Source organism: Arthrobacter sp. GMC3, assembly GCF_002929305.1.
GTDB lineage: Bacteria > Actinomycetota > Actinomycetes > Actinomycetales > Micrococcaceae > Specibacter.
On the sequence record NZ_PJIO01000017.1, the window covers coordinates 1 to 57,671 of the forward strand.

Annotated in this window: 53 protein-coding genes and 1 riboswitch (1 of these 54 running past the window's edge); of the genes, 33 read left to right on the forward strand and 20 right to left on the reverse strand. The window is 61.4% G+C overall.

Annotated features, from left to right (window positions below; translation table 11 throughout):
• From CXQ94_RS23270 to CXQ94_RS18895, 4 genes are all read right to left on the reverse strand, one after another.
• The coding region (locus CXQ94_RS23270; protein ID WP_146070221.1) for a serine dehydratase beta chain at positions 1-76 on the reverse strand (76 nt) is incomplete at its 3' end.
• Between the two features lie 365 nt (positions 77-441).
• Positions 442-1,029 carry a hypothetical protein gene (locus tag CXQ94_RS18885; protein ID WP_104092145.1) on the reverse strand — a complete coding sequence of 196 codons (588 nt, stop codon included), beginning with the start codon at positions 1,027-1,029 and terminating at the stop codon, positions 442-444.
• Between the two features lie 107 nt (positions 1,030-1,136).
• Positions 1,137-1,871 (reverse strand): hypothetical protein, encoded by a 735-nt coding sequence (locus CXQ94_RS18890; RefSeq protein ID WP_104092146.1) that lies wholly within the window; start codon positions 1,869-1,871, stop codon positions 1,137-1,139.
• Positions 1,872-1,932: 61 nt separating this feature from the next.
• Positions 1,933-2,337: a hypothetical protein gene (locus tag CXQ94_RS18895; protein ID WP_104092147.1), complete on the reverse strand. Its 405-nt coding sequence runs from the start codon at positions 2,335-2,337 to the stop codon at positions 1,933-1,935.
• A gap of 328 nt (positions 2,338-2,665) precedes the next feature.
• Between CXQ94_RS18895 and CXQ94_RS18900 the strand changes: the two genes are divergently transcribed.
• Genes CXQ94_RS18900 through CXQ94_RS18910 form a run of 3 tightly spaced genes read left to right on the forward strand, consistent with a single transcriptional unit; the run spans position 2,666 to position 4,189 of the window.
• Positions 2,666-2,965 carry a DUF4193 domain-containing protein gene (locus tag CXQ94_RS18900; RefSeq protein ID WP_104092148.1) on the forward strand — a complete coding sequence of 100 codons (300 nt, stop codon included), beginning with the start codon at positions 2,666-2,668 and terminating at the stop codon, positions 2,963-2,965.
• 47 nt (positions 2,966-3,012) lie between these two features.
• Positions 3,013-3,807: an AMP-binding protein gene (locus CXQ94_RS18905; protein ID WP_181034307.1), complete on the forward strand. Its 795-nt coding sequence runs from the start codon at positions 3,013-3,015 to the stop codon at positions 3,805-3,807.
• Between the two features lies 1 nt (position 3,808).
• Complete coding sequence (locus CXQ94_RS18910) at positions 3,809-4,189, forward strand: YrdB family protein (RefSeq protein ID WP_181034308.1); 381 nt, start codon at positions 3,809-3,811, stop codon at positions 4,187-4,189.
• 37 nt (positions 4,190-4,226) lie between these two features.
• On the opposite strand, the gene CXQ94_RS18915 is transcribed toward CXQ94_RS18910, so the two are convergent.
• The 8 genes from CXQ94_RS18915 to CXQ94_RS18950 all read right to left on the reverse strand — a co-directional run bounded on the left by CXQ94_RS18915 (position 4,227) and on the right by CXQ94_RS18950 (position 13,068).
• Positions 4,227-5,015 carry a metal-dependent transcriptional regulator gene (locus CXQ94_RS18915; protein WP_104092151.1) on the reverse strand — a complete coding sequence of 263 codons (789 nt, stop codon included), beginning with the start codon at positions 5,013-5,015 and terminating at the stop codon, positions 4,227-4,229.
• A 17-nt stretch (positions 5,016-5,032) separates the two neighbouring features.
• Positions 5,033-6,286, reverse strand: a complete 1,254-nt coding sequence (locus tag CXQ94_RS18920) for an Nramp family divalent metal transporter (protein WP_104092196.1) — start codon at positions 6,284-6,286, stop codon at positions 5,033-5,035.
• Between the two features lie 93 nt (positions 6,287-6,379).
• A complete protein-coding gene (locus tag CXQ94_RS18925; RefSeq protein WP_104092152.1) occupies positions 6,380-7,141 on the reverse strand; it encodes a class I SAM-dependent methyltransferase in 762 nt (253 codons plus the stop codon).
• 72 nt (positions 7,142-7,213) lie between these two features.
• On the reverse strand, positions 7,214-8,626 hold the full coding sequence (locus CXQ94_RS18930; RefSeq protein ID WP_104092153.1) for an aminotransferase class V-fold PLP-dependent enzyme: 1,413 nt from the start codon (positions 8,624-8,626) through the stop codon (positions 7,214-7,216).
• Positions 8,627-8,695: 69 nt separating this feature from the next.
• A riboswitch (SAM riboswitch) is annotated at positions 8,696-8,809 on the reverse strand.
• Between the two features lie 146 nt (positions 8,810-8,955).
• Complete coding sequence (gene hisN, locus CXQ94_RS18935; RefSeq protein ID WP_104092154.1) at positions 8,956-9,768, reverse strand: histidinol-phosphatase; 813 nt, start codon at positions 9,766-9,768, stop codon at positions 8,956-8,958.
• Positions 9,769-10,105: 337 nt separating this feature from the next.
• A complete protein-coding gene (locus tag CXQ94_RS18940; protein WP_104092155.1) occupies positions 10,106-11,236 on the reverse strand; it encodes a ribosome small subunit-dependent GTPase A in 1,131 nt (376 codons plus the stop codon).
• Between the two features lie 4 nt (positions 11,237-11,240).
• Complete coding sequence (aroA, locus tag CXQ94_RS18945; protein WP_104092156.1) at positions 11,241-12,545, reverse strand: 3-phosphoshikimate 1-carboxyvinyltransferase; 1,305 nt, start codon at positions 12,543-12,545, stop codon at positions 11,241-11,243.
• A 7-nt stretch (positions 12,546-12,552) separates the two neighbouring features.
• Positions 12,553-13,068, reverse strand: coding sequence for a DoxX family protein (locus tag CXQ94_RS18950; protein ID WP_104092157.1), 516 nt, complete (start codon positions 13,066-13,068; stop codon positions 12,553-12,555).
• Between the two features lie 216 nt (positions 13,069-13,284).
• Between CXQ94_RS18950 and CXQ94_RS18955 the strand changes: the two genes are divergently transcribed.
• Positions 13,285-13,998, forward strand: coding sequence for a sigma-70 family RNA polymerase sigma factor (locus tag CXQ94_RS18955; RefSeq protein WP_258067236.1), 714 nt, complete (start codon positions 13,285-13,287; stop codon positions 13,996-13,998).
• A gap of 2 nt (positions 13,999-14,000) precedes the next feature.
• Complete coding sequence (rsrA, locus tag CXQ94_RS18960) at positions 14,001-14,261, forward strand: mycothiol system anti-sigma-R factor (protein WP_104092158.1); 261 nt, start codon at positions 14,001-14,003, stop codon at positions 14,259-14,261.
• Here rsrA and CXQ94_RS18965 read toward each other — a convergent pair.
• From CXQ94_RS18965 to CXQ94_RS18990, 5 genes are all read right to left on the reverse strand, one after another.
• Positions 14,258-14,773: a group III truncated hemoglobin gene (locus CXQ94_RS18965; RefSeq protein ID WP_219817091.1), complete on the reverse strand. Its 516-nt coding sequence runs from the start codon at positions 14,771-14,773 to the stop codon at positions 14,258-14,260. The two genes, rsrA and CXQ94_RS18965, sit on opposite strands and share 4 nt — an antisense overlap.
• Position 14,774: 1 nt before the next feature.
• Complete coding sequence (locus CXQ94_RS18970) at positions 14,775-15,242, reverse strand: hypothetical protein (RefSeq protein WP_104092159.1); 468 nt, start codon at positions 15,240-15,242, stop codon at positions 14,775-14,777.
• A gap of 302 nt (positions 15,243-15,544) precedes the next feature.
• The gene (locus CXQ94_RS18980) at positions 15,545-17,617 is read right to left on the reverse strand and encodes an acyltransferase family protein (RefSeq protein WP_104092160.1); all 2,073 of its coding nucleotides are present in this window, start codon (positions 17,615-17,617) and stop codon (positions 15,545-15,547) included.
• Positions 17,618-17,842: 225 nt separating this feature from the next.
• Positions 17,843-18,442: a GDSL-type esterase/lipase family protein gene (locus CXQ94_RS18985; RefSeq protein WP_181034309.1), complete on the reverse strand. Its 600-nt coding sequence runs from the start codon at positions 18,440-18,442 to the stop codon at positions 17,843-17,845.
• A 93-nt stretch (positions 18,443-18,535) separates the two neighbouring features.
• Positions 18,536-22,333 carry a multifunctional oxoglutarate decarboxylase/oxoglutarate dehydrogenase thiamine pyrophosphate-binding subunit/dihydrolipoyllysine-residue succinyltransferase subunit gene (locus tag CXQ94_RS18990; protein ID WP_104092162.1) on the reverse strand — a complete coding sequence of 1,266 codons (3,798 nt, stop codon included), beginning with the start codon at positions 22,331-22,333 and terminating at the stop codon, positions 18,536-18,538.
• 321 nt (positions 22,334-22,654) lie between these two features.
• Between CXQ94_RS18990 and CXQ94_RS18995 the strand changes: the two genes are divergently transcribed.
• The gene (locus CXQ94_RS18995; RefSeq protein ID WP_104092163.1) at positions 22,655-24,154 is read left to right on the forward strand and encodes a GuaB1 family IMP dehydrogenase-related protein; all 1,500 of its coding nucleotides are present in this window, start codon (positions 22,655-22,657) and stop codon (positions 24,152-24,154) included.
• Between the two features lie 130 nt (positions 24,155-24,284).
• Here CXQ94_RS18995 and CXQ94_RS19000 read toward each other — a convergent pair whose 3' ends face one another.
• A complete protein-coding gene (locus tag CXQ94_RS19000) occupies positions 24,285-25,313 on the reverse strand; it encodes a LacI family DNA-binding transcriptional regulator (RefSeq protein ID WP_104092164.1) in 1,029 nt (342 codons plus the stop codon).
• Positions 25,314-25,554: 241 nt separating this feature from the next.
• On the opposite strand from CXQ94_RS19000, the gene CXQ94_RS19005 reads away from it, so the two are divergent.
• The 25 genes from CXQ94_RS19005 to CXQ94_RS19120 all read left to right on the forward strand — a co-directional run bounded on the left by CXQ94_RS19005 (position 25,555) and on the right by CXQ94_RS19120 (position 55,027).
• Positions 25,555-26,403 carry a sugar phosphate isomerase/epimerase gene (locus CXQ94_RS19005; protein WP_104092165.1) on the forward strand — a complete coding sequence of 283 codons (849 nt, stop codon included), beginning with the start codon at positions 25,555-25,557 and terminating at the stop codon, positions 26,401-26,403.
• Positions 26,404-26,468: 65 nt separating this feature from the next.
• A complete protein-coding gene (locus tag CXQ94_RS19010) occupies positions 26,469-27,476 on the forward strand; it encodes a Gfo/Idh/MocA family protein (protein ID WP_104092166.1) in 1,008 nt (335 codons plus the stop codon).
• A gap of 235 nt (positions 27,477-27,711) precedes the next feature.
• Positions 27,712-29,244 (forward strand): ABC transporter substrate-binding protein, encoded by a 1,533-nt coding sequence (locus tag CXQ94_RS19015; RefSeq protein ID WP_104092167.1) that lies wholly within the window; start codon positions 27,712-27,714, stop codon positions 29,242-29,244.
• A gap of 106 nt (positions 29,245-29,350) precedes the next feature.
• Entirely contained in the window at positions 29,351-30,292 is a 942-nt protein-coding gene (locus tag CXQ94_RS19020; RefSeq protein ID WP_104092168.1) for an ABC transporter permease, read from the forward strand.
• Positions 30,289-32,094 (forward strand): dipeptide/oligopeptide/nickel ABC transporter permease/ATP-binding protein, encoded by a 1,806-nt coding sequence (locus CXQ94_RS19025; RefSeq protein ID WP_258067239.1) that lies wholly within the window; start codon positions 30,289-30,291, stop codon positions 32,092-32,094. Before CXQ94_RS19020 ends, CXQ94_RS19025 begins: the two co-directional genes overlap by 4 nt.
• A complete protein-coding gene (locus tag CXQ94_RS19030) occupies positions 32,091-32,993 on the forward strand; it encodes an ABC transporter ATP-binding protein (protein WP_104092169.1) in 903 nt (300 codons plus the stop codon). Before CXQ94_RS19025 ends, CXQ94_RS19030 begins: the two co-directional genes overlap by 4 nt.
• A gap of 71 nt (positions 32,994-33,064) precedes the next feature.
• A complete protein-coding gene (locus CXQ94_RS19035; protein WP_258067240.1) occupies positions 33,065-33,925 on the forward strand; it encodes a sugar phosphate isomerase/epimerase in 861 nt (286 codons plus the stop codon).
• Between the two features lie 45 nt (positions 33,926-33,970).
• The gene (locus CXQ94_RS19040; protein WP_104092170.1) at positions 33,971-35,137 is read left to right on the forward strand and encodes a Gfo/Idh/MocA family protein; all 1,167 of its coding nucleotides are present in this window, start codon (positions 33,971-33,973) and stop codon (positions 35,135-35,137) included.
• A 96-nt stretch (positions 35,138-35,233) separates the two neighbouring features.
• Entirely contained in the window at positions 35,234-36,286 is a 1,053-nt protein-coding gene (locus tag CXQ94_RS19045) for a LacI family DNA-binding transcriptional regulator (protein ID WP_258067241.1), read from the forward strand.
• Between the two features lie 61 nt (positions 36,287-36,347).
• Positions 36,348-37,805 carry a glucuronate isomerase gene (gene uxaC / locus CXQ94_RS19050; protein ID WP_104092172.1) on the forward strand — a complete coding sequence of 486 codons (1,458 nt, stop codon included), beginning with the start codon at positions 36,348-36,350 and terminating at the stop codon, positions 37,803-37,805.
• Positions 37,802-39,220 (forward strand): mannitol dehydrogenase family protein, encoded by a 1,419-nt coding sequence (locus CXQ94_RS19055; RefSeq protein ID WP_104092173.1) that lies wholly within the window; start codon positions 37,802-37,804, stop codon positions 39,218-39,220. The genes uxaC and CXQ94_RS19055 overlap by 4 nt, the downstream gene beginning before the upstream one ends.
• Positions 39,221-39,465: 245 nt before the next feature.
• Complete coding sequence (gene uidA / locus CXQ94_RS19060; protein WP_104092174.1) at positions 39,466-41,250, forward strand: beta-glucuronidase; 1,785 nt, start codon at positions 39,466-39,468, stop codon at positions 41,248-41,250.
• Positions 41,251-41,325: 75 nt separating this feature from the next.
• Positions 41,326-42,810 (forward strand): glucuronide transporter, encoded by a 1,485-nt coding sequence (gene uidB / locus CXQ94_RS19065; protein WP_306418919.1) that lies wholly within the window; start codon positions 41,326-41,328, stop codon positions 42,808-42,810.
• A gap of 59 nt (positions 42,811-42,869) precedes the next feature.
• The gene (manD, locus tag CXQ94_RS19070) at positions 42,870-44,099 is read left to right on the forward strand and encodes a D-mannonate dehydratase ManD (RefSeq protein WP_104092175.1); all 1,230 of its coding nucleotides are present in this window, start codon (positions 42,870-42,872) and stop codon (positions 44,097-44,099) included.
• Positions 44,096-44,605: a gluconokinase gene (locus CXQ94_RS22730; protein ID WP_258067242.1), complete on the forward strand. Its 510-nt coding sequence runs from the start codon at positions 44,096-44,098 to the stop codon at positions 44,603-44,605. The genes manD and CXQ94_RS22730 overlap by 4 nt, the downstream gene beginning before the upstream one ends.
• A gap of 30 nt (positions 44,606-44,635) precedes the next feature.
• Positions 44,636-46,381, forward strand: a complete 1,746-nt coding sequence (locus CXQ94_RS19075; protein WP_219817092.1) for a glycoside hydrolase family 3 protein — start codon at positions 44,636-44,638, stop codon at positions 46,379-46,381.
• A 95-nt stretch (positions 46,382-46,476) separates the two neighbouring features.
• Positions 46,477-47,022 carry a gluconokinase gene (locus CXQ94_RS19080; protein WP_104092176.1) on the forward strand — a complete coding sequence of 182 codons (546 nt, stop codon included), beginning with the start codon at positions 46,477-46,479 and terminating at the stop codon, positions 47,020-47,022.
• Between the two features lie 12 nt (positions 47,023-47,034).
• Positions 47,035-47,529 (forward strand): redox-sensitive transcriptional activator SoxR, encoded by a 495-nt coding sequence (soxR, locus tag CXQ94_RS19085; RefSeq protein WP_258067243.1) that lies wholly within the window; start codon positions 47,035-47,037, stop codon positions 47,527-47,529.
• 112 nt (positions 47,530-47,641) lie between these two features.
• Complete coding sequence (locus CXQ94_RS19090; protein WP_104092177.1) at positions 47,642-48,166, forward strand: flavin reductase family protein; 525 nt, start codon at positions 47,642-47,644, stop codon at positions 48,164-48,166.
• Positions 48,167-48,408: 242 nt separating this feature from the next.
• On the forward strand, positions 48,409-49,755 hold the full coding sequence (locus CXQ94_RS19095; RefSeq protein ID WP_104092178.1) for a hemolysin family protein: 1,347 nt from the start codon (positions 48,409-48,411) through the stop codon (positions 49,753-49,755).
• A complete protein-coding gene (locus CXQ94_RS19100; protein WP_104092179.1) occupies positions 49,752-50,810 on the forward strand; it encodes a hemolysin family protein in 1,059 nt (352 codons plus the stop codon). Before CXQ94_RS19095 ends, CXQ94_RS19100 begins: the two co-directional genes overlap by 4 nt.
• A 74-nt stretch (positions 50,811-50,884) precedes the next feature.
• Complete coding sequence (locus CXQ94_RS19105; RefSeq protein WP_104092180.1) at positions 50,885-51,802, forward strand: metal ABC transporter solute-binding protein, Zn/Mn family; 918 nt, start codon at positions 50,885-50,887, stop codon at positions 51,800-51,802.
• 26 nt (positions 51,803-51,828) lie between these two features.
• Positions 51,829-52,623, forward strand: a complete 795-nt coding sequence (locus CXQ94_RS19110) for a metal ABC transporter ATP-binding protein (RefSeq protein ID WP_104092203.1) — start codon at positions 51,829-51,831, stop codon at positions 52,621-52,623.
• Positions 52,620-53,501, forward strand: a complete 882-nt coding sequence (locus CXQ94_RS19115) for a metal ABC transporter permease (protein ID WP_104092181.1) — start codon at positions 52,620-52,622, stop codon at positions 53,499-53,501. The genes CXQ94_RS19110 and CXQ94_RS19115 overlap by 4 nt, the downstream gene beginning before the upstream one ends.
• A gap of 122 nt (positions 53,502-53,623) precedes the next feature.
• A complete protein-coding gene (locus tag CXQ94_RS19120) occupies positions 53,624-55,027 on the forward strand; it encodes a lipase maturation factor family protein (protein ID WP_104092182.1) in 1,404 nt (467 codons plus the stop codon).
• On the opposite strand, the gene CXQ94_RS19125 is transcribed toward CXQ94_RS19120, so the two are convergent.
• Positions 55,024-55,431, reverse strand: coding sequence for a Fur family transcriptional regulator (locus tag CXQ94_RS19125; RefSeq protein WP_104092183.1), 408 nt, complete (start codon positions 55,429-55,431; stop codon positions 55,024-55,026). The two genes, CXQ94_RS19120 and CXQ94_RS19125, sit on opposite strands and share 4 nt — an antisense overlap.
• A 126-nt stretch (positions 55,432-55,557) precedes the next feature.
• On the opposite strand from CXQ94_RS19125, the gene CXQ94_RS19130 reads away from it, so the two are divergent.
• The gene (locus tag CXQ94_RS19130; protein ID WP_104092184.1) at positions 55,558-56,214 is read left to right on the forward strand and encodes an MBL fold metallo-hydrolase; all 657 of its coding nucleotides are present in this window, start codon (positions 55,558-55,560) and stop codon (positions 56,212-56,214) included.
• Here the strand turns inward: CXQ94_RS19130 and CXQ94_RS19135 are convergent.
• Positions 56,211-57,305, reverse strand: coding sequence for a PLP-dependent cysteine synthase family protein (locus CXQ94_RS19135; RefSeq protein ID WP_104092185.1), 1,095 nt, complete (start codon positions 57,303-57,305; stop codon positions 56,211-56,213). The two genes, CXQ94_RS19130 and CXQ94_RS19135, sit on opposite strands and share 4 nt — an antisense overlap.
• Positions 57,306-57,371: 66 nt before the next feature.
• On the opposite strand from CXQ94_RS19135, the gene CXQ94_RS19140 reads away from it, so the two are divergent.
• Positions 57,372-57,671, forward strand: partial view of a sulfurtransferase gene (locus CXQ94_RS19140; protein WP_104092186.1) — the 5' end (the start) only. It continues 546 nt past the right edge of the window; only the first 300 of its 846 coding nucleotides appear in the window; it begins with the start codon at positions 57,372-57,374; its stop codon lies off the right edge, out of view.

The window sequence follows — 57,671 nt, forward strand, 5'->3', positions numbered from 1 at the left end:
CCCGCATCGGCCCCACCGTATGAGAACTCGAGGGACCAATACCCACCGAAAACAAATCAAAAACACCAACGGACATGGCACAAAGCCTCTCTCGCCGGGGATGGATCGGCTCCGGCGCCTTGTCTCACGTGGTGCACCCGATCGGGCGGCACCAGATCAAGGCGGGGTTTTCACTGGGCCATGATGAGACGATTCCAGTCTAGGCGCTCTGGGGTGGCACAGGGCTGTGGCTATGGAGCAGGCCGGCGACGGAAAGGTGCGTGTGGGACGTCGGCAGCGTGCCGTGGATTGTCCAATCGAAGGACTTAAATGCATAAGTGGTGACCTGAAATTAATCCGGCCACCACTTACCCCCAAAGTGTTGTGCGTCCGGCAGAGCAATCAGCCGTTCACACATTCATTAGTATGACAGATCTTAATAGAAAAGTGAACACCGCGTACTTAAAGGGCTGTGGGGCGCCTTATGAAGGATATCCAGACCATGGCCAGCCCCGCTGTCACCAGCAAGATGGAGGCAAATGACAGGATCCCCAGTAGCTGTGGCGGGTCCTCCCATGGTGTCATCTGTACCAGGGAAGCGGCAAACACCAGGACAAATCCGGCGCACAAGGACATGGCTGCTGCCCGGTCAAGCAGCGGGCGCCCGGACGACGCCGCACGCCAGGTGGGGAAAACCGTACACAGCGCGGCATATGCCAGATACAGTTTTCCAAACCAAGCGTAGGCCCGAACGGATGGCTGTTCGGCGAACAGTGTTAGGCCCGGGCTAGAGCCGTGGAGGTCCGACGCGAAGTAGGTGATCCAGATGCCAGCGGAACACAGGATCAGTACAGCTAGGCCCACGGGACCGCGAATCATCCGCCGAGCCAGCGGTGAATTGTAGGCCGCAGCAACTTTGGAGGCCAGTAGGAAAAAGACCGTGAAGAGGCTCAACCGCAAGATGACATTGGCGATATTCACCCCGCCGAGTAGTCCGTCCACGCTCACATAGATGGCGGGGATGCTGAGGGCCACGCTGACTGTCGCCATGGCGAACGCCCAAAACAGACCTCGATTGCGCCCCTGACGCATTGCAGGGAAACGCCAGAGCGTGCAAATGACACAGGCTGCTAATGCCGTCCATTGCAGAATCGCGGTCATCCTAAGTTCTCCCAAACCTTCTGTGCGGCGTCAGTGTCTGCCTCGATACGGCGCAACGTCCGGCCGAGTGATTCAAGTCGCTCTGCTGCGAGCAAAACAAGCGCGCTGTCAGGTGTCTGACGTAAGGCCACCGAGCGGGCTCCGGGCAGCCAGCCGGCCTCGCCGGGTGAGAGAAACCCGGAAGCTACCAATCCGTTGGCCAGTCCGACACCGGCGATTCTGGCGCTGGCAACGGCTAGTTCCGCGGTCAGCCTGTTGCCACTGATTTGCGTTGACAGGTTTTGCGGGGCAATTCCGACTTCCCTGGCCACCTGCGCCCGAAGATCGGCCGGTCCGACGGCGTCCAGCCACGTTCGAACGGAGGCCCTGTGGTGCGGCGGGGAAAGCTCGAGTACGGCGGCATCGGGGCCGGCATCTGAGCGCTGGCGGCGTTTTAGGATTTCAGTCAAGAGGTCGGTGTCGGAGACTTGGCTGAGTAGCTCGGCCGATGTCGGGGGCTTTAACCCCGTGGCCAGGTCGTTGAACTTGGCGAAAGCAGACAAGGAATCGACCACCGGTAGTTGAAGCGAGCGGCTCACGGCAGCAACCGTTGCCACGGAGACCCGGCCCCTGACAAGCTGCTGAGCCAAGGTGGATCGCTTGATGCCGGCGGCGCGGCAAACCGCTGCGTGGCTGGTGGTGCCAGCCACGCCGGCAAGCCACTGTTGAAAGGCTTTGGCCGGGACAGTCACGGCAGGGTACCTCCCTTACTTGCTGGGCATGCCGGCGCCGATGTCATCGGGGAATGTCTCTTTAGGTGTCTTGCGGGTCTTGTGAATCGACTATTCCACGGAAACGGCTGCCGACGCCGTCGAACTCACTGCGGCGCCAGCCTGGAATGGGGGAGGGGAGTTCATCGTTGTGGTGGAAGTCGCACAAGACAAAGGTAAATTCCGGCCACCATTTCTTGGGCCGGGCAGTTTCGTGGAAATCGCACAGGTAACAGCGAAGCTCCACCCAGATGGGGCGTTTGCCGGTCGAGTTGGCCCGGGACTGAGCAAGCCAGCTTGGCGGGTTCGCATCGAGTTCATGGACGTCCGAGGCTTTCATCCGCGAGGGGATGCCATTCCGTGCGGCCATTTCCGGTGGAATGTTAAGTGCCTGGGAGATCTGCCGGCGGTTCAGTGAGGGGTTCGAAGTCGAGGAGTTGTTTGCCATGTTCCCTTAAGGATAGGCGTACCCCGTCTAAGAGGGAACTTGGGAGGCAATCTCAAGGGACCCAATGCGCTGCCTGAGTGGCCTCCAAGGCGCTCCGTATTAGTGCTCGGCCTGTCAGCTTTTGTGACGTGAGAAACGCCACAATGTGGCGGGAAATTGGCGCGAATTCGGCATTGTTTTGATGGTGGTACCAAGAAATTGGGGGCCATACCCTATGCTGTGGGAAAACAGTGGGAATTTAAGGGCGCAAATCCGGCTTAGAGGAGCTATGATGGGGCGCTGAAATACCCCGCCGAAACCACGAGCACTTCAGGAGTTTGAAAACCGCATGGCAACGGATTACGACGCACCCCGCAACAAGGACGAAGACCACGAGACAGAGTCGCTGCAGGCTCTCCAAGTGCAGCGTGGCGGTGCCCAGACGGCGCACATTGACGTCGAAGATTCTGACACCGCCGAAGGCATGGACCTGCCCGGCGCCGACCTCTCCAACGAAGAACTCGTTGTCCAGGTCATCCCGGCACAGGAGGATGAATTCACCTGTTCCTCCTGCTTCCTGGTCCGCCACCGCAGCCAGGTGGCCCGCGAAAAGGACGGCATGCTGTTCTGCAAGGACTGCGAAGGCTAAAACCCCGCACAAGCTTCGGCTTGGCGTCCAACACCAAGGAAATGATGATGAGCGCACACCACCGTGTTGCCGAGCCATTGGACATGTTTGCCGTGCCCGAAGTATCGGCTGCGGAGTTGCTCCGTGAGCCGCATCTGGTGGGAAACGCCCCGTTCACGGTGATTGGTGCCGCAGCGGGTTCAACAGATATGACGTACAGCGAACTGCGCGAGAAATCCGCGCGGTTCGCTGCTGCTTTAATCACCCTTGGCGTGCGTCGCGGGCATCATGTGGCCACGCTGGTGGGAAACTCGGCTGAATTGGCTATTGCTCTGCTTGGCATGTGGCGCCTCGGTGTCATCAACGTGCCGTTGCTTAGCGAGTATGACCACGAGGGGATTGCCTTGCGTCTGCTCTCAAGTGGCGCGCGCCTGGTGATTTGCGATGCCGACCAGCGCAGGAAACTTCTCCCACAGGGCGAGATTCCCAATGACGCTTCACCGTTGGTGGTTGTGACTCGCGGGGAGGCTTTTGGTTACGATCTCGCTTTTTCGGAGATGGTGGCCGGGACTGGGGCGTTTGCCCAGCCTCACCATAAGCCTGTGGATCTTGTGGTCGACGCCGGTCTGGTTGCCATGGGCGACGACGACGTCCTTGCGCTACTGTTCGCCCCGGCAGGGGAGGGAGTCCTGAAGGACGTTCCGATCACCTCGGCGGCGGTTGAGTCGATTATAGATGACCATGGCACCGCCCCGAATATCTTCGGGGACGATTTTTTCTGGAAACGAGCGGATCCGGGCTGGGGCTATGGGCCGTACTTTGCCTTGTTGGCGCAGCTGGCCGCCGCGGACGAGGGGATCTGAGTTGGGACGGCGCAATGCACCGCAGGAAAAATCCACCGGGTTCAACACGTCCGCCGCCTACATGGTGGTTGCCAGTGTGGGCTTCGCTTTGGAGGTGGCCATGGTCGCGGCATTCGTGTACTGGGGTTTTGCGCAAAACGCCCCCTGGAACCTGGTCCTTGGGCTGGGAATCCCGGCACTGGTGGTGGTCCTCTGGGGAGTCTTCATGGCACCGCGCAGCGAGCGACGCCTTCCCGAAGGAATACTGAGATGGGTTGCCTTGGGAATTTTTCTGGTGGCGGGCCTGGCGCTCATTGCCGCGAACTCGCTGGTTCTTGGTATGGCCATGCTCGTTGCCAGCGTGGGGTACTTTATCGCTGAGCGGGCACTGGCCCGCAGCTAGGTTCTTAGCAGGGCCGCGTGAGGCGGTTTTGGCGAGATCAGCGTTCCGAATGGGGGCTCATGAGCGAACCTCCGGTGAGTTCTTGCACTGTGCAGCCCGGGTGGGAACCTTGCGTGACCACCCACAGCGAGATGGCAGCTTCATCGCCCAAATCCAGCACGACGACGTCGTCCCTGGCCGGCGCATCTGACTCAGTTACCTCCGGCCCGGGAGAGGATAATCTGCGGACCTCAAGGGTCCCGCCGAAGGGGCGTTTGCCCACAACTTCCAGTACCGTGTCCACGCCGATGCCATGCTGCCACAGGTAGCGCAGCAGCTCGGGGTCGTGGTCGCTGATACGGCTGACTCGGCCCCGGTGTCCGGGATCCAGTTCGTCCAGGCGGTGGGAAGGCGGCATGGTGATGCTGCCGTCGCGGTCGGGGATGGGGTCGCCATGGGGATCACGGGTTGGGTGGCCCAACTTCGCCGACATGCGCTCAATGAAGGTCTCGGAGACGGCGTGCTCCAGGTGTTCGGCCTCGTCATGGACCTCGTCCCAGGAATAGCCGAGCTCACGGACAAGATAGGTCTCAAGCAGGCGGTGGCGGCGAACCATTGCCAGGGCAAGCGTCAACCCGGGCTTGGTGAGGTGGATGGGGCTGTAGGGTTCGTGGTCCACTAGGCCCTGGTCCTTGAGCTTGCGCACCATTTCCGAAACCGAGGAGTTCGCCACGCCCAGACGTACCGCAAGTTGCGTGGACGTGATGGGCTTGTCCTGCCACTCGGTGAACGCGTAGATGACTTTGACATAGTCTTCGATGCTGGAGGAGGTAGGGGTCGCTTTCACATGTTCCAGCCTACCGGCTACGCCCTGCCGGAAAATGTCAGCCACAGCAACACGCCGTTGAGCGCAACAATCAACACCACGCTGATCAAAGACGCCAAACGCAGGGGAAGTCGATCCCGGTGGATGCCCATGAGAGCTTTGCTGGACGTCAGGCGCAGCAGCGGGATTAGGGCGAAGGGGATGCCGAAGCTCAAGACGATTTGGCTGATGATCAGCGCCCAAGTGGGGTTCACGCCCAGCCACAGCAGGCCGACGGCGGGGATCAGGCTGACAACCCGGCGGGTCAGCAGCGGGATGCGGACCTTCAAGAGGCCGTTCATGATGGTGGCCCCGGCATATGCCCCCACCGAGGTGGACGCTAGTCCCGAGGCAAGAAGCCCAACGGCAAACACAACACCAATCACCGGTCCAAGGCTGGTCACGATCGCGGCGTGGGCTCCTTCAATGGTCTCGGTTCCGGCCACGCCGTCCAGAGTAGATGCGGCCAGCAGCAACATGCCGATGTTCACGGCTCCTGCCAGCAGGAGTGCGATGACTACGTCCCAGCGGGTGGCCCTGATGATATGGGCCAAGCGTTCCGGGGTGGTGCGGGCGTCGGTATGCCGGTCTTTGGCTAGTTGTGAATGCAGATAAATGGCGTGCGGCATCACAGTGGCACCAAGCATGCCAGCGGCCAGTAAAACGCTGTCGGGTCCGTGGAAGCGCGGCACCATGCCAGCCAGCATTCCGGCAGGGTCGGGTGGACTCAGTACCAGCCCGGCCAAGAACCCCACCGTAATGATGACCAGCAAAAAGATGATGATGGATTCGAAGCGGCGCTGGCTGTGGCGGTTTTGAACTGTCAGCAGGGCCATGGAGGCAATGCCCACGATGAGCCCGCCCAAGGGAAGCGGAACACCGAACAGCAAGTTCAGCGCAATGGCGCCGCCCACCACCTCGGCGAGATCGGTGGCCATGGCAACCAGCTCTGCCTGGGCCCAAAAGAGGCGCCGTGCGGTGGTGGAGAACCGCTCGCCAAGGAGTTCGGGGAGGGATTTTCCGGTGACCACACCGAGTTTTGCCGACTGGTACTGGATCAGCATGGCCATGAGATTTGCCGCCACCAGAACCCAAACCAGCATGTATCCAAAGGTGGCCCCGGAGGTCAGGTTCGCCGCGACATTCCCGGGGTCAACATAGGCGATGGCTGCAACGAAAGCCGGTCCCAGAAGAAAGACAAGTCCGCCCTTGCCCCGAGAAGCCGGGCGATTGGATACTTTCGTGTTCTCCAGCAAGGCCTATCCCTTCGTTACGCCTAAATAAAACATTTAGGTATACCGAAATTATAGGGGGCGTGCCGTTTGTTGTCGAGCGTTGCCTGTGGGTTAGGCCGTGGCCCGCCAGGTCTGGGTCAGGTAGGGGAGGTCAAGCGCCTCGCCCGAGGCATGGCCCAAGTGATCAAAGAGGTACCATCGCAAGTTATCCAGAACCTTGGTGCGGATGGCGTCGTTGGCCTTGAGGTAGTAGCTGCGTGACTTGACCAATTCCAGCAAATCTTCCGGGGTCACCGTCTGCTTCCAATGTGTTTCATGACTTTCAAGGTTCGAAAATTCAGGCCCAACTTCTGGCCGAAAATCAGGTTTGTGGACGTCCCCCGCATGCATGATCCGGGCCAGCCGGTGCACCCACGGCACGCTGACATCTAGCTGGTTCCAGACGAGCCCTAGCACACCGCCTGGACGAAGAACCCGGGCAAGTTCGGAGCTGGCCAGCATGGGGTCACACCAGTGCCAGGCTTGTGCCACCACGGCCACGTCGGCCGATCCCGACTCCACATCAAGGTGCTCGGCCTTGCCCAAAAGAATGTGGACCTGTGGCAGATTGCGGTGCAGTTCAGCCAGCATGTCTGCCGAGGGGTCGACGGCGGTTACCCGCCACCCGCCGTCGACCAACAGTTGGGTGTATTTACCGGTACCGGCGCCAACATCCAAAACGTCGTGGACGTCGGCGCCCGCGGTGAGCCATTGCAGCGACTCTGGGGGATAGCCCGGGCGGACAGTGTCGTAGTGCTTGCCACCCGTCTGAAAAGCATCGGCCATTTCTGTGCGCCGGGTGCCATCAAAGACCGGTCCGCCTGTCCCTGCCATGGTGCTCCTGAAAAAGTTGTGCCGAATTGCCCGCTCAACTCTACCGCGGCTTCCGGCGACACCCGCCAGGACTTAATCAGTGGTGCAGGGCGCGGCGCCGGCTGTGCCGGGGGTGTTCGGTGCCCATGACGGGAAGGCGCGGGAATCGTTTGCGGGTACCCAGCGTCCGGCGTCAACCACATAGTCCCAGCCCAGGCCGTCGCGCAGAAGAGTTTCCACGCCGTCGATCAGGCGCTGAGCGTCCTCCAAGCGGGAGCCAACACCAAAGCTGGCCCGCAGCGAACCCGAGGCCAGGCCCAGGCGGCGCAACACCGGATGGGCGCAGAATTTGCCGTCACGCACGCCCACACCGTGCTCGGCCGAAAGGTACGCTGCGACCAATCCGGCGTCGTACCCGGCAACCGAGAAGTTCACCACGCCGATGGAGCCGCAGCCGGCATGGCTGTCCGAATCTGAAAACAACTGGTGCACGGTGACCCCGTCGAGGGCCGTGAGCCCGGCAACCAGATGTGAGCGCAGCTGCTGCTCATGGTGGTGCCACTGGCCGGCATCCAGGGCGCCGAGCACCTGGGCAGCCCTGGCCAGGGTGGCTGCCCCAAGAACGTTGGGTGAGCCGGCCTCGTGGCGGGCCGGGCCCTGGGTCCACTGCACGGACTCGAGCCTGACATCCTTGACAGCGCCCCCACCGGCGAGGTGCGGCTTGCCGGTATCGAGCCAATCGGATCGACCCACCAGCACGCCGGCGCCAAAGGGGGCGTAGAGCTTATGCCCGGAAAAGGCTACATAGTCAATGTTGCTGGCGGCGATGTCGATGCGGCGGTGGGGTGCAAGCTGGGCCGCGTCCACCACAATGCGCGCCCCGTACTTATGGGCCAGCGCGGCAAATTCTGCCACGGGAAGCACCTCACCAGTCACATTGGAGGCACCCGTGATGGCCAGAAGCACCACATTTCCCGCGCGCAGCTGCGTCTCCACACGGGACAGGGTGGCTGCGATAGTATCCGCGGCCACCACCGAACGGTGGGGCAGGGCCTGCCACGGCAACAAGTTGGCATGGTGTTCAATGTCCAAGTACAGCACCTCGCCGTGGGCGTTGGAAACGCCGTCGGTGAATCCGTTGCCTTCCAGCAGTGCCTGTACGCAACCAGCCAAAAGGTTCAACGAATCGGTGGTGTTTCGGGTGAAAATGACGGTGTCGTCAGGCCGGGCCCCGAGGAAATCGGCCACGATGTGCCGGGCGTTTTCGTAGACCGAGGTGCTGACCTGCGAGGCGAATCCTGCGCCGCGGTGAACACTGGCGTAGTAAGGCAGAATCTCGGCCAGGTGTGCGGCCACATCCTCAACAGCCGGGGCGGATGCCGCGTAGTCGAGGTTCGCGTAGCGGACGGAGCCTCCGTGGATCAAGGGGGCGCTTAGATCATTGCCCACCACGGGCAGCAGCGGTGAACTTGCAAGGGAAATCTTTTCCAAGATGGCAGAACTCATGAGGCTTCCTTAAACAGGAAGGATTTCTTGCTCCGCCCTGTCGCCAAAAAAAAGCCAGCAGAGCCAAAAAATCCGCGCTTGCCATGACCGCTCCGGCCTGGCCAGGTCGTCACCCGGGGCACCCCGCCGCGAAAGGAGGGTTGCCGGCCAGCAAACCGGGGTTTAGCGCTGGCACTCGTGACCTATGCAAAAAATAGTAGCCCAACACCGCGAGCGGCGCATTTGTTACGTTGCATAACGGGCCGTGGTGGGCAAGGGTCCAAGGCAAGAAAAAAGTACGACGGCGTTGACCGCCGTCGTACTTAACTCAGCTGCGCTTCTTGGGATTCTCAGGCGAGAAGATCGTCCCATCCCGGGTTCAGGCGGCGCAAAACTTCCGCATGCAAGATCGAATTGGTGGCCAGGGCATTGCCGCCAAACGGGCCATCCACGCCCTCCAGTGAGGTGAAGCGGCCACCGGCCTCAGTCACGATCGGGACCAATGCCGCCATGTCGTACAGGTTCAATTCGGGCTCGCAGGCGATGTCAACGGCACCTTCGGCAACCAGGCAGTAAGACCAAAAATCACCATAGGCGCGCGTGCGCCACACGTCATCAGTGAGGCCCAGAAATTCCTCTCGATTGCCGCGTTCGGCCCAGCCGTTCAAGGACGAAAAGGAAAGGGAGGCGTCGGAGAGCTCGGAGACGTTGGAGACCCGGATACGTGTTGCTGTGGCCAGCGACTTGCCCATGTAGGCTCCGGTGCCCTCCGCGGCCCACCAGCGCTTGCCCAGGGCCGGGGCGCTGACGAGCCCCACCACGGGCCTGCCGTCTTCAACCAAAGCGATCAGGGTGGCCCAGACAGGAACCCCGCGGACAAAGTTCTTGGTGCCGTCAATGGGGTCGATGATCCAGCGGCGTGAGCCGTGTCCGCTGCTGCCGAACTCTTCGCCCAGCACGGCGTCGCGGGGCCGAACCCGCGACAGCTGGCTGCGGATCGACTCCTCGGCCGCCTTGTCCGCATCGGTTACAGGCGTCAGGTCCGGCTTGGTCTCAATCTGCAAGTCAAGTGCCTTGAAGCGGGACATGGTCAGGGAATCGACGCTGTCGGCCAGAACGTGGGCCAAGCGCAGGTCATCGTTGTACGTCTGAGGGGGCGTCATACTCATCACGTTATCGGTTATTGGGGCCGCCGGCCGACTGGCACGCAGGTGGTCCTGTCATTTTCCGACGGCGGAACCGCTATTCCCTCGGCTCGGAAGGCGGCCCAACATTTTTCCGTCTGGGCCCACGAGCGCGAGGGACCCTCTGCGAGCTTGCGAGCGGTGGGAGCGCTTGGGGCCTATCCGACGCGTCGGCCGCGGGCGGCCTTTGGCGTCTCCTTTACGTCGACTACAAAAAATGTTGGCTCCGCCCTCCTCGGCATGGCCACCCGAAATGCTGGGCCCACAAGCGCGAGGGACCCGGCACGAGCGAAGCGAGTAGTGGGAGCCTTGGGGGTCAGTCGATCTGGCCTAGTTCCTTGGCCTCGGCGCGGCCCTCGGTCCTGTCACTGGTGCCCAGCAATCGTCGCAGTGACGCCAACCGGGCGGGTCCGGCGTCGCCCGCGTAGCCTGCGGCCACGTAGGGGTCCAGGCCGCAGTTGACGGCAACGCTGTCATGCTTGCAACCGCGTTCGCAGTCGTCGGTGCCGGGTTGCAGATCGGGGAAGGCCTGCAAGATCCTGTCGGGGTTGACATGCGCCAGTCCAAAGGAGCGGATACCCGGGGTGTCAATGATCCAGGAGCGGGGTTCGCCGTCCTGGAGCCGCAGGGCCAAAGCGGAAGATGAGGTGTGCCGTCCGCGGCCGGTGACGGCGTTGACGCCGCCGGTGGCGCGCTGGGAGCCGGTGAGCGCGTTGACCATGGTGGACTTGCCCACGCCTGAATGTCCCACCAGGACGCTGACCTTGCCGTCAAGGTATTCACGCAGTTGTTCGACGGCGCCCCCAGCGAGCAGGGCGGAGTCGCCGTCGTCGCTGCGAGCGTCAATGGCGGAGGCGGCGTCGGCCGCGCCCGCGGAGGCTGTGCGGCTGATGACCACCGTCATCTCAAGGTGCTCGTAGTTGGCCAACAGTTCCGCAGGGTCTTTGATGTCTGCCTTGGTGATCAGCAGGATCGGGGCGATGCCAGAATCGTAGGCAGCCACCAGGGCGCGGTCGATGAAGCCCGTGCGCGGCTCCGGATTTGCCGCTGCCACCACGATGACGAGTTGGTCGGCGTTGGCCACCACCACCCGCTCGATGGGGTCTGTGTCGTCGGCGCTGCGGCGCAACAGCGTGCGGCGTTCCTCCACACGCACCAGGCGCGCCAGGGTGTCCGGCTTGCCGGAGGTATCGCCCACCAGCGCCACGAAGTCACCTGCCACCACGGGGGAGCGGCGCAGCTCGCGCGCCCGGGCGGCGATGAGCACCCGCTCGGCGGGCAGGTCCTCATCCACGATGGCGGTGTAGCGGCCACGGTCCACGGTGATGATGCGGCCAATGACGGCGTCGTCGTGTGCGGGCCGGTCCTTGGTGCGTGGCCGGCTGCCCTTCTTGTTCGCCCTGACCCTGACATCGGATTCGTCCCAGGTGCTGTAGTCGCGTGCCATCCGCTTACGCCTCGATCACAGCGGTCTGAGCCACCATATCGGCCCACATTTGCGGGAAGGTGGGCATGGTCTTGGAGGTGGTGGCGATGTCTTCAACCTCGATGCCGGGTACGGCGAGCCCGATGATGGCGCCTGCGGTGGCCATCCGGTGGTCCTCGTAGCTGTGGACCACGCCCGCGTGCAGGGGAGCGGGCGTGATGATCAGTCCGTCGTCGGTTTCGACGGCGTTGCCGCCCAGAGCATTGATCTCGGCAACCAGCGCCGCCAACCGGTCGGTCTCATGCCCACGAAGGTGGGCGATGCCACGCAACTGCGATGGGCCTGTTGCCAAAGCGCAGAGAGCGGCTATAGAGGGGGCAAGCTCGCTGGTGTCGGCGATGTCCACGCCAAGAATTTCCGGTCCGCCCGTGACACTCAAGACGCCGTCCTCTAATGTCACCGTGGCACCGAACTGTGGCAGAATTTCACGCCATTTATCGCCCACCTGGGTGGTGTTCAATGGCCAGTTTGGGATCCTTACGGTGCCGCGCGAGGCCAATGCGGCGGCCAGGAAGGGGCCGGCGTTGGAAAGATCCTGTTCCAGAACCACATCAAAGGCGGCAATGGGGCCCGGCTGAACAATCCAGTGCTTGGGCGTGGAGTCATCCACCGTGACCCCCAAGGACCGCAGCACTTCAATGGTCATGGAAATGTGATCAACGCTGGGTACGGAGTCGCCTGTGTGCACCAAGTGCAGGCCCTGTGTGAACCGGGCGGCCACCAGCAAGATGGCGGAGACGAACTGCGAGGAGGCGCCAGCGTCAATGGCGACATGGCCGCCCTCAACGGTTCCGGTGCCGTGGACTGTGAACGGCATGAACCCGTCCTCGCCGCCGGAAACTTTCACGCCCAATGCGGTCAAGGCGGCCAGAACGGGCGCCATGGGGCGCACCCGGGCGGTGGGGTCGCCGTCGAACGCCACAGACCCGGACAGCAACGCTGCCAGCGGGGGAACAAAGCGCATGACAGTTCCGGCAAGCCCGCAATCAATGGCGGCGTCAACGGAGGAACCGGCCGGGATGGGGGTAACCACCAGGTCGGGTACCGTTCCGGTCCCCGGCACCTCTTCAATGCCGACGCCCAAGGCGCGCAGGGCCCCGATCATCAGTTCGGAATCACGGGACTGCAGGGGCGCACGTAGCCGGGACACGCCGTCGGCCACGGCGGCCAATACCAAATACCTGTTGGTCAGCGATTTGGACGCCGGGATGGTGACGGTAGCGTCCAGGGGTGTTGCGGTAAACGGTGCGGGCCAAAGGGCGGATGTCATGGGTAAATTACTGTCCTGTCACGTCATGGGCGAGCGCGCGAACGCTCTTGTCGGCATTCTGAATTTTCTTGGTGGCGGTTTTCTTGCCCGACTCAAGGAGTCGTTCGGCGCGCCAAGCAATGCCCGGACGGCCCGCAGTGTCGACACTTACCAGAAGGGCCCCACCTAGCAGGCCGATGTTCTTGGCCAGCTGGCTGCGGCGATGTGCCTTACCTTCCTTGGTGTCCGTAGCGGCGCTGCGATACTCCACAACAGTGCCCAGCCCGGCGGTCAGGGCCAGGATCACGGCGGCGGGTCGGGAAAACTTGCCGGTAGCCACCAGCACACCGGCACCCACTTGGGCCCCGGCCAGGATCCGGGCCAGCGTGCGCTCACTGGCCTGCACCGGAAGTGCAGCCGAAACGCGGCTCAGAACCGGTGAAAGCTGCTGTGCAGTTTCCTCGGAGCGGCGGAGCTTGTCCAAGCCCGAAAGGATGAAGGATGAGGCAAGCATGGGGCGGGCAAGTGCGCGAACTAGTGACAAGGTGGCCTCCGTATATGTGCTGAGAAACGCCCGGCGCCAAGCCGGGACGTTTCATCCTTGTTCCAAGTCTCGCACTTTGGTGCAGTGTTTGCGGAATATCCCGCGGCGTCGCCCGGTTTGCAATGGTAGTAACAGGGCCGTGGAGCCCGGTGGACGGCTTTAGCAAATAGGTGAAGAAAGGTGGCAATGCAGACACTGACAGTAGACTCGTTAGTGATGAACATTTCCGAGCCTGAGCAAGTCATTGAGTCCGCTGCCCAGCCAGGCAGCGACAAGTCCATTGAAGTTGTGCCCCCGGTGAATACCGATGTGGACACAGTTGATGTTGCCAATGAGAGTGTTGAGGCACGCCGCGCCCGTTTTGAACGTGACGCCATGCAATATGTTGACCAGTTGTATTCGGCCGCCATGCGCATGGCCCGCAATCCCAGCGACGCCGAGGACCTGGTCCAGGAGGCCTACACCAAGGCGTTTTCGGCCTTCCACCAGTACAAGCCCGGCACTAATTTGAAGGCTTGGCTGTACAGGATTTTGACCAACACGTACATCAACCTTTACCGCAAGCGCCAACGTGAGCCGTTGCAGTCCAATGCCGATTCCATCGAGGACTGGCAGCTGGCACGGGCCGAGTCGCACACCTCCCGGGGGTTGCGATCGGCCGAGGCTGACGCCTTGGACCATCTGCCGGACTCCGACGTGAAGAATGCTCTTCAGGCCATTCCGGAGGAATTCCGGCTGGCAGTCTATTTTGCCGACGTTGAAGGCTACGCGTACAAGGAAATTTCAGAGATCATGAACACCCCCATTGGGACCGTGATGTCACGGTTGCACAGGGGACGGAAGCTGTTGCGAGACATGCTGGCCGACTATGCAGTAGATCGCGGATATGCCAAGGGCGCCGCGAATGAACTTAAGGAAATGGAGAAATAATCATGGGCGACTGCCAGAGCCTGGGTGATTGCGACGATGCGCGCGTCGGCCGCATCTATGAATACCTTGACGGCGCCTTGTCCCGCGAAGACCTGATCGAGATCAAGGTCCACCTGGACGGCTGCGCCGACTGCGCCCAAGAGTACGACCTTGAGTGTGTCATTCGCACCGTGGTGAAGCGTTCCTGCAAGGAAGCGGCTCCCGCAACGCTCAAGGCAGCCATACTGGCCCGCCTCCATGAAGGCCGCCCAGCCGAGGTTTAGTCGGCTGGCGGACGCAGTGATATGGTGCTGTGGGCACTTGCCTGCCGTCCCGTCACGCGCCGCAGCATAGACCCGGCGATCTGATGCGCCGCCGCTTTCGCCAGCTCGGCCTTATCCCCGCTGAATAGCTCATCCACGCTCTGGCCCCACAACTGCAGCCACCGGTTGAAATGCTCAGGCGTCAGCGGCTCCTTCGCATGGATTTCGAAGTGGACCTGTAGGGCATTTCTGTTGTACAGGCCCGCTTTGAACAGCACCGTCTGCCAAAAGTCGGCCATGATGGGCAGGTGCCGTGTAAGGTCCAGCGGCACCACCTGCGTAAAAATTGGGCCAATGAGCGGGTCGGCAAAGGCGCGCAGGTAAAAGGTCTGCACAAGTGTCACGATGTCCTCCCGCCCGGCAATGTCACGAAGGCTGTTCGCCGTGGCGTTCTGGGCCCGCTGGTAGGTGTTTACGTTCGACGCCGTCCTGCCGGAGCCCAGAAGCCGGCCAGCCTGCGGTGGGATATCCATGTTAGGCAGCCACGTCCATGACGATCAGGATGCCAGCTACGGGTAGGGCAACAGCCTTCAACGCCTCGGACGCTATGTAGGCCATATGCAAGCTGGTGCCGACCTTCGCTTTCACGGGGGAGCCGCCGTCGTGCGTAAGAGCCGTTTGAGCCAGCGCCAGGGTCCGCTGCGCCATGGCCGGGCGCAGGGCCAGCATCTGCAAGGCCAGGGCCGCCATGGACAGGATCAGCAATGCGCCTGCCGCTGCCGAGACCACCTCGCCAGCGAAGAGCCACGCCACAACAATGATGATGGCCAAGACGGCCTCTGCACGGTTCAAGGCCTGGAAGACCAACCGTCCGATCCCCACGCCCAGGGCGTGCGTCATGCCGGGTGCCCGAAATTTCAGGGGTGTCTCGATGAAGGAAATGGCAACGATCATGCCAAACCAGACGAAAGGCACCATGGTGACCAGGACAAGTGCGATCATGTCAACGGCTTTCTAAGGGCGGATGCTCACTTCCACTTTAGCGATGAACACACAAAAGCCCGTCCCGCCACTTGGGCGAAACGGGCTTTTGCCCATAAGTCAAGACTTAGGTGTTGGGACGCTTACCGTGGTTTGCGCCGCTACCCTTACGGTCCCGACGCTTGCGTGAACGCTTTGACATAGCTGCCTCCAATCATTGAAAAGATCCGAATAAGATCTGCCCCCTAGTCTCCCATATCCGGCAGTTATGCACCTAACTGGGGTCTCTGGCAGTGAAGTGTTCACAGCGCGCGAGGCGCCTGCTACTTCAAGAGCCATCCAGTGGCTTCCCGGAACTCACGCTCAAAGATGGGCGTGAGGGTTTCCATGAACGTGCGGGTGACGTGGTTGTCGTCCTTGTAGACAATGACGTTTCCAATCACCGCCGGGCAACTCGTGTCGGGGCAGAAGAAGCTGCTGAAATCCAGGAATTTCGTGCCAGGCAGGCTGGGAGCCACGGCGTCGGTGGGGGAAATTTCCGGGTAGATCTCATCCCGCAATGCGCCACAGCCGGTGTAATCGGCAGGGGACTCCTCCATGCACTGCGGAACCGGAGTCAGGGTGCGCGGGGTGTCCCTTACGGCGAGAACCTCGATGCCTGCCTCGTTCAGCTTCTGCACCTCCCTCACCCAGCCAGAGTCGAGGCGTTCCACATAGCCGGGCCGGGCATCAGTGCGTGTGCTTGATGTCAGGACGAGGTCAGGCTTCATGGCCAGCACCTCCTCCAGAACGCTTTTGTTGAACTCGATGCAGCCTTCGGAGATGCCATCGCTCGGGTCATCGCCAAGGGGGCAACCACCCTTTGTTATGGTACTCAGTTGCCAATTGTTCTTGGCGGCAATCTCGATGACGGGAGTGGACAGCACATAACTATGAGAACTTCCCAAAGCCACAATGCTCTTGGTACCGGAGATGTTGCCGTTGGTGCACCGGCTGGTGTCCTCTTCCGTGTTCTGCACGCAGGGGATTGGATAATGCGGCCATTCGTCATCGATGGTTGCCAAGGTGGGGAGCAACGCTGCCCCTGGGTCCGATCTGTCCACGTAGCCAGGAAAGAGTGACGCCGCGCCAGGGTTGTTCCTTTCCGCCTGGGCCATGAGGGCATGATTGACGCTATTTAGGTGTACCTGCCAGCTGCCAAGGGGCACGGCCACCAGGGTGAAGCAGACAGCGACAACTATCAGTGCGCGGCGCTTGTTTTGGCCAAGCCACTCGGTGCGGCGAAGCGGAGTGTCAACCCATTTGGTCAGGGCCCAAGCGGCCGCGACCGACACTACTATGATGCCAAGGCCGGACAACGGGCCAGCCTGGTCCGTTTTTGCGACAACCAAGAAGATGACCAACAGCGGCCAGTGCACCAGGTAGAGGGCATACGAGCTGTCACCAAGCTTGACCAGCGGTTTCCAGCTAAGGAAGCGGTCCGCGCCGAAAGGGCTCTCCGTGGATCCTGCAACAATGATGAATGCGGCGGACAAGGTGGGCCACAGTGCCATGTAGCCGGGGAACTGCTGGCCCACCTGAAGGACCAGCCCGCAGGACAGCATGCCGATGATGCCAAGCCACCCCAGGACGATCCGGGTGGGGCGTTTGAATCGCAGATACGGCAAGACCAGTGCCAGCAGTGACCCCAAGGCAAATTCCCACAGCCGGGTCCGGGTGTCGAAGTAGGCGAACTCTTGGTTGCTGTGCGTTGTGACGATTGAGAACACCAAGGAAACGCTAAAGACTGCGCCGAACATGTAGATCAACAGCGGGCGAATTTTTAGCTCATACCGACGCGCGATGATCAGGGCGAGGGCAAAAATCAGGGGCCACAGAATGAATATTTGACCTTGGATGGACAGCGACCAGAAGTGTTGCAAGGGGCTGGCCACACTGTGGTCGGTTGCATAGTAGTCCACCGACTTGGAGGCCAGGAACCAGTTTTGGAGGTAAAAAAGCGATGCCCAGGCCTCGCCGAATATGCCGTTCCAGCGGGTCTGCGGAACAAACAAGTAGGTGGCCCCAAGCGTTGCCAGCAAGGTCACCGCGATCAAGGGCAGGAGCCGCTTGAACAGGTGGGCCCAATACTTCAGCAGCTCCAGCGGACGCCCGGCCTCAAGTTTTCTGGTGAATTGGCCTGTCAGCAGGAATGCGGAGACCAACAGAAAAATGTCCACACCGCCGGAAATACGCCCAAACCAGACGTGGTAGGAAACCACCATGAGGACAGCCAGAGCGCGGAGGCCCTGGACCTCTGGGAGGAACTTACGTTGCGCGGATGTGTGGACTTCAGGCTTCCTTGCAGCCGATCTCCTACCAGAGGATTTCGGCTTCGTGGCGGTGCCTAACGACATAAATTAATACCCTTAGCAGTTTTCGTTGCCGACGCGCGACACTGATCCCCATAATTCCAGCATAACAATTCGTGGCCGGGAGGCGACCTTTTGGGATCTATCCCACAGGCCCAGCGCCCCGCCTGGCACATGGAAACGCCTCCTGCATCGGCCCGCGCCCGGTGGGAGAGCGAGGCAACGCAGGAGGCGTTGAATCAAGAAATGACGCGAGTGTTGCCCATGAGCCTAGAGTGCCTCGGGGAGATCCAGCCACTGGTACCAGCCGCGGTGCAGCACCAGCCAAGCCATCAGACCATAACCTGCCTGGCCCGGTGCACCCGCATTACTGGCCACATCATTGCGCCACTGCTCGTGGTTCTGCAAAGGCGAGAACGTGTCAACATAGTGGTGCTTGCGGCGGGTGGTGACATCGGCAAAGGCCGTGTTCAGCTCGGCCAGCTTGCGGTTCAACGCCGGGTCAAGCGACGGTGGCGGGCCCACCACGAACACCGGGATGTTCAGCTGGGTTGCACCGTCCAGAATGTTGGCCAGGTTCAGACGGCTGCGAGCCGTGGAAAGTCCGTACTCGATGTCCCTGCCCGACAAACCAATGACCAGACGGTTTTCGTGAAAGTCGTCAAAGCGCTTGCCAGCCTCGTGCAGCCAACGCCCGGCCAGAGCCTCAGTTCCTTCCCTGGGACTGGCCAACACATACGGCTCAACCGTGATGCTCTCCTGCGGTGTCCTCGCCAGGACCCGGCCCAGCCAGCCAAGTGCGCGCGGATCGCCCACTCCAGCAACCAGCTCGTCTCCAACGGCCACAATTCGCAGTTCACGCTTTTCCACGGTTCCCCTTCCACCTACGTACATCAAATGAAAGATGCCCGGCCTGTTCTCTGTGCTTCGCACAGCTATGCAGACCGGGCATCGACCAACTTATTAGTTGCGCTCGAACGCTTGCTTGACGAGCAATGCCTGCTCCACAGCGTGGATCTTTGCAGATCCCGTGGCCGTGGCAGCGGATGCCTTGCGGGAAACGCGCCCCAACTTCTTATCAAGCTCGGGGGCCAGGTTGAGGCCCATGAACGGCCACGGTCCCTGGTTGGCGGGCTCATCCTGTGCCCATACAACTTCAGCGTTGGGGTACTTGGCCAGTTCAGCCTTGATCTCCGCAAGCGGCAACGGGTACAGCTGCTCCACACGGATGATGGCGGCCTTGGTGTCCGCGCTCTTCTCACGTTCTGCGAGCAGATCGTAGTACAGGCGTCCGGAAACCAGGATGACACGGTCGACGGCGTTGTTGTCCACCGTCGCATGGTCGCCGATCACCGGGCGGAAACCGCCGGTGGTGAAGTCCTCCACCGAAGAAGCGGCCGCCTTCAGACGCAGCAACTGCTTGGGTGTGAAGATGATCAACGGCTTGCGCGGGCGGCTGTACGCCTGGCGGCGCAGCAGGTGGAAGTGCGAGGCGGGAGTCGTGGGGTTAGCCACGATCATGTTTTCTTCGGCGCACATCTGCAAGTACCGCTCGATGCGAGCTGAGGAGTGGTCAGGTCCCTGGCCTTCGTAGCCGTGCGGAAGCATCAGCACCAGTGAGGAACGCTGTCCCCACTTTTGCTCAGCCGAGGAAATGAACTCATCCATGACCGTCTGGGCGCCGTTGGCGAAGTCGCCGAACTGGGCCTCCCAGATGACCAAGGCATCGGGGCTCTCTACCGAGTAGCCGTATTCGAAGCCCATGGCGGCGTATTCGCTGAGCAGGGAATCGTAGATCCACAGCTTGGCCTGGCTGTCGCTCAAGCCCGTAATGGGGTTCCAGACATTTCCGTTGGCACGGTCGTGGAACACTGCGTGACGCTGCACGAAGGTGCCGCGGCGCGAGTCCTGGCCGGCCATGCGGATCGGAACGCCTTCCAGGAGGAGGGAGCCAAAGGCCGCAAGTTCGCCGAAGCCCCAGTCAATGCCGCCTTCACGGGACATGACCTCACGCTTTTCCAGCAGAGACTTCAACTTCTGGTGGACGGTGAAGCCCTCAGGAATCTCAGTGTGCACGGCGCCAATGCGTGCCAGTGTGGCAGCGGAGATGGCGGTGACCTTGGGATCGTTGATGCCGCCGTCGGCCTGCTGGGAGATGGGGCGTTCCAGATCGGAGACAGCCGCAGCATCCTTGGTGATGATCGGAATCGGTGAGGTCTGGGCTGCGTGGGTTTCCGCAAAGACGCGTTCCAGGCGTTCCTGGTAGTCGCGCAGCAACTGCGAGGCCTCGTCCTCAGTGATATCACCGCGGCCAATCAGGGCCTCGGTGTACAGGCGGCGCACCGAGCGCTTGGCCTCAATGAGGTTGTACATCAACGGCTGGGTCATCGAGGGATCATCACCCTCGTTGTGCCCGCGGCGGCGGTAGCAAACCATGTCGATGACAACATCCTTGCGGAAGCGCTGCTGGAACTGGTAAGCGAGCTGGGCCACGCGGACCACGGCCTCGGGATCGTCTCCGTTGACATGGAAGACGGGGGCCTGGATCATCTTGGCCACATCGGTGGAGTACACCGAGGAGCGTGAGGACGACGGCGCCGTGGTGAAGCCAACCTGGTTATTCACCACAATGTGGATGGTTCCGCCTGTGCGGTAGCCGCGCAGCTGGGAGAGGTTAAGCGTTTCGGCCACCACGCCCTGGCCCGCGAAGGCGGCGTCGCCGTGCACCATGACCGGCAGTACGGGGAAGGCCTCGCCCTGGTCAAGGCGGTCCTGCTTGGCGCGAACAATGCCTTCCAAGACGGCATCCACGGCTTCCAGGTGCGAGGGGTTCGCGGCCAGGTAGACCTTGGTTTCGTTGCCGGCGTCGGAGGTGAACGTGCCCTCGGTGCCCAGGTGGTACTTCACATCGCCGGAGCCCTGGACGCTGCGTGAATCCTGGGTGCCCTCAAATTCGCGGAAGACCTGTGCATAGGTCTTGCCGGCGATGTTGGTGAGAACGTTCAGGCGGCCACGGTGAGCCATGCCGATGGCAACCTCGTCCAGGCCGTCGTCCGCGGCGTCGGAAATGATCGAGTCAAGCAGCGGAATCAGGGATTCGCCGCCCTCCAGGGAGAAGCGCTTCTGGCCAACAAACTTCGTCTGCAGGAACGTCTCAAACGCCTCGGCAGCGTTCAGCTTGGAGACAATGCGCAGCTGCTCTTCGCGGCTCGGCTTGGAGTAGGGGTGCTCCAGCTCGTTTTGGAACCATTCGCGCTGTTCCGGTTCCTGGATGTGCATGTACTCCACACCCGTGGTCCGGCAGTAGGCGTCACGGAGCACACCAAGAATGTCGCGGAACTTCAGCATGGGCTTGCCGCCGAAACCGCCGGTAGGCCATTCGCGGTCCAGATCCCACAGCGTCAGGCCGTAGGTGAAGATATCCAGGTCGGGGTGCTTGCGCTGGACATACTCCAGGGGATCGGTGTCGGCCATCAGGTGGCCGCGCACGCGGTAGGAGTGGATCAGTTGCTGGATGCGGGCGACCTTGTTGATTTCATCGGCCGGGTCAACCTGCATGTCAACGCGCCAGCGAACGGGCTCGTAGGGGATACGCAGGGACTCAAAGATCTCGTCGTAGAAGTTCTCGGCGCCAAGGAGCAGCTGGTGAACCTTCTTCAGGAACTCCCCGGATCCGGCTCCCTGGATGACGCGGTGATCATAGGTGGAGGTGAGTGTGAGGATCTTGGAGATGGCGCTCTGGGCGATGATCTTCTCACTGGCACCCTGGTACTCGGCTGGGTAATCCAAAGAGCCGACGCCGATGATGGCGGCCTGACCCTTGGACAGGCGCGGCACGGAGTGGACTGTGCCGATGCCGCCGGGGTTGGTCAGCGACACAGTGGTGCCGGAGTGATCATCCGCGGTGAGCTTGCCGGCGCGGGCGCGCTTGATCAAGTCCTCATAGGTGCGCCAGAACTCGGCAAAGTTCAGCGTCTCTGCCTTCTTGATGTTCGGGACCATGAGCAGGCGGGTGCCGTCGGGCTTGGGCATGTCAATGGCGATGCCGAAGTTCACGTGCGGCGGCTGGACGGCGACCGGCTTGCCGTCGATGACGTCGTAGTAGACGTTCATGGACGGGAACGCTGCCAGCGCGCGGATCACGGCATAGCCGATCAAGTGGGTGAAGGAGACCTTGCCGCCGCGGGCACGGGCAAGGTTGGAGTTGATGACAACACGGTTGTCGATGAGAAGCTTCGCCGGAATGGCGCGAACGCTGGTTGCCGTGGGCACTTCCAGGCTGCTGATCATGTTGGCGGCAATGGCCTTGGCCGGTCCGCGCAAAATGGAGGTGACAGCCTCGTCGGGGACCGAGGTGTCCTTGGCGGTCTTGGGCAGCTGGGCCGGGATGGGCGTAGTGCCCGTGCGGGCGGCATCCTTGGCAGGTGCTGGCGGGCGGGGGGCTGCCGGTGCTTTCGGGGCCACGGCGGGAGCTGCCGGTGCAGCAGAGGCCGGGGCCGTCGTCGTGCTGGCAGCAGGAGCGCTCACCGGAGCAGCGGCAGCCGCCGGAACTACCGGGATTTGGGCCGTAATTGGAGTGGAATTTGCGGCTGCGTGGCGTCCGTTGCCGGCTGCTTCATCGGCGTCAAAAGACTCAAACAGTGACCACCACTTTGTGTCCACAGAGTTTTTGTCGCTTTGGTAGCGCTCGTACAGTTCATCGACGAGCCACTCGTTTCCGCCAAATTCTTCGGGTAGACGGTGGATGGATTGCTCTGGCACGTGTGTTACGCCTCTTCCATGAGTTCTTGTTGCCCGCTGTGCATGTTTTGCACCCCGCGCATGCCCCAGGACTGGGCGCATTTACGCAATGCAAGCTATTTTTTTCGATGGTCGGGGTCCAACAAACCCCTACCTCGTGTAAGTCTAGTGAGCATATTGGTTTGCAGGCCAATCTGGCCCGTGGTGAGTCTGGAACTATGTTGGAGGAATGTCCGGTTTTTTACGACGAACGGACGGATTTCCTGACTAGACTTCCAAGTGCCGCATCCGCGGCCTGCAAGTTCGCAACGACCGCCGTGTCGGACTCATTTTGGAGTGCTCATGCGTTTTCTCACCCCGCCTGCCACAGACCTGACGTATTCGGACGTCTTCCTCGTCCCGTCACGGTCAAATATCACTTCCCGGCTGGATGTTGACCTCTCCAGCGGAGACGGCACCGGCACCACCATCCCGCTGGTGGTTTCGAACATGACGGCCGTGTCCGGCAAACGGATGGCCGAAACGGTGGCCCGCCGAGGTGGCATCGCCATCTTGCCGCAGGACATCCCCCTTGATGTGCTTGGCTCCGTCATCGAATGGGTCAAGCTCCGGGACACCCTCTATGAAACGCCCGTGGTGATGAACGGCTCGGACACCGTCATCGACGCCGTGCACCTGATGACAAAGCGGTCCCACAACGCAGTAGTCATCGTTGAGAACGGCATCTTTGCCGGCGTGGTCCGCGGCGCAGACTGCGAGGACGTTGACAGATTCACCTCCCTCTCCGCCGTCATGCGCTCCAACGTACACACTCTGGACGCTGCTCCCTTCGACGCCATCCGTGCCCAGGCCGACGCCGGCACTCTCTCCGCCGCTGATGCCAAGAGTGCCACGGATGTTGCCTTGCGGGAGGCCTTCGCCTTTTTGGATGCCGCCGGCACCGACTTTGCTCCGGTACTGCGCTCAGGCGCCGTAGTTGGGGCGTTGACCCGTACCGGGGCACTGCGCTCCACCATCTACCAACCGGCGGTGGACGACGCCGGGCGTCTTCGCATCGGTGTGGCAGTGGGCATCAATGGAGATGTCGCCCAGAAAGCTGCTGCGCTCTTGTCGTTCGGCGTGGACGCGTTAGTGGTGGACACCGCGCACGGACACCAGGAAAAGATGTTGGACGCGCTCCGGGCAGTGCGTTCCCTTGCGCCCACGGTTCCGGTGGCTGCCGGCAACGTGGTCAGTGCCGAGGGTGTGCGGGACCTGGTGGCAGCCGGAGCCGACATCATCAAAGTGGGCGTGGGACCGGGCGCCATGTGTACTACCCGGATGATGACGGCCGTGGGACGCCCGCAGTTCTCCGCCGTGCTGGAATGCTCCGCGGCCGCCGCCGCGCTGGGGGCCCACGTGTGGGCCGACGGGGGAGTGCGCTACCCACGCGATGTGGCGCTCGCACTGGCCGCCGGGGCCAGCCAGGTCATGATCGGCTCGTGGTTCGCCGGCACCTTTGAAAGCCCCGGCGACCTGCAGGTGGACGCGGGCGGCAGGCGCTACAAAGAGAGCTTTGGCATGGCCTCGGCCCGGGCAGTGCAAAACCGTTCAGCTGGCGACAAAGCGTTCGAGCGCGCACGCAAGGGTCTCTTCGAGGAAGGTATCTCAACGTCCAAGATGTACATTGACCCGGCCCGACCCGGCGTTGAGGACCTGCTCGACATGATCACGGCAGGGCTTCGCAGCTCGTTTACCTATGCGGGAGCCTCGTCCCTGGCGGAGTTCCGGGAACGCGCCATCGTGGGCGTGCAGTCAGCCGCAGGCTACGAAGAAGGCAGGCCGCTGCCGCAAAGCTGGTAGCGGAGGCGGGCCAGGCACGGCGGCGGACCGGCATTCCCTCGGTCGCTATCCGACTAACGGCCGCGGGCGGCCTTGTAGTCTCCTTTACGCGACCTACGGAAACGCCGGCTCCGTCGCCCAGTCGTTCGAGTCAGGTATTCCGGAGCGGGGCTGGTCCTGTGGAACCTCGGATGGTCAGGTGCGTTGGCAGGATGGCGTGGCTGCGCGGGGCCGTGCCGAAGCCGGGGTTGAGCTGGCCAAGCAGCATGGTCACAGCGTCCCGGCCGGCACGCTCCACGGGCGCCGTCACAGTGGTCAACGGCGGGCTGCAGAAGTCGGCCCCAAAGATGTCATCACAACCAACGATGCTCATGTCCTGGGGCACGTGGACTCCGCGCTCCCGCAACCGTTGCAGCATGCCGATGGCGATGAGATCGTTGAAGGCGATCCCCGCAGTAGCCCCGGAATGGACGAGCGCATCGGCTGCCGCCGCACCGGAATAGGTCCGTGGAGCGAAGGGACCAAGCCTCACCACGGTGACTCCGCGCTCTTGCCCAGCAGCCGACAACCCAGCCCACCGGCGTCGACTGGAACTGGACGTGTCGGGGCCCGAGAGGTAAGCGATGCTCGTATGACCCAAGGAAATGAGATGGTCTAGCGCCTGGTTGGTGGCCGTGGGCGTGTCCAACATGACGGATGGAACCCCGGGGGCGTCGCGATTGATGGTCACGATCGGCATGGTGGCCGACACCTTTGCCAAGGCCTCATCGCTCAGGCGTGAGGCAGTCAAAATGAGGCCGTCCGCAGTTTGCCGCAACTGCTCTACCGTGTTCACCTCAACCTCGTCCGATTCCTCGGTGTCCACAAGAAGCTGCGTATAACCGGCAGCCTTGAGCTGGAGCTGGGTGCCGCGGATGATGTCGAAGAAGAACGGATTGGTAATGTCGGCCACCAGCACTGCAACGGCCTTGGTTCGCCCGGAACTCAATGCCTTCGCTTGAGCGTTAGGTACGTACTTGAGCTCGGCCGCAGCTGCTTGGATCCGTTCACGCGTCCTGAAATTTACCCGGCCAGGGGTCGACAATGCCCTGGAAACCGTTGAGGCGGCCACACCGGATAAGGCCGCAACATCGTGAATGGTGGCGGGCCTGTCCGGCGATACGCCAGGGGGTGCACTCATGGATGGAATATCCTTGCCGGTTCGAGGCCTGGCCCGATGCCGGGACAGGCGTAAATGTGACGAACAGCACTGTTCGTTTGTGCCAGACTACGTATTTTGGCCAGAAATGGCAATCGGTTGCCAATAAGTTGCTTGGCGGCTAGGCTCGATCTAGACAATGAAGTGTGTGAAGTGAGTCACCCGCCAGAGCGTCGCGCATAGGTGCGGATCTGCGAGTGGCCGCCAGATGTGGAGGACTCTCATGACCAGTACCCCAACCGCAACGTGGACGCTGTCCGGATTCGGCGACGAAATCGATCCGGACCCGAAAGTTCAGGTTGCCGTTCTGCTTGCCTTGGGAGCCTCGCACATTGAGGTGCGCAGCGCCTGGGGCGTCAATGTGGTTGAACTCAGTGACGCACAGCTTGCTGATCTGAAGGAAATTCTTGATGGATCCGGGATGAAAGTTTCAGCTGTAGCCAGTCCCATCGGCAAGGTTGACATTGGCCTGCCAGCGGATCATGAAGTGATCAGGCTTCGCCGCATCATCGAGGTGGCCAAGGCCCTGGACACGGGCTACATCCGTATCTTCTCCTACTTCCGCGGGGCCGATCAGACGCCGGAAGAAATTCGTGACGCTGTCATGGATCGCATGGCCCTGCTTGCCACCGAAGCCGAGGCCGCCGGCGTCGTACTTGTCCATGAAAATGAAAAGGACATTTACGGCGACACCCCGGAGCGCGTTCTGGATCTGCTGGAAACAGTCAACTCTCCGGCGTTGCGAGCCGCGTGGGACAACGCAAACTTTGTTCAGGTAGGGGTCAAGCCATTCACTGACGCGTACGCCATGCTGCGCCCGTACCTGGTCTATCTTCAGGTCAAGGACGCGATCGCCGGATCCGGGGAAGTGGTGCCCACCGGCGCTGGCGACGGCGAACTGCGCGAGACGCTGACTGCCTTGTGTCGTGATGGCTACACAGGCTTTGCCTCCCTTGAGCCGCACCTGGCTGCCCAGCATGAACTGGGCGGATTCTCCGGTCCCGAAGCCTTTGGTGAAGCCGCGCGGGCCTTCCGCACGGTCACCGATGCCATTGGTGTAAAGCTGGCCTAAACCAGCAGGGGCAAGCCGCCCTTGATCTGTACCTGACAAGTTCTACCCTCGACAAAGGAGTCACCATGCCCAGAGTTGCCGTCATTGGTTGCGGAGATGTAGCCACCGTCCACCTCGAAGCCATCGGGGAACTTGAGGATGCCACCCTTGTCGCGGTATGCGATACGGATCCCACACGTTTGGCGGCCGCCATGGCGGCACACAATGTGCCCGGCTACAGTGATCACCGCGCGATGTTCGAAGAGCGTGAGATCGACGTCGTCCATGTCTGCACACCGCACAGTGAGCATGCGCAGCCCGCAATCGACGCCCTGGAGCGCGGCATAAATGTCATCAGCGAGAAACCGCTTGCCAGCACCCTGGCCGACGGCGAGCGGCTGGTGGCTGCCGCGGCCGCCAGTTCGGCGAGGATGGGAGTGTGCTTTCAGAACCGCTACAACAGCGCGGTCCAGGCACTGCGCCGCCGCCTCGACAGCGGCGAATTTGGTGCCGTCCTGGGCGGATCCGGAACTGTCATGTGGAATCGCAGCGCCGAGTACTACCAGAACCGGCCCTGGCGGGGCACCTGGGCCGGTGGCGGTGGCGGTCTGCTCATGAACCAGGCCATCCACACTCTGGATCTGTTGCAGTGGCTCATTGGTGAGGTGAGTACAGTCCGCGGGCACGCCGCCACCCATGCACTGGGTGACACTATCGACGTCGAAGACACCGCCGAACTGTTCCTGACCCACCAAAACGGCGCCCAAAGCGTCTTCTACGCCACGTTGGCCAATGCTGTCAATGCCCCGATCACCGTTGACATCGCCACCGAGAAGGCCCAATTCAGCCTGCGTGGGGACCTGACCATCACGCATGTAGACGGCCGGGTGGAAGTGGTCGAAGAACGCCGCGCAGCCTCGGGTGGACGCGACTACTGGGGCGTCTCGCATCAGCTATACATCGCAGACTTCTATGCTCAGTTGGGCAACGAAGGCCCCTTTTGGATCGACGCCGTAGAAGCCCAAAAGTCGCTGCGCATCATCAAGGACGTCTACGCACAAAGCTACCCGGGGCAGCTCGCTGAAATCTCCTAGGGGACGAATCTTGCAGATGCAGCAATCGATTGTCGCCTTAAATTCCCCGCATAACCGCTTAAATTTAGGTCATTTGAAGGACGTCACGGAAATCTTTGACTAATTTTGACAATCGGTTGCCATAAACCTGCATCACCGGTAATGTGATCCTCACAACAGCAATGTGGTTCGCATCACAGTCCTGGTAATTCTCGTTTTCGTAGCTTTTCTCCAACCAACCAACAAGGAGCCAACAATGAAGTTTGGTCCAAAAAAAGTCCTTATGGCAGGCCTGCTGGCCGCCGGGCTCGCGCTGAGCGCATGCAGCGGCGGTGCAACAGGTGGCTCATCCAATGCTGGTGGCCCGGCAACCACCGCACTGACGTTGGGAACCCTCCAGGATGTACGCTCCTGGGATCCGGCTCAGGCTCACGTTGGCCACGGCCTCCAGCCCTACCAAGCCGTCTACGATTCCCTGATCCTGCGCCAGCCCGACGGCAAGCTCGTGCCGATGCTGGCCACCGAATGGACCTACAACGCCGACCAGACGGCGCTGACCCTCAAGCTTCACGACGGTGTCACGTTCAGTGACGGAGCAGCCTTTGACGCAGATGCCGTCAAGGCCAACATGGACCACTTCAAGAAGGCCAACGGCCCTCAGATGTCCCAGCTGGCATCGGTTCAAGATGTCAAGGTTGTCGACAAATCCACCGTAGAGCTGGACCTCAGCGTCCCGGACCCGGCCTTGACCTACTTCCTCAGCCAGGCGGCTGGCCTGATGGGCAGCCCCAAGGCGTTGGAAACCGAAGGTATCAAGACCGAACCTGTCGGCTCCGGCCCGTACGTGATGGACAAGGCGTCCTCAGTGAAGGACTCCGTCAGCGTTTTCAACGCCCGCGATGGTTACTGGAACAAGGACCTGCAGAAATTTAGCAAGGTCACTTTCAAGATCCTCGCCGACGTCACAGCGCGCACCAACGCATTGGTTTCAGGCCAGGTTGATGCAACTCTATTGGATCCCAAGAACGGCAAGCAGGCCGAGGGCGCCGGCATGAAGCTGGAAACAAACCAGGTTGACTGGCAGGGCTTGTTGCTGATGGACCGCGACGGCACCAAGAACCCGGCTCTGAAGGACCTTCGCGTCCGCCAGGCACTCAACTACGCCTTTGACCGCAAGACCATGCTCGACCAGATCCTCTTGGGTCAAGGAACCGTTACCTCGCAGCCATTCGGCAAGGAAAGCGGCGCCTGGGTAGAGAGCCTGGAGAACAAGTACAACTACGACCCCGCCAAGGCGAAGTCGTTGCTGAAGGAAGCCGGCTACGAGACAGGGATGACCCTGGATGTACCCTCATTCCCCGGATTCGAACCGATTCTGGCAGTCATGAAGCAGCAGCTCTCTGACGTTGGGGTCACCTTGAACGTAGGTGCCGCTGTCATGAACACCTTCACAGCCGACGTCGCCGCGCAGAAGTTCACCAGCATGTACTTCTCCTTGTTCCAAGGTGAGCCGTGGGTTGCCATCAACCAGATGATCAACACCAATGCCCTGTACAACCCCTTCAAGTCCACCAGCCCTGAACTGAAGGCGATGATTGACGCCGTGCAGACGGGCGGGGACAACTCCTCGAAACTGGCCCAAAAGGTCAACGAGTACGTCGTGGACGAAGCATGGTTTGTTCCCCTGTACCGCGTCAACCAGATGTACTACCACAACAACAAGATCACTGTCACACCGCAGATCCAGATGGCTGTCCCGGCAATCTACAACTACGCGCCGGCCAAGTAACGGTCAAAGTCTCTGGGCGGCTGCACCGCAGCCGCCCAGAGACACCCAAGTACTCCGGGCTCTTGCACGAGGGCCACCAAGAATCGAAAGTTAGACGGAGCAATTCATGATCAAGTTCGTCATTAAACGGCTGGCCAGCGGTGTGGTGGTGCTCCTAGCTGTCTCAGTCCTGACATTTTCCCTGCTCTATGCAGCCGGTGGAAGCATTGCCCGCAACATCCTTGGCGATACCGCCACTGCTGAACAAGTCGCCCTGAAAGAACACGAACTCGGGCTTGATCAGCCCCTCTTTGTCCGGTACTTCACCTGGCTTTCAAACGCATTGAAGGGTGATCTTGGCAGTTCATGGTTCTCCTCCGAACCAGTGGCAAGCTCGCTGGCCACCAGGGTACCTGTCACCATGACCATGGTCATCTCGGCCATGATCATCATCGCAATCCTGGCGACCCTGATCGGTTCAGCCGCGGCTGTCAAGCGCGGATGGGTTGACCGCGTGGTCCAGATTGGCGCCGTGATCGGTGATTCCGTTCCGGGATTCGTCATTGGCATCTTCCTGGTGACAATCCTGGCCATCCAGTTGAAAATGTTCCCCGCCACCAGCACTATTGCGCCGGGCGTCCCGGCAAGTGCTTGGATCGCCTCCATGGCCCTGCCTGTTGTTGCCTTGATTATCAATGGCGTAACCGGCGGTGCCCAGCAAATTCGAAGTGCAGTTATCAAACAATTTGAAAAAGACTACGTCCGCACCTTGCGAAGCCGCGGCATTGGAGAAGGTGAAATCCTCTTCAAGCATGTGCTGCGCAGCGCCGCCCCGGCAGGCCTAACAGTACTGAGCCTGCAGCTGATCGGCATGCTCGGTGGTGTTGTCATCATCGAACAGATCTTTGCACTCCCCGGCATCGGACCCTTGGCTGTGACAGCCACAAGCCAAAGCGATTTGCCAGTGGTTATGGGCATTGTGATGTACACAGTCGTCGTCGTTATCGTCGTCAACCTGATCGTGGATCTCCTCAACGGTTGGCTCAATCCAAAGGTGCGTGTATCGTGACTGCGTCCGTGACCCCTGAAATTGCCACCGGTCAAACGGGTACCGTCGTTCGCTCGACGGCCATTCGCAGGCTGCTGAAGAACCCCCTAGGGCTTGCCTCGGTCATTATCTTGGCAGTTATCGTCCTCCTGGCCCTTTTCGCCCCCATCCTGGCGCCCTTTGGTGAGAACTACGCCAACATTGGCAAGACGCTGGCCGCTCCTGACAGCGTGAACATCCTCGGCACCGACAGCTCCGGCCGTGATGTGTGGAGCCGGCTGCTGTTCGGCTCCCAGATCACGCTCCTCTCGGCAGTTCTTTGCGCCGCCGTAGCCGTGGCCTTGGGCCTGCCCGCCGGCCTGATCGCCGGCTACTACGGTGGCCTGTTTGAAACCACCTCCAACTGGGTCATCAGCATCCTGATGAGCCTGCCAGGCCTGATTGTCCTGCTGACCATTCGCGCGGCCTTCGGACCGTCCGTGTGGATATCGATGGTGGCCTTTGGTATTTTGATCAGCCCGTCGTACTTCCTGCTCACCCGCACAGCGGTACGTGCGGTGCGAAACGAACTCTATGTTGACGCGGCAAGAGTCTCCGGGCTCTCCGATCTGAGCATTATGGGACGGCACATCTTCTCGGTGGTCCGTGCACCCATCATCATTCAAACAGCTGGCATTTGCGGCGTCGCGATCGCCATCCAGTCCGGCCTGGAGTTCCTCGGACTTGGCGATCCCACCATGGCCACTTGGGGTGTGATGCTCAGCGAGGGCTTCAAGAACGTCTACCTCACCCCAACTCTCCTGCTCTGGCCCGCATTGGCCATTGCGCTAACCATCGGCGCCCTGGTTCTGCTGGGCAATGCCATCCGTGATGCATTGGAAGACGGCGAGAAGATCAAGGCACCCAAGGTGTCAAAGGTTGCCGGAAGCGTCAAGGCCAACACTGGCAATCACGCCGTCCAGAAGGGCACCGAGCACCACCTCGTCAAGGTCACCAACCTCGGCGTCGGCTACCCTCAGGCGGACGGTTCCATCAAAAAGGTTGTGGACGACGTTTCCTTCCACGTGGATCGTGGCGAAGTTTTGGGAATCGTTGGCGAATCCGGTTCGGGCAAGTCGCAGACAGCCTTTTCCATCCTTGGACTGCTGCCTGACACGGCACGGATCGTGGGCGGGACCATCCAGTTCGATGGCAACTACACGGTGCAGCCGGGCGACGACAGGGTCAACCAACAGAGGCTTTCCAAGATTCGGGGCAGGCGCGTCTCGTACATCCCGCAGGAACCCATGAGCAACCTGGATCCCGCATTCACCATCGGCTACCAGCTTGTCACCCCCATGGTGCGCGTTCTGGGTATCTCCAAGAGCGAGGCCAAGAAGCGGGCCATGAAGCTCCTGGAAGACGTGGGTATCACGTACCCGGAACGCACCTTCAAGGCCTACCCCCATGAAGTCTCCGGCGGCATGGCCCAGCGTGTCCTGATTGCCGGCGCCATCAGCTGCGAGCCCGACCTGGTGATCGCAGATGAGCCAACCACCGCTTTGGACGTCACCGTTCAGGCCGAGGTCTTGGACCTGCTGCGCGGCTTGCAGAGCCGACTGAACATCGGCGTCATCTTGGTGACGCACAACTTCGGTGTTGTTTCCGACCTTTGCGACCGTGTGGTTGTCATGCAAAATGGTCGTCTGGTGGAAGAGGGGGATGTACGTGAGATCCTGCGCAACCCCAAGGAGAAGTACACACAGACCTTGCTGTCATCCATGCTTGAAGGCAAGACGCCGATGACCATGCTTGTCTCGACCGTAGAGGAGGTTGCGCTGTGAGTGCTGCAACGCCAGTATCATCAGCCCAGGGACAGGAGAGCGGGAACCTCCTGGACGTGGAGAACCTCGTGGTGGAATACCCCACCAAGGTTTTCCGCGGAAAACCCTTCCGCGCCCTGACCGACATCAACATCACCATTGGCCGCGGGGAAACCCTTGGCCTGGTGGGTGAGTCCGGGTCCGGCAAAACCACACTCGGCCGGGCAGTGCTCGGCTTGGCTCCGGTCACCAAAGGGCAGGTAATCTTCGAGGGCCAGGACATCAGTCACGCCTCCCGCAAGGATCGTCGTGCCTTGAGTCGGGACATGCAGGTCGTTTTCCAAGACCCCTACACGTCCCTGAACCCGGCACTGGAAATCGGGGCCATCCTTGCTGAACCTCTTGGTGTGCAGGGTATCCCGGCCGCAGCGGCCAAAAAACGTGTGGCTGAACTTCTGGACCAGGTGGGCCTGCCCAAGGATGCCGTCAACCGGCTGCCGCGTGAATTCAGCGGCGGCCAGCGCCAGCGCGTCGCCATCGCCCGCGCCCTGGCACTCTCGCCAAAATTGATTGTCTGTGATGAGGCGGTCAGCGCTTTGGACCTTACTACCCAGGCCAGGGTCCTTGACTTGCTGTTGCAAATCCAGCTCGATACGGGGGTTTCTTACCTTTTCATCTCCCACGACCTGGACGTGGTGCGGCATATCAGCCACCGAGTGGCCGTTATGTACCGCGGGGAAATCGTGGAGCAGGGAGTCTCTGGCATTGTCACTCAGACACCCGTGCACCCCTACACGCAGCGCTTGCTGCTGGCCTCACCGGTCCCTGACCCCGACAGGCAGGCAGTTCGGCGTGAGGAACGCCGCCGCCTGATTGATTCACAGCGTGAGTTGGAGAACCAGGCCAGCATCCCCGCCTAGACGGCGGTACCTGCGCAACACAAAAAAGCTCACGGGCCCCCACTTCGGGAACCCGCAACGAAAGGAATACAGTGGCAAAAATCGGTGTTCAGGCAATGATGCTCAAGGACAGCTTTACTGAAGTTGGTGCATTCGAAACACTCCGCAAGGTCAGTGAAATCGGCTACAACGCCGTCGAGATTTCACAGATCCCCATGACAGCCGAGAACGTGGCCGAGCTTGACCGCAGCCAAAAGGAATTTGGCATGGACGTCGCCTCACTCTCCGTTGCACTTGAGGCACCTCCGGGCATGCCCGGCGACTCGCTCAAGGCCAACTTCGAGAAGATTGTTGACGACGCCAAGCGCCTGGACACCAAACTTCTGCGCATCGGCATGCTGCCGTTTACGGCCATGGCCTCCATTGAATCCGTCATTTCCTTCGCCAAGGAAGCAAACGAGTACGCGCTGCGTCTGAACGACGAGGGAATCGGGCTGTACTACCACAACCACCACATCGAGTTCGCGAAGTTTGACGGCAAGTACATGCTGGACATCATCGCCGAAAACTCCCCGGCAATGGGAATGGAACTCGACGTTCACTGGGTAGCCCGCGGCGGACTCGATCCCGTTCGAACCATTGAAAAGTATGCCGGGCGAACCTCCATGATCCACCTCAAGGACTACCGCATCGGCCAGCTGGCGCCGGAAGCGTTTGGGATGCTCGCCAAGGGAGACTTCCGGGCATTCATGGACGAATTCAAGAACGTGGTCCAATTTGCCGAAGTGGGCGAGGGCAACCTCGATTTCCCCTCCATCATCGAGCAAAGCCAAAAGGCCGGCGCGCAATACCTTTTGGTAGAACAAGACGAACTGTACGGTCGCACCGTCTGGGAAGCCCTGCAGACCTCCTATGACAACCTTCAGGGCATGGGCTTCAAAGGCCTCTTCTAACGGCTCCCACCTTCTTCATCGAAACAAACAAAAGGACAAATAATCGTGAGCAAGAAAGTACGCATCGGCATTATCGGCCTCGGCCAGCAGGGCGGGATGTACGCGAAGTTCATCACCGACGGCATGGTACCCAACATGGAAATCGGCGCACTGTGCGACGTCGATCCGGCCAAGAAGGAAATGGCAGCTGCCACCTACCCGGATGCACCCTTCTACGATGACTACATCGCCATGATGGAAAGCGATGACGTCGACGCAATCGTCACCTGCGTTCCCCACTACCTGCACCCCGAGATGGGGATCGCCGCCCTGACTCGCGACATTCACGCCCTGGTGGAAAAGCCGGCCGGCGTCTACACCAAGCAGGTCAAGGAACTCAATGAATTCGCGGCTACCAAGCCCGAGCTCTCCTTCGCCATCATGTTCAACCAGCGCAACAACCCGTTGTACAAGCGCCTCAAAGAGATCCTCGACGGCGGCGAGATCGGAAACATCCTGCGCACCAACTGGATCATCACCACTTGGTGGCGTCCGCAGGGCTACTACAACTCCAGCGCCTGGCGCGCAACATGGGGTGGCGAGGGCGGCGGCGTCCTAGTCAACCAGGCTCCCCACCAGCTCGACCTCTGGCAGTGGCTCTGCGGTGTGCCCAAGAGCGTCTTCTCCAAGGTGGCCTACGGTTTCCGCCGCGACATCGCCGTCGAAGATGAGGTCACTGCCTTGGTTGACTACGGCAACGGAGCCACCGGCACCTTTGTCACGGCAACCCACGACATGGTGGGCACTGACCGCCTGGAAATCCTTGGCGACCAGGGCAAGATTGTTGTCGAGGGCAGCAAGACGGCTACAGTGACGCGGTTGAAGAAGCCCGAGCGTGAACTCAGCGAAAGCATGGGCATGGGCGACGTCATGAAACTGTTCATGGGCCAGCTGAACACCGATGACTTCTACAGCACCGAAATCATTGAGTTTGAATCCGCCTGGGGTGGACAGCACGCGGGCGTGCTGGAAAACTTCGCCGCGAACATTCTCGACGGCACGCCTTTGCTGGCGCCCGGCTCGGACGGCATCAACGGTGTCCGCCTGGCCAACGCCATCCACCTCTCCAGTTGGAAGGGCGAGGAAGTATCCCTCGACTTCGACGAGGACGAATACTTGCAGCTTCTAAACAAGCGCATCAGCGAAGAAGGCAAATACGCCGAACGCAGTTAACGCGCAGTGCCGGTGTGGCCGGGCCCGTCCTCGCGGCGGGCCCGGCCACACCGGGTTAAGATGGCCAGAGACGACGAATCTTTCAAAGAGGCCACCTTGAGCGATGCAATCCCAGCCGGCGACGGTGCACCAACGACCCACAGTCAGCGAAGCCACAAGGCTGCGCCAACCATCTATGACATTGCCGAGTTGGCGGGAGTTAATCCATCGACAGTTTCTCGAGCCTTGTCGAAACCGGGCAGGGTCAGCGTAAAGACGCAAAAGCGCATTGAGGATGCTGCGGCCGAACTCAACTACCGCGTCAATGTTTTCGCCAGGGCGCTTCCCACCGGGCGGACAAACACGCTGGGGTTGATCGTTTCCGACATCACGAACCCTGCCTTCTTCGACATCATCCGCGGGGCAGAGGAAGCGGCAGCGGAACGCGATTACACGTTGATGCTGGCCGAATCCACCGAGTCCGCCGAACGTGAACTAACCGTTGCCCAACGCATGGCTGCAACGGTGGACGGGATCATTCTGGCCAGCCCTCGGCTGGGCGATGAACAAATTCGCCAACTGGCCACTAACAAGCCTGTCGTAGTGGTCAACCGGCAGGTTGACTCCATTACCTCCTTGGTGGCCGACATTGATGCCGGGGTAACCGATGCGGTACGGCATTTGGCAGCCCTGGGGCACACGAAACTGGCCTATGTTGGTGGACCCGAGCAATCGTGGATGTCCAGCAGGCGGTGGGAGAGCATTCAGGCTCGGTGCGCATGGTCCTCCCTCGAGGTGTCCCTTGTGGCTGCCGGCATGCCCACGGTCGACGGCGGGTCAAAGGCTGCGACCGCCGTTCGGGCGGACGGAGCCACCGCCGTCTTCTGCTACAACGACCTGATGGCGATTGGACTGATGCGGGAGCTGCAACTGGCCGGTATCAGAGTCCCCGACGATCTGAGTATTCTGGGCTTCGACAACATCTTTGGTTCGGATTTCACCACCCCACCACTGTCAACCATCAAATCCCCGTTGCGTGAATCCGGTGGCGGCGCGGTGCGCCGGATGCTGGATGAATTGGACGGTTCTGCCAGCTCGACAATGAGTCCTGTGCTGCGCACGGAACTCGTTGTTAGGGGCTCCACGGGGCGGGTTTCGCAGGAGAAATAAATCCCAAGGCAACATTTGGCAACCGGTTGACAAAAGGCGTGGTGTGACTGACGATTGACCTATGTCACAATTCCTCTCACCTCTTGCCACAAGCACCCAGGCCGTTGTTGACGCCGAGCCTTCCCTGGCCGCCGACCCGGACCGTCTGCTCCCCGCCGATCCCGGCACCCGAAGCATTGCCCGCGATTTGTTGGCACGGGTAGAAGATCTGCCCATCATCTCTCCGCATGGCCATGTTGACGCCGCCATGCTAGAGCTCGACACCCCGTTCCCGGACCCTGCAACGTTGCTGGTCAGTCCGGACCACTACGTCACCCGTCTCATTCACGCCAGCGGCGTGCCTTTAGAAAGGCTGCGCATGGGCGGCACCACAGCCGTGGAACCCCGCGAGACGTGGCGCGAATTTGCCAAGGCCTGGCCCTTGTTTGACGGCACTGCCTCCGGCTACTGGATGCGCGATTCCTTCGAAAACGTCTTTGGCCTGAGCGCCGAGCCCTCAGCGGAGAACGCCGACGCGCTTTTCGATGAACTCGACGCCAAGCTCAAGAGCCCGGCATACCGTCCCCGCCAGCTGTTCAAGGACTTCAACATCGAGGTCCTGGCCACCACTGACGACCCCCTGGACAACTTGGCGCCGCACGCGGCCATCGCCAAGGACCCCACGTTCACCGGCCGGGTGCTCCCCACCTTCCGCCCCGACGCATACATCAAGTTCGCCGCAGCTGGATGGGCCGAGCGTGTGCAGAAGCTGATCGAGACGGCCGGCGACGGCGTGAGCGGTTACGCCGGTTATATCCGCGCCATGGAAAACCGCCGCCAATACTTCGTTGAACACGGAGCCGTCTCCGCCGACCACGGATCCCGTACGGCAGCAACACTGCGCCTGACAGACTCACAAGCGCAGGAGCTGTTCGAGAAGGCCCGCCGCGGCGAGGCCACAGCGGCAGACGCCGACGTCTTCGAAGCACACATGATGTACCAGATGGCCCGCATGTCGGTGGCCGACGGCTTGGTTATGACCATCCATCCCGGCGTCTTCCGCAACCACCACACGGAATCGTTCAAGAACTTCGGTGCCGATACCGGTCACGACATCCCCTTCGCCGTCAGCTACACGGAGGCACTGCGGCCCATGCTTGAGGACTTTGGCACCGCGCCTGGTTTCCATTTCATCCCGTTCACTATTGACGAGACCGTGTTTTCACGCGAGATTGCACCTCTGGCAGGCTTCTATCCTTCCGTTTTCATCGGCGCACCCTGGTGGTTCCTGGACGCCCCGGACGCCATGTTGCGCTTCCGCTCTGCTGTCACCGAAACCGCAGGATTCTCCCGATCCTCCGGCTTCATTGATGACACCCGCGCATTCTGCTCCATCCCCGCACGGCACAACACCTCGCGCCGCATCGAGGCGAGCTTCCTGGCCCGTCTGGTGGCAGAACGCCGTGTCAGCGAAAAGCGCGCCCACGAAATCATCGTCGATATCGTCGACGCCGCACCACGGAGGGCCTTCAAGCTATGAGCACACAAACCACCGCCGTGGCCCTGAACCGTTCCACCGCCAGGACGGCCCCTGCCGCCCCGGTCCGCATAGTCCACCTGGGATTAGGTGCCTTTCACAGGGCGCATCAAGCCTGGTACACCCAGCACGCCAGCGACGGCGCCCAATGGGGGATCGCGGCCTTCACCGGACGCCGTCCGGACGCCGCGCTTGCCCTTGCTGCCCAGGATGGGCTGTATACGCTCATAGAACGCGGTGAAAACGCCGACACTTTTGAGCTCATGACCAGCATTGTCCAGGCCCACGATGGTGCCGACGTTGCTGCGCTGGCCCGGTTGGTGGCGGCTCCCAGCACTGCTGTCATCACCTTGACAATCACCGAGGCCGCCTACAACCTTGGCGCAGACGGGACACTGGACACCGGCAGTCCGGCGGTCGTCGGCGACATTGCCGTGATCGCCGCCGGCCTTGCACACCCGGATGCGGACACCACGGCCTGGGCCGTTACGGCGGCCGGGCGGGTGGTTCAGGCTCTTGCGGCACGGCGTCACAGTGCCGCGGGCCCCATCGCCGTGGTCTCCTGCGACAACCTTGCACACAATGGGGAAGCCGCCAGGGAGGCAATCGTGTCGCTGGCCGCCGCGGCTGATGCGGGACTTGCGGCATGGATTCAGTCCAATGTCAGCTTTGTTGGCACCTCCATTGACAGGATCACCCCTCGAACCACTGAGGCGGAGATCGACCTGGTGGCCGCGGAAAGCGGTTTCGCGGACTCCTCCCCAGTCGTAACGGAGCCCTTTAGCGACTGGGTTCTCAGCGGAGAATTCCCAGCGGGCCGTCCCGACTGGGGCAGCGCTGGTGCGGTTTTCGTCAACGACATTGTGCCTTTTGAAAACAGGAAGCTGTGGCTGCTCAACGGCGCCCATTCACTCATGGCCTATGCCGGTCAGTTGCGTGGACATCAAACCGTGGCCCAGGCTTTGTCGGATCCAGTCTGTGCAGGCTGGATCACAGAATTCTGGGACGAGGCCGAACGCAACCTTCCTTCCGAAGGTCTGGGAGTTCCCGCCTACCGGGCTGCCCTGCTGGGGCGCTTTAGCAATGCCAGGATCGCACACCACCTGGCTCAGATTGCCATGGACGGATCCAACAAACTGCGCATGCGTGCAGTCCCCGTTTACAAGGCTGAACGGACCGCCGGCCGGTCGGGTCAGGGCGCGTTGCGCATGATCGCGGCATGGGTGGCGTTCCTGCGCCGTGAACATGAGCTGCGGAACGCTATCGCCGACGCCGGTGCCACGGAACTTTCCGTGGCGCTGCAACTACCGCAGGGAGAAGACACGGCCGCCCTGCTCGCCGTACTGGACGCGGAGCTGGCTGGCGATCCCGAAGTGCTTTCTGCCTTGGCGGCAGAAGTGGCCCGGATGCAGGCGTAGCCCCTGTCGCGCCGACCTGGCGCCGTTGTTGCGGGGTGCCCGCCACCGATGATTTTGATCGGCGGCGGGCACCCCTTTGCCATCTGCCAAAGAAGTATGACAAATGATGTGGCAAGCGGTTGCCAATGATGGCTTTTGGTGGTTTACTTCTTAGTAACGCACCTCACAGCGGACAGGCTTTAGAAGTCCGTTTTGCTGGTGAGAAAAGTCCAACGATGCACTTCTCCAAGGAGTAAAAAGCAGCCATGAAACCCCAGAACAATGCCACCCGTGAACTCGTCAACCTGGATGGGCTTTTTGCCTTCAAAGTTGACTTTGATCGTGCGGGACTGGGCGAAAAATGGTATGAGAAGCCGCTGGAAACGAAACTTGAAATTGGTGTACCCGCCAGCTACAACGACTTGTTCTCGGATCAGGCCATTCGGGATCATGTGGGCTATGTCTGGTACCAGCGCGAGGTCCATGTTCCCCGCGGCTGGGACGGATCACGGATCTTTGTTCGCCTGGATGCAGCCACCCACGAGGGTCTGGTGTACGTCAACGACAAGCAGGTGGCACACCATATTGGCGGCTACTTGCCCTTTGAAGCGGACGTCACAGATCATGTCCGCGCGGGGGAGTCGTTCCGCCTGACTATCGCTGTGAACAACGAGCTAACCCAGGCAACCATCCCCCCGGGATCCATCGAGGTCACCGCGGACGGCCGGCGCCAGCAAAAATACCTGCACGACTTCTACAACTATGCAGGCTTGCACCGCTCCGTGTGGCTGTTCAGGGTTCCGGCCGTTCGCGTCGAGGACGTCACGGTTGTCACCGGCTTTGAGGCGTCCACGGGAAGCGTTGACTACGCCGTCGAGCTCACAGGGGCCACGAGCGATCACAGCGTTTCCGCCACTCTCATGGACGCCGCTGGCACCCAGGTGGCCACAGCGGAAGGCGCCGCTGGCACCCTCTCCATTGCCGACGTCGTCCTCTGGCAGCCGGGCGCGGCCTACCTCTACACACTCACCGTGGAAGTCCACGCCGACGGCCAACTCGTTGACAGCTACTCGCTGCCGGTTGGTGTGCGCACAGTAGAAGTCCGGGGTCACCAGTTCCTGATCAACAACGAACCTTTCCACTTCACCGGCTTCGGCATGCACGAGGACCACATCACCATCGGCAAGGGCCACAACAACGCCGCCATGGTCAACGACTTTGAACTCCTTGACTGGATTGGCGCCAACTCCTTCAGGACCTCGCACTACCCCTACGCCGAAGAAGTTATGGACTTCGCCGACCGCCACGGAATCGTGGTCATTGACGAAACCCCCGCCGTTGGCCTGCACCTGGGCTTCGCAGCTGTCCTTGGCGGCCTGCCGCGCAAAACCTATGAAGAAGGCGGTATTGACGACGCCGTCTCGGCCAGCCACCGCCAGGTCATCACCGACCTGGTCAAGCGGGACAAGAACCACCCCTGTGTGGTGCTGTGGAGCATTGCCAACGAGCCCAACGGGGCCGAGGAAGGTGCGCGGGAGTACTTTGGCCCACTGGTGGACCTCACCCGTGAACTGGATCCGACCCGCCCGGTGGGCTACGTCAACGTCATGTTTGACACCCCTGACAAGTGCATCATCGCCGATCTCTTCGATGTCATCATGCTCAACCGCTACTACGGGTGGTACCTGAGCACCGGAGACCTGAAGACCGCCGAGCAGCAGCTCGAGGGCGAACTGAATGCCTGGGCGAAGCTGCACAACAAGCCCATCATCATGACCGAGTACGGCGCAGACACCCAGCCTGGTCTGCATTCCATCTACGACCAGCCGTGGAGCGAGGAATACCAGGCCAAATTCCTTGACATGTACCACGCCGTCTTTGACCGCGTCGAAGCTGTAGTGGGGGAGCAGGTCTGGAACTTTGCAGACTTCCAAACCTCCAACGGCATCATGCGCGTGGACGGCAACAAAAAGGGTGTGTTCACCCGTGACCGCCGCCCCAAGGCGGCCGCCTTCGCACTCCGCCGCCGCTGGCGCGCCGGACAGAACTAGCCGCGCAGCACACTTCCACACTCGCATCGGGGCCCATCCATCACTGGGGCAAATGATATAGGAACAAGAGTCACCATGAAGCAAGATTTCGCACCAACGGCAGGGTCATCCCTGCAGGAGAAGCCACCCGTGGCACCTCTGCGCAAACTCAGCATCGTCGGCTATGGCGCCGGAGATGCCGCCAATAACCTGGCGTTCACCACCGCCACCATGTTCTTGTTGCTGTACTACACGGACGTGGCTGGCATCGGTGCCGCCGCGGCAGGTACCCTGCTCCTGGTGGTACGAGTCTTCGACGCCTTTGCCGACGTTCTGGCCGGGCGAATCGTGGACAAGACCTACCACAAGAAGTTGGGCAAGTTCCGTCCTTTCATCATGTTTGGATCCGTCCCGCTGCTCCTGCTGAGCGTGGCTACCTTCTCGATTCCCCAAATTGGGGAATCGGGGATGCTGATCTGGGCCTACGTCAGCTACACGCTGCTGGGGTTGGCCTACAGCTTCGTGAACATACCCTTCGGTTCGCTGGCCGGTGCCATGACCCAAAGCTCTTCGGAACGGGCAAAACTCGCCAGCGCACGAACCATCGGTGCCGTGGCGGTGGGATCCTTCCTGGGCATCTTCATTGCTCCCTTGATGAAGGGTGGGGAGAATCTCCAGCCCCTCTTCACCACGTTGACCATCATCTTTGCCGTAGTGGGCACCGGGCTCTACATGTTCACGGTGTTCACCACCAAGGAACGCGTGGTCCGCGAGGTTCCCAAGGTGACCCTGAAGCAGAGCCTGGGCACGCTCAAGGGCAACAAGCCACTGCTGCTGCTATGCATCAGCTCCTTCTTGTTCCTCACCGGGCAGCTGGCCGTCGGCTCCATCCAGATCTACTACTTCCGCGACGTCCTGCACTCCCTGCCCCTCTACGCGGTCATGTCCATAGTCCAAATCGTGATGACCTTCGGGCTGGCCGCTATGCTGCCCCGGCTGGTCGCCAAGTTTGGCAAGAAGCGAAACTACCTCGCGGCGGCGGCCCTGATGGCCGTTGGTGGGCTTGTGGTCTTCCTAGCCCCGGCCAGCATGGTGTGGCTTGCCTTCACTGGTGTACTCGTTAGCCAGCTTGGCGTCCTGCTGCTGAGCATGGTGGTCTGGGCCTTGGAAGCTGACACCGTGGAATACGGCGAATGGAATACCGGTGTTCGCTCGGAAGGCATCACCTACGCCCTCTTCTCCTTCACCCGAAAGACCGGCCAGGCAGTCGGCGGCGCGCTTGCCGCCTACGCCTTGGCCTGGGGTGGCTATGTTTCAGGAGGAGTGGCCCAAAGCGATCACGCAATCCTAGGCATCAGGGCAGGCGCTGGACTGCTGCCCATGGTCTTCTCAATCCTGGCCCTGGTCATCATGCTGGCCTACCCGTTGACGGATGCCAAGCACAAGGAGATTGTCCACGAGATCACGGCCCGGCGCGCGGTGCGCCTCGACGCCGCACTCGCCGAACGCGATGCCCAGGACAAGCAGCAGGGCCCAGCCGATCCGGACTCAACTGGCCCCGAGAAACCAGGCACTGACTAGAACAGTCGGCGCAACACTTAGTTTTACCTCACCTATCCCCATCACGGAAGGAACTCCTCGTGAAGATTGTCTCCGCAGAAGTATTTGTTACCAGCCCTAGCCGTAATTTTGTCACTTTGAAGGTCACTACCGATGAGGGTGTGGTGGGTATTGGGGATGCGACGTTGAATGGTCGTGAGCTTGCTGTTGCCGCGTATTTGAAGGAGCATGTTGCGCAGTTGCTCATTGGTAAGGATCCGCATCGGATTGAGGATACGTGGCAGTTCCTGTACCGCAGTTCGTATTGGCGTCGTGGTCCGGTGACGATGGCCGCGATCGCGGCTGTGGACATGGCGTTGTGGGACATTAAGGGCAAGATCGCTGGCATGCCGGTTTACCAGTTGCTGGGTGGGGCTTCTCGTGACGGGTTGCGTGCCTACGGCCACGCGTCCGGTGCCGATATTCCCCAGCTCTTTGATTCCGTGCGTGAGCATCTGGAGCTGGGTTACAAGTCCATCCGTATCCAGACCGCGATCCCCGGTATCAAGGCCGTGTATGGTGTTGCGGCTCAGGCGCAGGCCTCGGGGGAGCGTTATGACTACGAGCCCGCTGGCCGTGGCGCGTTCCCGCAGGAAGAGGATTGGGACACCCGGGCGTACCTGCGCCACCTGCCCACCGTGTTCGAGGCGGTGCGGAACGAGTTTGGTCCGGAGATCCCCCTGCTGCATGACGGTCACCATCGCATGACGCCGATCCAGGCGGCTAAGTTGGGCAAGTCGCTGGAACCGTACGATCTGTTCTGGTTGGAGGACTGCACCCCGGCCGAGAATCAGGAAGCGTTGCGCTGGGTTCGTCATCACACCACCACCCCGTTGGCGATCGGCGAAATTTTCAACACGGTCTATGACTACCAGACCATCATCAAGGAACAGCTCATTGATTATGTGCGGGCTGCCTCGACTCACTTCGGTGGCATCTCGCCGTTGAAGAAGGTCATGGACTTCGCCGCCCAGTACCAGATCAAGTCCGGGTTCCACGGGCCCACCGATATTTCCCCGGTCGGTTTCGCCGCTCAGTTGCATGTTGGCCTGGCCATCCATAACTACGGCATTCAGGAGTACATGCAGCACTCGGATAAGACGAACGAGGTGTTCGCGCAGTCCATGACGTTCAAGGACGGCTACCTGCACCCCGGTGACGAGCCCGGCATCGGTGTCGAGTTCAACGAGGAAGCCGCCAAGGCCTTCCCGTACCAGCAGGCCTACCTGCCCTACAACCGCCTCGTTGACGGAACGGTCCACGACTGGTGACCAAAACCCTCCCACATGCCACCAAGATCGTGGTCATGGGTGTGTCCGGGTGCGGCAAAACCACCATTGGTGCACTGATAGCCCATGAACTGGGCCTTAAGTTCACCGATGGGGATTCGCTGCACCCGGTGGAGAATGTGGCCAAGATGGCCGCGGGAACGCCCTTGAACGACGCCGACCGCGCACCCTGGCTGGCATTCGTTGGCCAGGAGTTGGCGGGCGCCGGAAACGGTCTAGTGGTGGCCTGCTCCGCGCTCAAGCGCAGCTACCGCGACGCCATCCGCCACCAGGCTCCCGACACTGTCTTCGTCCACCTCGATGGCAGCAGAGACATCCTTTCCACCCGCTTGGAGGGGCGAAGCGGTCACTTCATGCCTGCAGGGTTGCTTGACTCGCAGCTGGCCATTCTGGAACCACTTGGCGCGGACGAAGCTTGCGTGGTGCTGGATATTTCGGCGCCAGTGGACGCATTGGTCAGCGCCGCCGTCGTACGTCTTGAAAGCTAATAGATAACAATCAACGGAAATGGGGAAACCTTGACTTACGAAGTGGATTTGCGTGCGGCACCGTTCAATTTGGACGACGCCGGTGTCCAGTGGGTGGAATCGACCATCGCCTCGATGAGTGTGGAAGAGAAGATCGGCCAGCTGTTCATCAACCACAACAACGAATTCTCGCCCGAATACCTCGATGGTGTTCTTGAGAATTACCACGTGGGTGGCATTCGCTATTGGACGGCGCCGTCGGCTCCTGTCCAAGAACACATCCGGTACGCCCAATCTAAGTCAAAGATTCCCTTGCTCGTGGCTTCCAACCCCGAAATGGGTGGGGCCGGCAGCTGCAGCGATGGCACGTTCGTTGCCACCCACCTGCAGGCCGGCTCCCACCCGGATAAGTCCATTGCCAGGGCCATGGGTCGAGTGGGCGGCGTGGAAACGGCGGCACTGGGCTGCAACTGGGCCTTCGCACCTATTGTGGACATCCACTACAACTGGCGAAACACGGTCATTTCCACCCGCGCCTTCGGCAACACCCCGGAGATTGTGGTGGAGCGGGCCAAGGAGTACTTCGACGGCATCAGCGAATCCTCGATGGCGTGCGCCATGAAGCATTTCCCCGGCGACGGCATCGACGAGCGCGACCAGCACGTGGTGACTTCCTACAACACGCTCAGCTATGAGGACTGGAATAAGTCCTACGGGCACGTGTATCGGGAGATGATCAGCCACGGCGTCCAGTCCATCATGATCGGGCACATTGGCGCCCCCGAGGTGTCCCGGCACTTCCGCCCCGGCCTGGCCGACAAGGATGTGCTGCCGGCAACGCTGGCGCCGGAACTGCTGGGGGACCTGCTGCGCGGCGAGCTGAACTTCAACGGCCTGCTCCTGACGGATGCCTCCTCCATGGTGGGCCTAGCCCAAGCCATGAAACGCAGCGAGTTGGTACCGGCGACCATTGCCGCGGGGTGTGACATGTTCTTGTTCTTCCGCAACCCCGCGGAGGACTTTGGGTACATGCTTGAGGGTTACCGCAACGGCGTCATCACCGAGGCTCGTCTGCAAGATGCCCTGCGCCGCATCCTGGCGCTGAAGGCGTCCCTGGGCCTACACACCAAAACCCGTGAGGAACTGGTTCCGCCGGCAGAGGCACTCAAGCTCATTGGCAGTCCCGAGCACCTTGCCGTGGCGGCCGAGATTGCCGACAAGACAGTGACGTTGATCAAGGACACAGCCGCGAACCTGCCCATTACAGCGGCAACGCACAAACGGATTCGCCTCTACGGCATCTCGGCGGGGGCGGACTTCACCGGGGCCGATCCCTTGGGCTACCTCAAGCTGGTGCAGGAGGAGCTGGAGCGGGCCGGATTTGAGGTCCACACCTTCAAAAGCGCGGCCCAGCGCATCGCCGAAGGCGAGGAAGGGGTGCATTTCCTCAGTGCCATCCTGGAAGAGGGCACAGGCGACTACGCCGACAAATACGATGCTGCCTTTGTGTTCGCCGATGTGAAGGGGTTTGCCCAAGAGGCCTCCATCCGCATCAAGTGGTCGACACCCATGGCCGCCGAAATCCCCTGGTATGTCACAGAGGTACCCACGGTCTTCGTCTCCCTGAACCAGCCCAACCACCTCATCGACGTGCCCATGGTCAAAACAGCCATCCACGCCCATGCGGCCACCCGCGAGGCCATTAGGGCCACGGTGGAAAAGATCCAGGGGCTCTCGGAGTTCCAGGGCACGTTCAATGAGAACGTGTTCTGCGATTCCTTCGACACCCGGCTCTAGAGGACACATAAGAGTCAATATCGAGTTGCAAGGCCAGGCGTGGGGACCCGATGCGGGTGCCCACGCCAAGCTTTGGTATACAAGAGAGTATGGATATGCCCGTGCACAAACCTGTTGGTTCTTTCCCCACGCCTGCCATCATCCGCGTTGTTGTCATGGGGGTGTCCGGTTCAGGCAAAAGTACCATCGGTGCGTTGGTGGCCGATGCCATGGATCTGCCCTTTCTGGACGGCGATTCATTGCACCCCATGGCAAACATCGAGAAGATGGCGGCCGGTACACCACTTAATGACGAGGACCGTTGGCCTTGGCTGGAAATCGTGGGCAACGAGCTGGCCGACACCGCAGCCAAGGGCCTGGTGATCGCCTGCTCTGCGTTGAAGCGCAGCTACCGCGACGTCATCCGGTCCAAGGCGCCCGATACCATCTTCTTGCACCTCGACGGCTCCCTTGAAGTGCTCAGCTCGCGGCTGGAAGGCCGGTCCGGGCACTTCATGCCCCCGGCGTTGCTCGCCTCCCAGTTGAGCGCTCTCGAGCCGCTGGGCGAGGATGAACGTGCCGTCATCATCGACATATCGGCGGGCATCACCTCGATGCTGGCGGAGGCTGTTGCCGGAATCCACGAAGCAATTGCCCGGTAGCTTGGTCTCGTTGTGAGTGAGAGCGCCGCAGTGCACGACGACGACGCAGGCCTGCGCGGCGCCGAGCAGATGAGCGTCGGTCAGGTCGCCGAACGTGCCGGTGTCAGCGTCTCCGCACTGCATTTCTATGAGCGCCAGGGCCTGATTTTCAGCACCCGCACGGCAGGAAACCAGCGGCGCTTCACCCGTTCGGTGCTGCGCAGGGTAGCCGTGATCAGGGCAGCTCAACGGGCCGGAATCCCGCTCTCACTTGTGGCAAGCGTTTTCGACCAACTGCCCCGCGACGGTGTACCGACCAAGGCTGACTGGCAACGCCTCTCCGAACACTGGCAAGGTGAATTGGATGCCCGCATCAGCGCCCTTGAAAAGTTGCGGGGAAGCCTGGGCGGGTGCATCGGTTGCGGTTGCCTCTCCCTGGCTGAGTGCGGCTTCGTCAACCCCGACGATCTGCACTCCAACAAGGGGCCCGGAGCGCGCGCCTTTGACGGCATCGAACAAGCCAACTGACGCGGTGCCTCTGTCAGCCACCGCTCCCACGATTTGACCTCAACTATAGTTGAGGTTCTAGAGTCGTTGATGGCCTTAGCACCTTGCGGGGCCCTAATGGGAGGACCCTTTAATGACGGCGCACCCGGTTTCCGGTACGGAGGCAAAGGCCACTCGCGAGTTCAAATCAGCGTTTGGTGGACACCCGGCGGGAGTCTCGGTCATCACCGCCGACATTGGCACAGGCCCCGTGGGCATCACGGCCTCCTCCGTTGCCTCCGTCTCCGCGGAGCCGCCCATACTGGCATTTTCCCTCGCGGCCTCAACAGGGTCGGCGGCAGCTATCGCCGTGGCCGACACCCTGGTAGTGCACTTGTTGACGGCCGAGGACCTGGAACTGGCCCAAACCTTCGCCAGTTCCACCACCGAGCGTTTCACCGGATCCATGGTGTGGACCCGTCTGGAAACGGGGGAGCCGTTGCTCATGCATGCCGGCTACGCCTTGCGCTGTGAGGTTCTCAGCCGCACCCCGGCCGGCGGCTCGCTCCTCGTGGCCGCATCGGTAGTGGAAGTCATTGCCCCGGAAGAGCCTGGGGAGGCCATGGTCTACCACCGCCGGGCCTTCCACGGGCTGGGCGAACACACGGTCATTTCCTAGGATCGACCAGCGGCCCACTGGGGGCTCATGTAGACTAAAAATCCTATGGAGAGTAAATCTAGGGGCCGGCACAACGGTTCGCGGCGCGGCACATTTAGCTCGCGCGCGAACGTTGCACAAGCCGGCAAACCCCGCACACGTGACCATCACACTTCTACGTCCGCACCGGTTGGCCCCAGCTCCGACCACCCTCCGCCGGCGAGTAGCCCCCGCAGCGTCCACGCTGGGAAGGGGGCTTATTGATGGAATGGATCCTCCTTGCAGCAGGTTTGCTGCTCGTCCTTGGCACGGGTTTCTTTGTTGCCGTGGAATTCTCGCTTGTCGCCCTGGACCAGTCGAGCGTCCAACGGGCCGTTGACGACGGCGACAAGGCTGCCGAACCGCTGCTGCGCTGCCTGAAATCCCTTTCCACCCAGCTTTCCAGCTGCCAGCTTGGCATCACGCTGACAACACTGCTGACCGGTTACCTGATAGAACCATCGCTCGGGGCGCTTCTGGCCGTGCCGCTGGATTCCCTAGGTGTGCCGGCTGCCGCCGCGGCGCCTATTGCCCTTGTCACGGCCATGGTGTTGGCAACACTGCTTTCCATGCTCATTGGTGAACTCGTTCCCAAGAACATGGCGATCGCCCGCTCCTTCGAAATTGGTAAGGCCGTGGCACGCCCGCAACTGGTGTTTACCGCAGTCTTTAGGCCCGCCATCGTTGTCCTGAACGGCTTTTCGAACAAGGTGCTGAATCTGTTCGGCATGGAGGCCAAGGAGGAGATCTCCGGGGCTCGATCCCCGGCTGAATTGGCATCCTTGGTGCGCCGTTCGGCCGCCATGGGCACTCTGGATGAGGGGACCGCCCGTTTTGTGGCGCGAACCCTCAGTTTCGGTGAGCGAACTGCCGCCGACGTCATGACCCCGCGCATGCGCGTGGAGACCATAGAGTCCGAGCAGTCCGTTGCGGACATCATTGAAGCGGCCCGGCGTACCGGGTACTCAAGGTTCCCCGTCATTGGCGATTCGCCGGATAACATCCTCGGCGTTGTCCACTTGAAAAAGGCTGTCTCCATTCCCTTCCGAAAACGCGCCGACATCCAGGCCGGTGCCATCATGACCGACGTGTTGCGCGTCCCCGAGACTGTTCACTTGGACGCCTTGATCCTTGAACTGCGTGAAGGAAACCTCCAAATGGCAGTGGTGCAGGACGAATACGGCGGCACTGCCGGGGTGACAACCCTGGAAGACCTTGTGGAGGAGATTGTTGGTGAGGTCTCGGATGAGCACGACAGGTCCAAACCCGGCATTCTTCAAACAGCAGACGGCGACTGGTACTTCCCGGGGCTCATGCGCCCCGACGAGGTCTCCGAGCGCATTGGCCCGCTAAACGTCCCCGACGAGGCCAGCTACGAGACGGTGGCCGGGTTCATGATGGCCGAGCTGGGTCGCATTGCCGTAGTAGGCGACACCGTAGCCGTGGAAGGCGGAACCCTAGTGGTGGACCGTCTGGAACGGCGCCGCATCGACAGAATCCGGTTCATCCCGGCACCAAACCCCGACACAGGCGAAACGCCCGTCGTACCCCAGGGTGGTGATTCCCTGTGAGCCCGTGGGCAGGAATTGCGTGGCTCGTAGTGCTGCTGCTGGGCAACGCTTTCTTTGTTGCGGCCGAATTCGCCATCATGTCAGCACGCCGCAGCCAGATTGAACCCTTGGCTGACGCTGGCTCTAAGCGTGCCAAGATCACCCTTTATGCGATGGAAAACGTCTCCCTAATGCTGGCCTGCGCCCAGCTGGGCATCACGGTGTGTTCGTTGTTGATCTTGAATGTGGCCGAGCCCGCCATCCACCATATGATCTCCGATCCGCTGCATGCACTTGGTGTTGCCGACAGTATCTCGGGCCCCGTGGCCTTTGCCGTGGCACTGCTGATCGTGACGTTCTTGCACGTGACTTTTGGTGAGATGGTCCCCAAAAATATGAGCGTCTCGGCTGCCGACAAGGCCGCCTTGCTGCTGGCGCCGCCTTTGGTTTTCATCGGCAGGGTGGTCCGCCCCATCATTGTGGCCTTGAACTGGGCCGCGAATCACATAGTGCGCTGGTTCCGGATTGAGCCACAGGATGAGGTTTCCTCATCCTTCACCTTGGAAGAGGTGCAATCCATTGTGGCCGAATCCACGCGAAGCGGTTTGGTCGATGACCAAACCGGCCTGATCAACGGAGCGCTGGAGTTCTCGACCCAAACGGCGCAGGGGATCATGGTGCCCTTGGAACAGGTGGTGACCCTGCCGGCGTCGGCCACGCCCGTGGACTTTGAGCACAAGGTGGGCAAGACCGGATTCTCACGCTTCGTCATGACTGACGACGCCGGGACGATGCTGGGCTATCTGCACCTCAAGGACGTGCTGCCCATTCCGGTGGAGCGATACGAGATGCCCATTGGCGAAGCCCGTGTCCGTTCGATGGTGAATTTGGCCATGGACGAGGAAATTGAGGATGCGCTGGCCATCATGCAGCGCACGGGATCGCATGTGGCACGTGTGATTTCCGCCGAGGGCCAGACGCAGGGCATTTTGTTCCTGGAGGATGTGATTGAGCAATTGGTGGGCGAGATTCGCGATGCCACCCAGACGCAAATTCACGAACGACGAAAGGCTTGATGCGAACCATTCCTAATATGGGCTATGCTAGGCCTATTAGTAATAGTTCTCATTAGCACTTCGTTAGGAATCTCATGCGCTTACGCCGCCCCCGCCGAACGGTCCTTGTCATAGGCCTTGCCCTAGCCAGCACCCTGGCGCTGGGGGCGTGCGGGGGCGGCGCGGCACCATCGCCGGGAAGCGCCGAAGGCAAGATCGCCGTGGTCGCCTCCACCAATGTCTACGGCAGCATTGCTGAGGCTGTTGGAGGGGATCTGGTCTCGGTCCACTCGATCATCAGCAAGCCCGGAGCTGACCCGCACTCCTACGAGGCGAATGCCCAGGACAAGCTGGCCGTCTCCAAGGCTGCTGTGGGCATCGAGAACGGCGGCGGGTACGACGACTTCTTCGGCCAGCTCGCCAAGGGGCTGCTTACGCCGGCGGAGATTATCAACGTCAGCGACCTCTCCAGTCTGGACACGGGTGCCAACTTCAATGAGCACCTCTGGTACTCGCTGCCCACCATGGCTGCCTTGGCCGACGAGCTGGCCGCCCGCTTCACTGCGGCCAAGCCCACCGATGCGGCGAAGTTCACCGACAATGCCGCAGCCTTCAAGGTCCAGCTCTCGGCACTGGAAGCACGACTGGCCGCGATAAAGGCGGCGCATGGCGGCACTGGTGTTGCCATCACCGAACCCGTTCCGCTGTACCTGCTGACGGCGGGCGGGCTGGTAAACAAGACGCCGGCCGAATTCAGCGAGGCCGTGGAAAATGGTTCTGACGTACCCACCACTGTCCTGGCCGACACCTTGGCGTTGATGGGCTCGGGCACCATCGCCCTGCTGGCCTACAACGAACAAACCGAGGGCCCCCAAACCATTGCGGTAAAGACGGCAGCAGAAAAAGCCGGCGTCCCCGTCGTGGACTTTAGCGAGACCCTGCCAGCTGGAATGGACTATGTTCAGTGGATGGACTCTAACGTCACCCACATCGAAAAGGCCCTGAATCCTTGAGTGAAAATACCTCCCGGCCGCCTGTTATCAGCCTGCGCGATGCGCAACTGAGCTACGGACCACGCACACTTTGGGACGGACTGAGCCTTGACCTCGCGGCAGGGGAGTTCCTGGCAGTGTTAGGCGCCAACGGCAGCGGCAAGACAAGTTTTCTGAAAGTCCTGCTCGGACTTGTTCCGCTAAGCGGGGGATCGCTTCTCATAGACGGGGCGCCGGCCCAACGCGGCCACCGCAGCATTGGCTACGTCCCGCAACACAAAAACTTTGCTCCGGACACCGCGTTGCGGGCCCGCGACCTGGTGGGCTTGGGTGTCGACGGGCACAAATGGGGTGTGCGGATCCGCGGTCGAGGCTACAAGCAGCAGGTGGACGGTCTTTTGGCACAGGTGGGAGCAACGCCGTATGCCAAGATTCCCGTCGGGATGCTCTCTGGCGGTGAACAGCAGCGCTTGCGCATCGCCCAAGCCCTAGCGTCCAACCCCAAAGTCTTGCTGTGTGATGAACCGCTGCTCTCGCTGGATCTGCACCATCAAAAAGCCGTCAGCGCCCTGGTGGGACAACAAGCCAAGGAGCACGGGACCGCCGTGGTCTTCGTCACCCACGAAATCAATCCGATCCTGGACCATGTGGACAGGGTGTTGTACCTGGCGGGCGGCCGATTCACCATTGGGACGCCAGCGCAGGTCATGACCACCGAGGTGCTCTCGGAACTGTATGGCACCCACGTTGAGGTGCTGCACAGCAACGGGCGGATTGTTGTGGTGGGGCGTCCGGACGCCGTGGTTGACGGCCATACCGTTGACGATGTGGTGTCATCATGAACTGGGCTGATTTTAGCAACGCCGTTTTGAACTTCTCCAACTACTCGGAACTGTTGCCGCTGTTCCGCGACACCTTGCTTGCAGGGGCCATCCTTGGCCTGGTGGGCGGGCTGATCGGCACCTTTGTGATGATGCGCGACCTCGCGTTTGCGGTCCACGGAATTGCCGAGCTCTCCTTTGCAGGGGCCGCCTTTGCCTTGCTAGTTGGCGCGGACGTGATCTTTGGATCCCTGGTGGGCTCGGTGCTTGCCGCATTGCTCCTGGGCGTAATGGGCGTGCGGGCCCGGGAAAAGAATTCGGTCATTGGCGTCATCATGCCGTTTGGCTTGGGCCTGGGCATCTTGTTCCTTTCACTTTATGAAGGACGCGCAGCCAACAAGTTTGGCCTGCTGACCGGTCAGATCGTTTCCGTTGACTCCACCCAGCTTTCGGTTCTGGCCGGCACTGCGCTGGTAGTCATCGCAGGGCTGGTACTGATCTGGCGCCCCCTGACTTTCGCCAGCGTGGACCCGGACATCGCCACGGCGCGCGGAGTTCCCGTTCGCACCCTGTCGCTGGTCTTCATGTTCCTGCTGGGCATCGCCGTGGCTTTGTCCATCCAGGTGGTTGGCGCATTGCTGGTTCTTGCACTGCTGATCACCCCGGCGGCCGCAGCCCTGCAGGTGACGGTGGCACCGCGCATGGTGGTGCTGCTCAGCGTCACGTTCGCCATGGTTTCCACCGTGGGCGGGATCATGCTGGCACTGGGCGGTAGGATCCCGATTTCCCCCTACGTGACAACCCTGTCCTTCCTGATCTATGTGATCGCCCGTGTGGTGGGGGCGTGGCGGCGCAAACGGGGCTGGTCAGCGCGTCCCCCGGTGGCGGCAGCTGCTTAGTCACGTCCTGTTATGCTCCGTTGCCGCAACGGGGGCGGCGCATAACAGTGTTATGCGCCTGGCTCGCTATGAGCAGGGCGCATAACAGTGCAATCCGGCGCCGGGGGATCTAGCGTTGGGGGATGGATTGGTTCGGCGTGGCAAGCGCGGAGCTGGCGCGGGTGGTGCTCCAGCGAGGCATCGCCGCGATCTATGTGATCGCGTTTGTTTCCAGTGCCTTGCAGTTCCCCGCACTCTTAGGTGAACACGGCCTGCTTCCGGTGCCACGATACCTGGCCCGGATCAGGCGCCCGCCCGGCCCCACACTCTTTCGCTGGCGCTACACCGATACTTTATTGAGGTGGGTGGCGTGGGTCGGCGCCGTGCTTGCTGGGGCCATGGTGTTGGGCCTTCCCCAGCGCGGCCCGCCCTGGGTTCCGATGCTGGTGTTCCTGACACTCTGGCTGCTTTACATGTCAATAGTGAACGTGGGGCAGGTCTTTTACGGCTTTGGCTGGGAAATCCTGCTGTTGGAGGTAGGTTTCCTGACGGCATTCTTGGGCTCGGATCAAACCACGACGCCGTTGATCACCTTGTTCTTGCTGCGCTGGCTCGTGTTCCGGCTGGAATTCGGTGCCGGGCTGATCAAGCTGCGCGGCGACCCCGCATGGCGGGACTTCACCGCCTTGTACTACCACCACGAAACCCAGCCCATGCCGAACCCGCTGAGCTGGTGGTTTCACCGCCTGCCCAAGCCCTTGCACCGGATGGAAGTTGTGGGCAACCACGTGGCGCAGCTGGTGGTGCCGTTCTTCTTGTTTGCCCCGCAGCCGCTGGCCACCGTGGCCGCCGGCGTAATTATCGTGACCCAGTGCTGGCTGCTTCTCTCGGGCAACTTTGCCTGGCTCAATGCCATCACCATAGTGCTCGCCTTCTCGGCGGTGGACACTCCGTCTTTGGCGGGAGCGGCGGCCGGTGGGCCGGGCAGCCCGGCGTGGTTCGTCGTCGTGGTTTTCACGATGGCGTCGCTCATGCTGGTGCTCAGCTGGTGGCCGCTGCGTAACTTGTTTTCACGGAACCAGATCATGAATGGCAGCTTCAACAGGTGGCGGCTGGGCAATGCCTACGGCGCGTTTGGTTCTATCACCCGGGAGCGGTATGAGGTGGTGGTGGAAGGGACCGGCGGTGACCCCTACACCGGCCGCTGGCTCGAATACGGCTTCCGAGGAAAGCCGGGGGAGCCGGCCCGGATGCCGCGGCAATTTGCCCCCTACCACCTCCGGCTCGACTGGCTCATGTGGTTCCTAGCGCTGGGATCACCAGGAATGAACTGGTTTGTGCCGTTCCTGAACAAGCTGCTGGAGGCGGACCCGGCCACCTTAAGGCTGTTGCGCCGGGACCCCTTTGGTGGCGCACGGCCCGAGTGGGTGCGGGCGCGGATTTTTGGCTACAGATACAGCAGCTGGCGCGAATGGCGGGAAACCGGCAACTGGTGGGTACGCGAGCCCTTGGGTGACTTAGTGCCGCCCATGAGCTTGGGAGCCTAAGCCGCGGAGCACTCCGGGCACAGGCCGTAGATCTCCACGGTGTGCTGCACCTGTGTGAAGCCGTTTTCCTTGGCGATCTTGGCAGCCCAGCTCTCGACGGCAGGGGCCTCAATTTCCACCGTTTTGCCGCAGCGACGGCACAGCAGGTGGTGGTGGTGTGAGGTGGCCGAACAGCGTCGGTACACGGCTTCGCCCTCGCCGTTGCGCAGCGTGTCAACCAGGCCCTCGTCCGCCATGGACGCCAGAATCCTATACGTGGTGGCCAGAGACACACGAATGTCTTGTTCGTGCAGCAAACGGTGCAGTTCCTGCGTGCTGACGAAGTCCACCAAGGTATCCAGCGCAGCGCTGATGGCCAGCCGTTGCTTGGTGACGCGCTGTTCCTTCACCGGCACTTGCGGCATTCGCCCAACCTGCTTTCCATACGTTGCTTTCAACTATCCAGCCTAACTCACATTGCTGGTGAATATCGTGGTGACTTCAGCGGCCCGTCCCTTGGTACGGCTCGGGCACAGGCATATGCTGGCACCATGTTGCTTACAAAATTCACCCACGCCTGTGTCCGTCTCGAGAAGGAAGGCCAGGTGCTGGTCCTGGATCCGGGTGTCTTTTCGGAAACTTCAACGGCGTTGGCAGGGGCCGGGGCCATTTTGATCACCCATGAGCATGCGGACCACATCGACCAGGACGCTGTCCTTGCGGCGCTGGCGGCCAACCCCGCACTGCCCGTATATGCCCCCGCCACGGTGGCCGCCACCCTGCGTAGTGCGGCCCCTGCCGTGGCCGGGCAGGTCCACGACACCGCCGCCGGGGACACCTTCACAACCGTCGGTTTTGCCATCCGCTGCTTTGGCGGCCAGCACGCGCTGATCCACCCGAGTATCCCCGTGGTCGCCAATGTGGGGTATCTGGTGGACGACGCCGTATACCACCCCGGCGACTCCCTGATCGTGCCCGCCGGGGTCCAGGTTCGCACGCTGCTGGTCCCCGTGCATGCGCCCTGGTCCAAGGTGGCCGAGGTAGTGGACTTTGTGGTGTCGGTGCGGGCGCCGCGGGCGTTCCAGATCCACGACGGCCTGCTCAACGAGAAGGGGCTGTCCTTCACCGAATCGCACATTGCCCGGGTCGGCGCCGAGCATGGCACCGACTTCCGGCACCTGGCCGCGGGGGAGTCCGTGGAACTTTAGGCGGACCCGCGCCCCTCGTCCCAGCAGCCTGTCGCGAAGAATTCCGCAATGGTGGTCAGGTGGGGGGCTGGGTCCAGCCCTTTCTCGGCCAGCCACGCCGGGCTGTTGTAGCTGCCCGCGTACCGTTCCCCCCCGTCGCACATCAGTGTGACGATGCTACCGCGCTCACCCTTGGCCACCATTTGGGCCACCAACTGCCACACACCCCACAGGTTGGTGCCGGTGGAGGGTCCGGCGGACATGCCGGCAAGCTCGGTGAAGTGAAGCATGGCCGCCACAGAGGCGGCGTCGGGGATTTCAATCATGTGATCAATGACGCCGGGCACAAAGCTGGGCTCCACGCGTGGGCGCCCGATCCCCTCAATGCGGGAGGAACGCCCCGTCACCGTGGACAAATCGCCGTTCTTCCACGCCGGATAAAATGCCGAACCTTCGGGGTCCACCACGGCAAGCTTTGTGGCATGCCCGTGGTAGCGGATGTAGCGGCCAATGGTCGCGGAAGTGCCGCCGGTGCCGGCGCCCACCACCACCCAGGCCGGTTCGGGGAACCGTTCGTGGGAAATCTGGCTGAAGATGGACTCGGCGATGTTGTTGTTGCCACGCCAGTCGGTGGCACGTTCGGCATAGGTGAACTGGTCCATGTAGTGGCCATTGGTCTCCTCGGCGATGGCGGCCGCCGCCGAGTACACCTCATCGGCCTTGTCCACGAAGTGACAGCGCCCCCCGAAGCTCTCGATCAGGGCGACCTTTTCCGGGCTGGTGGAGCGGGTCATGACGGCCACAAAGTCAAGGCCCAGCAACTGGGCAAAGTAGGCCTCGGAAACGGCGGTGCTGCCGGAACTGGCCTCCACCACTGTGGTGCCCTGGTGGATCCACCCGTTGACCAGCGCAAACAGGAACAAGGAGCGGGCCAGGCGGTGTTTGAGGCTGCCGGTGCGGTGGCAGGATTCATCCTTGACGTATAGATCGACGCCCCAGTGGGAAGGCAAGTCAACTTTGTACAGGTGGGTGTCGGCGCTGCGGTTGTTCTCGGCCTGGACTTTCTTGATGGCCTGATGCGTCCACGCCCATGCCTCTTGCTCAGTGTTCATAAGGCCAGCTTAACCTGCCCGGCGGGGATAGATTTGAGCCAAAGACTTTCAACAAGGAGTTCACAGATGAGCGTATTGATCACCGTTGCACAGTTGCAGGATCGTTTGGAGTCTGGTCAACGGACGGTTCTGCTGGACGTGCGCTGGGTGCTCGGGGATCCGCACGGCCATGAACACTACCTGGCAGGGCACCTGTCGGGGGCGGTTTTTGCGGACATGAATACGGAGCTGGCAGGCCACGGCGAACCCCGGGATGGCCGCCACCCCTTGCCTGCCGAAGCCGATTTCCAGGCGACGGTACGCCGCTGGGGCATCAACGACGGGGACACCGTGGTGGTGTACGACGACGCCGGCTCGGCCGCCGCC

What these genes read in the sequence shown, in the direction of transcription:
- CXQ94_RS18885 (WP_104092145.1), bottom strand. Translation starts at nt 1,029, where the DNA reads ATGGCGACAGTCAGCGTGGCCCTCAGCATCCCCGCCATCTATGTGAGC.
- CXQ94_RS18895 (WP_104092147.1), bottom strand. Translation starts at nt 2,337, where the DNA reads ATGGCAAACAACTCCTCGACTTCGAACCCCTCACTGAACCGCCGGCAG.
- CXQ94_RS18900 (WP_104092148.1), top strand. Translation starts at nt 2,666, where the DNA reads ATGGCAACGGATTACGACGCACCCCGCAACAAGGACGAAGACCACGAG.
- CXQ94_RS18905 (WP_181034307.1), top strand. Translation starts at nt 3,013, where the DNA reads ATGAGCGCACACCACCGTGTTGCCGAGCCATTGGACATGTTTGCCGTG.
- CXQ94_RS18925 (WP_104092152.1), bottom strand. Translation starts at nt 7,141, where the DNA reads ATGGCAGGGACAGGCGGACCGGTCTTTGATGGCACCCGGCGCACAGAA.
- CXQ94_RS18930 (WP_104092153.1), bottom strand. Translation starts at nt 8,626, where the DNA reads ATGAGTTCTGCCATCTTGGAAAAGATTTCCCTTGCAAGTTCACCGCTG.
- hisN (WP_104092154.1), bottom strand. Translation starts at nt 9,768, where the DNA reads ATGACGCCCCCTCAGACGTACAACGATGACCTGCGCTTGGCCCACGTT.
- CXQ94_RS18940 (WP_104092155.1), bottom strand. Translation starts at nt 11,236, where the DNA reads ATGGCACGCGACTACAGCACCTGGGACGAATCCGATGTCAGGGTCAGG.
- aroA (WP_104092156.1), bottom strand. Translation starts at nt 12,545, where the DNA reads ATGACATCCGCCCTTTGGCCCGCACCGTTTACCGCAACACCCCTGGAC.
- CXQ94_RS18955 (WP_258067236.1), top strand. Translation starts at nt 13,285, where the DNA reads ATGAACATTTCCGAGCCTGAGCAAGTCATTGAGTCCGCTGCCCAGCCA.
- rsrA (WP_104092158.1), top strand. Translation starts at nt 14,001, where the DNA reads ATGGGCGACTGCCAGAGCCTGGGTGATTGCGACGATGCGCGCGTCGGC.
- CXQ94_RS18965 (WP_219817091.1), bottom strand. Translation starts at nt 14,773, where the DNA reads ATGGATATCCCACCGCAGGCTGGCCGGCTTCTGGGCTCCGGCAGGACG.
- CXQ94_RS18970 (WP_104092159.1), bottom strand. Translation starts at nt 15,242, where the DNA reads ATGATCGCACTTGTCCTGGTCACCATGGTGCCTTTCGTCTGGTTTGGC.
- CXQ94_RS18980 (WP_104092160.1), bottom strand. Translation starts at nt 17,617, where the DNA reads ATGTCGTTAGGCACCGCCACGAAGCCGAAATCCTCTGGTAGGAGATCG.
- CXQ94_RS18995 (WP_104092163.1), top strand. Translation starts at nt 22,655, where the DNA reads ATGCGTTTTCTCACCCCGCCTGCCACAGACCTGACGTATTCGGACGTC.
- CXQ94_RS19000 (WP_104092164.1), bottom strand. Translation starts at nt 25,313, where the DNA reads ATGAGTGCACCCCCTGGCGTATCGCCGGACAGGCCCGCCACCATTCAC.
- CXQ94_RS19005 (WP_104092165.1), top strand. Translation starts at nt 25,555, where the DNA reads ATGACCAGTACCCCAACCGCAACGTGGACGCTGTCCGGATTCGGCGAC.
- CXQ94_RS19010 (WP_104092166.1), top strand. Translation starts at nt 26,469, where the DNA reads ATGCCCAGAGTTGCCGTCATTGGTTGCGGAGATGTAGCCACCGTCCAC.
- CXQ94_RS19015 (WP_104092167.1), top strand. Translation starts at nt 27,712, where the DNA reads ATGAAGTTTGGTCCAAAAAAAGTCCTTATGGCAGGCCTGCTGGCCGCC.
- CXQ94_RS19020 (WP_104092168.1), top strand. Translation starts at nt 29,351, where the DNA reads ATGATCAAGTTCGTCATTAAACGGCTGGCCAGCGGTGTGGTGGTGCTC.
- uxaC (WP_104092172.1), top strand. Translation starts at nt 36,348, where the DNA reads ATGTCACAATTCCTCTCACCTCTTGCCACAAGCACCCAGGCCGTTGTT.
- CXQ94_RS19055 (WP_104092173.1), top strand. Translation starts at nt 37,802, where the DNA reads ATGAGCACACAAACCACCGCCGTGGCCCTGAACCGTTCCACCGCCAGG.
- uidA (WP_104092174.1), top strand. Translation starts at nt 39,466, where the DNA reads ATGAAACCCCAGAACAATGCCACCCGTGAACTCGTCAACCTGGATGGG.
- uidB (WP_306418919.1), top strand. Translation starts at nt 41,326, where the DNA reads ATGAAGCAAGATTTCGCACCAACGGCAGGGTCATCCCTGCAGGAGAAG.
- CXQ94_RS19080 (WP_104092176.1), top strand. Translation starts at nt 46,477, where the DNA reads ATGCCCGTGCACAAACCTGTTGGTTCTTTCCCCACGCCTGCCATCATC.
- CXQ94_RS19090 (WP_104092177.1), top strand. Translation starts at nt 47,642, where the DNA reads ATGACGGCGCACCCGGTTTCCGGTACGGAGGCAAAGGCCACTCGCGAG.
- CXQ94_RS19095 (WP_104092178.1), top strand. Translation starts at nt 48,409, where the DNA reads ATGGAATGGATCCTCCTTGCAGCAGGTTTGCTGCTCGTCCTTGGCACG.
- CXQ94_RS19105 (WP_104092180.1), top strand. Translation starts at nt 50,885, where the DNA reads ATGCGCTTACGCCGCCCCCGCCGAACGGTCCTTGTCATAGGCCTTGCC.
- CXQ94_RS19115 (WP_104092181.1), top strand. Translation starts at nt 52,620, where the DNA reads ATGAACTGGGCTGATTTTAGCAACGCCGTTTTGAACTTCTCCAACTAC.
- CXQ94_RS19120 (WP_104092182.1), top strand. Translation starts at nt 53,624, where the DNA reads ATGGATTGGTTCGGCGTGGCAAGCGCGGAGCTGGCGCGGGTGGTGCTC.
- CXQ94_RS19125 (WP_104092183.1), bottom strand. Translation starts at nt 55,431, where the DNA reads ATGCCGCAAGTGCCGGTGAAGGAACAGCGCGTCACCAAGCAACGGCTG.
- CXQ94_RS19130 (WP_104092184.1), top strand. Translation starts at nt 55,558, where the DNA reads ATGTTGCTTACAAAATTCACCCACGCCTGTGTCCGTCTCGAGAAGGAA.
- CXQ94_RS19135 (WP_104092185.1), bottom strand. Translation starts at nt 57,305, where the DNA reads ATGAACACTGAGCAAGAGGCATGGGCGTGGACGCATCAGGCCATCAAG.